We start from the raw sequence: 57,671 nt of genomic DNA on the forward strand, positions 1-57,671 counted from the left end.
GATGCATGGAATAAAACCGGCATCATTCCTTATCTGGAAAGTTTATTGGTTGACGATAGAGAGGGAAAACGAGCAGGATTTGATTTGCCTGTTTATCGAGATATTTTGATGTTATTGGGAATTGCGCATGAGCTAGAGCGAATTACCGCAATTGAGGGACCGATCAAAGATACAAGGCTCGATGTTGATGTAAAACTTCCTTTGGAAGAGAACTTGCCTGACCCAATTGCAGAATCTGACTTTGGAACCATAGAGTTTGAAGTAATTGATTTTCCGAAGAAGGAAGTTGCAAAAAAATAATACTCATTTCCCAGAGTTTGCGAATGAAAAAGCGGTCTTGATGACCGCTTTTTTTACTTGATAAATTGATTAATTTAATTGAGATTTATCGATCACGCTGGAGAGAATGCGCGCATCAAGGTATAATCTTGCTTTCCGTTCCAACCCGCAACATGTCTGAGCTTTCTCTCGATATTGCTAGCGCGAGTCTCAAAAGCCAGTCATTTTGCCTCAACTACATTCACGCCATGTTGATATTGCCAGGCTCTAACGCCCTGTCTGCCTTCCGTACTAAAAATTTATTATCTCGTCTGCAAGCTGTTGATGCCAATATTGTTGGTGTGACGGCGCGTTACGCGCACTTTGTCGATGCATCCTCAGCATTGAGCGAAGTCGAGGTGAATCGTTTGAAAGCGCTATTGGTTTATGGCGATGCTTTTAACGGTAGCGAAGATGGTGACAGTTTTGTCGTGATCCCACGTTTCGGTACGATTTCACCGTGGGCTTCCAAAGCGACTGACATTACGCACAACTGTGGCATGCAACAAATTAAACGCCTTGAGCGCGGCGTACAGTATTTTGTACAAGTTAAGTCGGGTTTGTTAGGTGGCGCGAAAAAATTAGCGACAGAATCTAAGCAAGCCGTGATCGCCTTGTTACACGATCGCATGACTGAGATGGTACTGGAAGACTTAAATGCTGCGAGCGGTCTCTTCACCGAATTAGAAGCCAAGCCTCTCGAATATGTCGACGTTTTGGCAGGCGGAAAAGCCGCATTGGTCGAAGCGAATAGCGCGCTCGGTTTAGCGCTGTCGGATGATGAAGTGGATTATTTAGTCGACGCTTTTACCACGGCAAAACGTAATCCGACCGATGTCGAATTGATGATGTTTGCACAAGCGAATAGTGAACATTGTCGCCATAAGATTTTCAATGCGGATTGGACGATCGATGGCGAGAAAAAAGATATGTCCTTGTTTGGCATGATCAAGAATACGCATCTGCTACAGCCTAAGGGAACCATCGTTGCATACAGCGACAATTCCTCGATTATGGAAGGCGCGACGGTCACGCGTTTTTATCCAAATGGCGCGGCGAAAGGTAATGAATATCAAGCCTCGACCGAGTTGACCCACACGCTGATGAAGGTCGAGACGCACAATCACCCGACAGCTATTTCTCCGTTTCCTGGCGCATCAACTGGTGCTGGTGGTGAAATTCGTGATGAAGGTGCGACTGGGCGTGGCGCCAAGCCTAAGGCTGGTTTGACAGGCTTTACAGTGTCGAATTTGAACCTGCCAGGAAATGTACAGGCGTGGGAAAACGCTAGCGATGTTTTGAGTAATAACACGACGACGCAGCAATACGGCAAACCTGATCGCATTGCCTCTCCTTTGCAAATTATGATCGAAGGCCCAATTGGTGGTGCAGCGTTCAGTAATGAATTCGGGCGTCCGGTATTGGGCGGCTATTTCCGTACTTACGAACAAAATGTGGGTGGCACAGTGCATGGCTACCACAAGCCGATTATGATTGCTGGCGGTATCGGTAACATCAATGACAAACACACCAAGAAATTTGATTTGCCTGTTGGCAGTTTATTGATTCAACTTGGTGGTCCGGGCATGCGGATTGGTATGGGCGGTAGTGCAGCGTCTTCGATGGCGACCGGTACTAATACGGCTGATTTGGATTTTGATTCAGTACAACGTGGTAACCCAGAGATGGAGCGTCGCGCGCAAGAAGTGATTAACTCTTGCTGGCAATTGGGTGACGATAATCCTATTTTGTCGATTCACGACGTCGGTGCAGGTGGTTTATCTAATGCTTTCCCAGAAATCACGAATGATGCCAAGCGAGGCGCGATTTTTGATCTGCGTAAAGTGCCACTCGAAGAAAGCGGTATGGCACCAAAAGAGATTTGGAGTAATGAATCGCAAGAACGTTATGTTTTGGCGATTGCGCCAGAAAGTCTGCCTTTGTTCCAGTATTTCTGTGAACGTGAACGCTGCTTATTCGCGGTAGTCGGTACGGCAACGGAAGAACGTCAGCTCAAAGTTATCGATCCATTGAACGATAACTCGCCAGTTGATATGCCAATGAATGTATTGCTCGGAAAACCTCCGAAAATGCATCGTGATGTTACCCACGTAAAGCGCGATTTTCCTGCGATTGATTTGACGGGAATGGATTTGAAAGTGGCTGGCGAACGCGTTCTGAGTTTGCCTACCGTTGGTGATAAATCTTTCTTGGTGACGATTGGTGATCGCTCTGTTGGTGCGATGTCTGTGCGAGATCAAATGGTCGGTCCATGGCAAGTCCCTGTCGCTGATTGCGCAGTGACGGCGATGAGTTTAGAAGGACATTTGGGTGAAGCAATGTCAATGGGCGAACGTACGCCGTTGGCAGTGATTGATGCTGCGGCTTCTGGTCGTATGGCGGTCGGTGAAGCTATTACGAATATCGCAGCGGCACCGATTTCTAGTATAGAAAATATCAAACTCTCCGCGAACTGGATGGCAGCTTGTGGCCAACCAGGTCAAGATGCGGCATTGTTTGATACGGTAAAAGCAATCGGTATGGAACTGTGTCCTGCTTTGGGAATTAGTATTCCAGTCGGCAAAGATTCTTTGTCTATGCGTACCACATGGAAGGATGAGGACAGCGATAAATCCGTGACTTCTCCAGTGTCTCTGATTATTTCAGCTTTTGCACCCGTGTACGATATTCGCAAATGTTTGACACCACAAATTAAATTAGATGCTGGCGATACCAGTTTGATTTTGATCGACTTAGGGCGTGGTAAGAATCGCTTGGGCGCCTCCGCATTCGCACAAGTCATGCAAAAACTCGGTGATCAAACGCCAGATGTTGATAGTGCGGACGATTTAAAAGCCTTCTTCGCAGCGATTCAGCAATTGAATCAAGGCGGAAAAATTTTGGCTTATCACGATCGTTCTGATGGCGGTTTGTATGGCACTTTGTGCGAAATGGCATTTGCTGGACGTAGTGGTTTGGCGATCAACCTCGATATGTTGACGATGGAAAGTGAGCATGCTGCGGATCATGGTGATGCCAAAAATTGGGCAGGTCAGGTTGCTGAACGTCGCAATGAACTGACTTTGCGTGCCTTGTTCAATGAAGAATTGGGTGCGGTGATTCAAGTCCGTACTGAACAGCGCAGTGCGGTGATGGATGTGCTACGTGCACATAATCTTGGTGCCTGCAGTCATGAAATCGGTAAGCCAAATAGTAGCGGTGTGATTTCCTTCATGCGTGACGCGAAAGAAATTTACAAAGAATCTCGTAGTGCCTTGCATCAAATTTGGAGTAAAACGAGTTGGCAAATCGCTCGCATGCGTGACAACCCAGCTTGTGCCGACGCTGAGTACGCACGTCTTGCGGATGAATCTGATCCAGGCATGCAGCCAATTATCACTTTTGATGCACAAGCTGATGTAGTTGCACCATTCATCGCAACGGGTGTTCGGCCTAAAGTCGCGATCTTGCGCGAGCAAGGTGTGAACTCGCATATTGAGACTGCGTATGTGATGCATAAGGCAGGCTTTACTGCAGTTGATGTACACATGAGTGATTTGATTGCTGGTCGCGCGAAATTAGCTGATTTCAAAGGGTTGATTGCGGTAGGCGGTTTCTCTTATGGTGACGTATTAGGTGCAGGCGAGGGCTGGGCTAAGACGATTTTGTTTAATGCCATGATGTCTGAGCAATTCTCAGAATTTTTCCACCGTGAAGATACGTTTGGTATGGGTATCTGTAACGGCTGTCAAATGATGAGTAATTTGAAATCCATCATCCCAGGTGCGACTGCTTGGCCAAAATTCACCAAGAATAAGTCCGAGCAATTCGAAGGTCGATTCTCTATGGTAGAAATTTTGGAATCGAAATCGATTTTCTTCCAAGGTATGGCCGGCACGCAAACGCCAATCGCCGTGGCACATGGCGAAGGTTTCGCTGATTTTTCTACTACCGGTGATATTAATGCGGTACAGGCAGCGATGCGCTTTGTTGATCATCATGGCCAAGCGACAGAAGCCTATCCATATAATCCAAATGGTTCGCCTCTTGGATTGACTTCAGTTACCAATGAAGATGGTCGTTTTACTGTGATGATGCCGCATGCAGAACGCGTATTCCGCAGTGTATTACATTCTTGGGCACCCGAATCTTGGGGCGAAGATTCACCTTGGATGCGTATGTTTAGAAATGCGCGAGTGTGGGTGGGGTAATCGTTAGGAAAGTCTACTGACAACAAAAACGCAGAGTTGGCTGAAAAGCACTCTGCGTTTTTTTATGTCTTCTGTTTTATTGCAATGCGTTGAGTTGCATTCTTAGCTTAGGTGTAACTGCATTGAGGTTTAACTTCAGCTTGATTGCAGATTAATTGCAGCTTAGTTACAGCTTAATTACAACGTAAATGCTGAGCAATCCTTATTTTCTACCAAGTGGATCTGTCGGTGTCGTTGCTCTCGGCATGTTAATCAAATCATCAGAAGACACTGTTTTCACATCAGATGGTGATCGCGCATTTTTCTTTTGTGGGATAGTGCTGCCAACACGATATTCACGCTCTACTGCGACTTTCGGTGTATTCGGATCGTCAACTTCGATACTTGCACATCCAACTAAGCTTGATAAGGCGAGCAAGCTAAATAAAATTTTTGTCATATTTTTCCTAGTCTTAAATGAGAGATGAGGCTACCAAATTGTGCGCTGACTTCGATGTGCGAGATCGGCGTAAAGCGATGAAACTGAAATAGCTTATTAGCTTTGCTAAGACTATTGATTTACTTGTATGCTGTCAATAAGTTTAGGTAATTTGGAAAAAAGAGACAATTGTTGGTTACACAGAGGTAGTGACTTCTTTTCTGCGGTCGATAAACAAGCTATTTCCAAGCAAGCGTTTTGCTTGTTTTTTTGCTTCAGTCGCTGCGATCGCGATTTGATGATGCGAGCCATACTGCTCAACACGCGCACTGATGACGCCAAGAGATAAACTAATGAGCGGATAAAAGACTTTTTTGCCTTGACGATCTTCGCTGATATAGCCGCCTCTCTCTCTATCTTCGTTGCTGTAGAAGTCGGTAATTTCCGACTCGAAGGTATTCAAAATATCTCTGCACCTTTGTTCCCAGTTGTCGCTTTGAAAAATAATGATGAAGTCATCACCACCAATGTGCCCAATAAAATCTTTGTCGCTCGCACAGTGCTGAACGATGATTTTACTCGTCATTTGTATGACTTCATCTCCGCGTTGGTAACCATATACATCATTAAAAGGTTTGAAGTGATCTAGATCGCAGTAGCATGCTTGAAAAGGAATTTTTTGTTGAAGCAATTGATCGATGTGTTGATTGATTGGTACGTTTCCCGGAAGTTGCGTTAGGGGATTGGCATAGCGAGCAGCGTCTATTTGCATCTTAGTGATTTCTCGCATCAAATCCGGCCCAGTCGCCAATCCGATGTAGTTACCATTGTCGACGACGATGATGCCGTTAATGAGGTGCTCAGGATCTGCTTCCACAATCATGTGACTGACTTGCTGTAAATTGGTGTTTTGTTCGACCGTCAGTGGATTACTATCCATGAAGACTTTGCACGATTTTTTTCCATAAAGTTCGCGCTGAAATGGTCTTGAAAAACGATCAATCATATTGTTCCGATTAATGATGCCGACAGGAATATGGTTGTCAACAACAGGAATGATCTTTAGTTTTGGATCAGCTAAGAACAGATTCTCAACCTCATTGTTTAAGGTTGATGAGCTGATAGTTGGCGGTGTTTTTAGCAGATGTTTGATGGTGACTGCATTTTGGTGTTGATCAAGGTAAGCTGCTGGCATCTTGCTTCTTTTAAGAGAAATCGTTTTGGCTACTTCAGCAGAAATCGATTTTGCTGGACTAGGGTGTGGTTTTGCGATGTGATAACCCTGACCACAGGCAACGCCCAACTCAAGTAAAGTAAGTAATTCTGCTTGTGTCTCAATCCCTTCTGCCACTACTTTAGAACCCGACTTTTCTGCGATGCTTTGTATCGACTTTACAAATTGACGTTTTACCGAGTCTTTGTCTATTCCTTGAATAAAGTGCATGTCGATTTTGACGAACTCTGGATGCAACTCGGACCATAAGCGTAGGCTTGAGAATCCTTCGCCGAGATCATCAATCGCAATCTCAAATCCCATTTTTCTATAGTGCAAAACTGCTTCGTATAGAAGTGCGTAGTCATGGGTTGGCTGATATTCGGTGAGTTCGATGATGACTCGCTGTGGGTTAATCCCGATTTCGTGGATGTAATCTAGGGTTTCCCCATGACGGGCATCTCGTTGTAATAGGCACTCAGGGCTGACATTTAAAAAAAGTTTGCCAGGTAAATTTAGTGCTTTGAATTGTTCGAGCACAATTCTGCGACATAAATGTTCTACCGTCACACTTAAATTGTGCTCGGCAGCGGCTTGAAATAAGTTGATCGGTGAATGCAATGTGCTGTCTGAGGGACCTCGAATAAGTCCTTCATATCCGAGAATTTGTCCGTCATCCATTTGTATGATCGGTTGAAAACGAGCGCTCAGCTGGCGTTCTCGAATGATGCGAAGCAACTGTTGCAAAACTGAATTTTGCATGTGAACTGTTTCTGGAATAGGTAGGGCTATTACCTCGTGGTAACGATTGCTGTCAGAAAGTATGCTTAATTCCTGTTCCATAAATAGCTAGGGCGCCGATTGAAGATTGCCGAGTCAAATTTAACTATCGGTTCACTTAGCTTAGTTTAAGAATATGACCGGGATATTTCAGGTTAGTGAATAGATCGTATTTTTTAAGAAAAAATGGTTATTTCTGCCAAATCCGATTATGCGATTAATGAATCTAAGGAAGCTGGACTTAGCGTGGATATTATTGCTGTTTTGAAATAAAACTCTATTTCTCATAGGGATGATGTTTTGGCTTGAAATTATTCTTTATAGCCTTATATATCCTAAGCATCTAATGAAATCCCTAATAAATTCAGGGCTTGTCAGAGGGAAATTGCTAAAAAAACAGGCTACCAAACAGTTTTGAACTTTGCTACAATCGCAAGCTTGACTGTATTTTGCAGTATGGAAAGATGGCAGAGTGGTCGAATGCACCGGACTCGAAATCCGGCATACGTTTATGACGTATCCAGGGTTCAAATCCCTGTCTTTCCGCCAAAATACTATTAGATAACTATTTGGCAAAGATCAAAAGTAGTCTGAGATGGTCGAGCTAGAATGAGTTTGTGCTAGGTGATTAGTTTGTTCATTGACGTCGCATGCCCTTTGAGCATTTTTTAACTATTTGTCGGCATAAGTTTGTTCTGTTGTAAGGTGCATACCTTTAAACAAGAGGTATGTAAAATTATAAATAATAACCAAACCGATTTGGTCTTGGTACATACAGAGATTGTTTGATCTGTATTTTGTGAAGAGTGAGAAAAAAATGGCAAACCTTTTAGATCTGAAGTCAGATGATTTTGACTATAACCCAAATAATCTGTTGGACACCTTGATTAAGCAGTTGCATTTGAAAAATGATGCAGCTTTGTCTAGAGCCTTAGAAGTTGCTCCACCAGTAATCAGTAAAATTCGTCACCATCACTTACCAGTTGGTGCTTCCTTGTTGATTCGTATGCACGAAATCAGTGATTTGAGTATTAAAGATTTGCGCGCCCTGATGGGTGATCGTCGGGAAAAGTTCCGTATTGGCGATCAGGTAATACGCGTCGACTAATTCGATTGCGCTGTCGCCAACACAGGGTTAAATTAAGTCTGATTTAACCCTGTTTTCATTTCTGCGTCTATTTAAAGCTATATTGATTATCGTAAGCTTCTCTTTCTCTTTCTCTCTCAATGTATGTTAATTCATACATTCAAGGTCTTTAAAATCTCCATAACGATCTTTGCTGATTTGCATTGTTTTTCTCGTGCTGTGTATGTGTTAGCATGAGGAAACATTTTGAAGTTAATAGTGTAAATTCTCGAGCGAGGTGATTATGTCTGTTCAAGTTACGGGTGCTTCACGATTGAGTCAAGAACATCGCATGCGTTTATATCCGACCAAGATTATTAATGTTATTGGCGGACCTGGCTGTGATAAATCCCTATTTTCGTCTGCGATTATTTTAAATTTAAATCTTCGAAATAAGTCAGTGGAGCAGATTCCTGATTACGCCAAAGCCTTAGTTTGGCAGAAAAATTTTGATGCGCTTAAAAATCAATATCAACTCGCTCAGCGACAATTCGAGATGCTCGATCTACTCGATGGGCAAGTCCAGTACTTGGTCACCGAGTGCGCATTGATGCAAGTGCTTTATTACAATCAGTCTTATACCGAGAATATTTGCGACGTTACTAAAACACACCATCAAATCCTGAATTGGTATAACCGCCACGACAATATTAATATTTTGGTCGAGCGTGGTGACAAAAAGTATGTGCAAACAGGTCGCTTTCAAAATGAAGAGCAAGCGCGCAAAATCGATGAAGAACTGCGACAGATGCTCGAAGTGGAGCAGATTCCATTCATATCGATGCCGCCCGATATCGCTGTGATTAATAATTTCGCTAGAGGACTTGCTTAAGGCTCACTTGCAGCGCCATCGTCGCAAGTAGAATTTTTATCAAATTCGTTGTTAGAGCTACTCAAGTTTCAAGCTTCGTCTTTGCTTGATTTACTTTATTTTATCGCTGAAATTGCAGGGCTAATCCTGTCTTTCTTAAGTTTCGTCGCTTCTCGCCAAAGCTCAACTTGATGAAATTACTATTTGTCTAAATCATTGAAGTGACATGCTTTGATGAGTTAGATGGAGTAGTTTTTATGAGGTGACTATGGTGCAAAACTCAGCGATGCAGGAACTAGCAATAGAAATGATCGGCGTGCGTAAGCGATTCGCGACGCATGAAGTGCTTAAATGTTTGAATCTTTCTGTGCCAAACAAAAGTATCTTTGCCTTTCTTGGGAATAATGGTGAAGGTAAATCCACAGCGATTCGGTTAATGGTTGGATTGTTGCGACCAGATAGCGGTGATATCCGTATTTTGGGACGCAATATTCAAACCGATAGGCAAGCGATCTTACGTGAAGTCGGATGTTTGGTTGATGCGCCGAGTTCTTATCCCAATTTGACTGCAATCGAGTTTTTGAAGATTGCTTGTTTGATCAAGTCCTTAGCTTTGCAAGAAATTGACCGTGTACTCGAGTTGGTTAACTTGCATACGGATCCTAAACGCTTAATTCGTCATTTTTCTCTTGGTATGAAGCAGCGTTTGGCCTTAGCGCATGCTTTATTGGGGCGTCCAAGTCTTCTTATTCTTGATGAGCCAACCAATGGCCTTGATCCAGCAGGTATTCAAGAAATTCGTCAGTTAATTCAACGCTTACCTGAACAAGCCGATTGCACCATTTTTGTGTCCAGTCATCAACTTGATGAGGTAGAAAAAATGGCGACACACCTTGCTTTGCTCAAGGATGGTACTGTCCAATTTCAATGTCACTTAGATGAAGTTCATGCTGCACAAGTTGGCGTGTTGGAGTTGCATATTGATGATGCAGTGCAAGTCGCGCAAGTGCTTGCCGCGCACGGATTTCGAGCGCAAGTATTGAGTGCAACTCAGCTTGTGGTTAGTGAGGTGCCACAAGAACAAGCGCACAGAGTGAACGCATGCGTTGTTCAAGCCAATTTACGTTTGCACGCTGCGAATTTTCAAAAGCCTTCTTTAGAAAAATGGTTTCATCAACAAACGCAAGCGAGGACTATATGATTATTCGATTGATTCGCGTTGAATTGTTGAAGGTGAAGCGTTCTTTAGCGCTACTAATGATGCTGGCTTGTCCGTTGATGGTTGCATTGCTTTGTTTTGGTTTGCAATTAAAAACCTATAAAACGGGTTTAATTCGATGGGATATGTATTGGGCTGGTAGTACCGCAATTTGGGGATATTTTATGTTTCCTCTTTATTTGGCCTTAATTACCGGTTTATTGAACGGCAATGAACATCGAAATTCGACTTGGCGATTGATGTTGACTTTGCCGATTCAATCACGCCAATTGTTTTTGGCGAAATTCGTTCTGGCGGCAGTCTTTATGCTTGGTGCAAATCTAGCTTTGTTGTTTATGACCTCATGCGCAATTTATGTATTTGGACTATTGGGGTTTTCAATTTCGCAGGCATTTAAATTTGATTTTGTGCGCTTTATGTTGTTTGCTAACTTGAGTGCTTTACCAATTTTGGTATTCCAGCATTGGATCAGTTGGCGCGTACAAAATATCGTCGCTCCATTGGCGGTCGGTGTGATTGGGACGATGGGGATTGTGCAGATTGGTCAATCGGAAAATTGGATTTACTATCCGTGGAGTTATGTGATGACGGCGTTAAATGCGTCATCTGCTGATGTTCGTCATCAGGCAATTATTCTCGCGAGTACATTGGCAGCATGCGCACTTGGCATATTGACGTTTTGGATAGGGCGACGTGGTGTCGAGTTTGAGTAAAATTTTCTGAAGTTGTTTGGATAAGATCATGATGCTTTCATTGATCTTATCCATGTTACTGGTAACCTCTTAGTATTTAAGCCAAGAAAAGAAATACAGTTGGTTTTTTGTGAAAGTCTGGTAGCTGATTTGCTTGCAACTGTTTTTTCCAAGTGCCAGCTGTTTTCGTTTGTATCGATTCTGTCGGTAAGCTTAAATCAGTCGCTACGCAGATAAGTGATTGATGGTTGCAATGATTAGCGAGCGCCTCAAGCATTTGCGTATTTCGATAGGGTGTTTCGATCAGTAATTGGGTTTGTTTTTCTTTTCTTGATCGATCTTCCAGCTCCTTAATACGTTTTGCTCTGGCGGTGGCATCTGTCGGTAAATAGCCATTAAACGCAAAACTTTGGCCGTTCAATCCACTTCCCATGATCGCGAGCAAAAGTGATGATGGGCCAACGAGAGGGCAAACCTTGATATTCCGTTGATGAGCTAGTTGAACTAAATTGGCGCCAGGGTCAGCTACCGCTGGTACGCCAGCTTCAGAAATTAATCCAACGTCGTGTCCGTCGAGTAGTGGTGTTAACAGCTTTTGTATTTCTGTGTTGGGTGTGTTGACATTGAGTTCGCTGATTTGCAACTCTTGAATTGGTCTAGAGAGTGGATGGTATTGATTGAGGATTTTCAGATAGGCGCGTGTGCTTTTCGCATTTTCGGCGATAAAGTACTGCAAATGTGCACTCATCTTTTGTACGGTTTCTGGGATGATGTGTGCTAAAACATTTTCTTGATCGTTATCGATTTGTCCCAGTTTGTTTGGAATTAAATAGAGTGTGCCAGTCATAGGTATCCTTGTTGTCCTGATCGTTCTTAATGCGCAGAATTAAAAAAAGTCACGTTGAGATTTCTTAGCATGCTAGTCAGTGCAATTAAAGGTAATCCAGTTAAGGCAGTAGGATCATCACTTTGTACTGATTGAAGTAATGCTATTCCTAGTCCTTCATTTTTTGCGCTGCCAGCGCAGTCGTATGGTTTTTCGATGTGTAAATAGGCGTCCAGTTCGGTATCACTGAGATCTCTAACTTGCACGAGTGTCTGGCAATTGGCAATTTGGATTTGATGACTTGTTCGATTGTCTAGCACGCACAGCGCAGTATGAAAAATAACGGTTTTGCCACGCATGGTTTTTAATTGCGCCAGCGCTGTATCGTGATTTCCTGGTTTGCCAATTTGGGCGCCGTTTAGCGTTGCGACCTGATCGGAGCCAATAATGATCGCGTTAGGGTTTGTTAATCCAACAGCCTCTGCTTTTTCCTGCGCCAGCCTAATAGCTGTTTCCTCTGGTTGTTCATTTGGATTTGGGGTTTCATCAATCTCAGGGCTAATTGAAATGAATGGCAGTTGCAGGCGGCTTAAAAGTTCTTTTCGGTAGGCAGAACTTGATGCGAGAATAATTTGTGGCGTGTTTGAGTTTGACATTTGATTTGATGTATTTTTTATTAATTTTATGGCGGAAATTTTCGGTTTCTCAAAAAAACGCATAAAATTTCACAGTTCTAATCGCCTCAAACGAGCTAAGGCTTTGACTATTAAGGTGTAATCCTGTTATTATCGCAGGTTTTCTGGGTCTAGAAATCCTATGCAAGCATTTGTTATTGACTCTTTTACGTTTTGTCAGCATCGAGAACAGCGTGAAGGTAGTACAAAAATTGCCGATTTCCCACGATTGTCTGTGGAATGTGCAAACAAAGATGGCGTATTAAATTGGTCATTGCAAGGTGGTTTGAATCATCTAGGTTTTCCGCAACTAAGCTTAGTTGTTGATGGGCATTTTCAATTAATGTGTCAGCGTTGCTTAACACCGTTTGAATTTGCAGTAGACTCACAATCAGAATTAATTCTCGCCAAAAACGATGATCATGCGGACGAAATTGAAAGCATGCTTGAAGATGACGAGGTTGATGTAGTAGTAGGCAGCAAGACATTCAATGTCATGGAATTGATAGAGGATGAGGCGTTGCTGGCAATACCCCAATCGCCCAAACATGCAGTATGCCCTGATGTAATTGGTTCATTCAATCAATCAGAGGCAGCGAACAATGTAGATGCGGTAGATGCAGCGAGCACAAGTGGTAAAGTGTCTCCATTCGCTGTACTGAAAAAGTTGCAATGAAAAGTAAGTGGGCGTACCTAGTGGCATTATTCTGAAAAAACACTCAGGTCGAAGTATTGTTAGGGATTCTTGAAAGGCAAACGAAGTTTGCTTGTCGATTCAAGTGTGTTAAATTTTAGAAACATTTTTTGAAGTATTAGGAGTTATCATGGCCGTTCAGCAAAATAAAAAATCACCATCTAAGCGTGGTATGCACCGTTCACACGATTTCTTGACTGCACCACAGTTAGGTATCGAGCCAACAACAGGTGAAACACACCTGCGTCACCACATCAGCCCAAATGGCTTTTACCGTGGTCGTAAAGTATTGAAAACTAAGAACGACGAGTAATTTGTTCTTAGCGATAAAGCGGCGTTGCGAGTCTTGTACTTGACGCCGCTTTTTTTTATTCTGTAATTTGCGCAGAATGGCAGCTACAAAGTGAACTTAATAAAGCGAACTTAATAAAGCGAACTTAATAAAGCGAACTTAATAAAGCGAACTTAATAAAGCGAACTTAATAAGTGAGCTCAATGACGCTAGCGCCTGTTTTGCATAAGTTCTAACTCTAAAAAATGTTCAAAAGCGAATATTGTTTTTGTTCATTGCCTCTTTCATTTTTCGCTGCTCGATCTAAAACGGATGATTCTTTGCGTCATTCTTGATAAGATAGATCTCTTGGAGTGAAAAAATAGTAACAAATACATGACAATAAAAATTTCAATTGATTGTATGGGCGGTGATTTTGGTCCATCAGTCACTGTAGCGGCAGCAGTTTCATTTGCGAATCGCGAGCCTGATGTTGAATTTGTTTTGGTGGGGCAGGAAACTGTCTTGCAAGCAGAATTAAAAAAACTAGGCGCGATAAACCATCCGCGATTATCTATCGTGCACGCGAGCGAAATGGTTGAGATGGACGATCCCATCGAAATTGCCTTGCGCAGAAAAAAAGATTCCTCAATGCGAGTAGCGTTGAATCAGGTCAAGGAGGGCGCTGCACAAGCTTGCGTTTCCGCTGGTAACACTGGTGCGTTGATGGCGGTTTCTCGCTACGTCTTGAAGACTATGCCGGGCGTCGATCGCCCCGCAATTTGCAGCATCCTGCCAAATCAGAAAAAACAACCAACTTACATGCTGGACCTGGGCGCCAATGTGGATTGCGAAGCGGTGCATTTGCATCAATTTGCGATCATGGGTTCTGCGCTTGTTGCGGCGCTGGAAAATAAGCCGCGTCCAACAGTGGGTCTGTTGAACGTTGGTGAAGAAGATATCAAAGGTAATGACGTCGTAAAGCGCACCGCACAGTTGTTGCGGGCAGATCATGAGCGCGGCTTGCTGAACTTTTATGGCAATGTCGAAGGCAATGATATCTTCAAAGGAACCACCGACATAGTTGTTTGTGATGGTTTTGTTGGGAATGTCACTTTGAAGGCGGTTGAAGGTTTAGGCAGGTTCGTCAAAACAACAATGACGGATGCGTTCAAAAGTGGTTTGTTAAATATGCTGGGCGCATTGATTGCGCGTGGTGCGTTGAAACAGATTTCTACAACAATGAATCCGTCGAATTATAACGGCGGCAGTTTATTGGGCTTGCGTGGCGTTGTTATCAAAAGTCATGGCAGCGCAGATAAATATAGTTATGAATGGGCGATACAGCGCGCATTCGATGCAGTAAAAAATGATGTGCTTGCGCGCATCACCACCTCCTTGGCGGAATTGATGCCAGTGCCCGAAGAGGCAAGTACAGCGAGTTCCGGTACGACTGAACAATAAATAGATAAAGACGCATGACTTTCTACAGCAAAATTATAGGCACAGGAAGCTACCTGCCACCAAGAAAAGTAACAAATCATGAGCTGGCAGAGCAATTGGCAGCCAAAGGTATCGAAACCTCAGATGAATGGATAGTCTCGCGCAGTGGCATTTCTGCACGTCATTATGCTGAGTCTAATGTCACGTCAAGTGATATGGCGGTTGAGGCGGCGAAATGTGCATTAGACGCGGCAAATTTGCAGGCGAACGATATTGACTTGATTATCTTGGCGACTTCAACGCCAGATTTTTTCGGTGGTTTTCCGAGTACAGCTTGTATTGTGCAAAATAAATTAGGCATCACAAATGGTGCTGCTGCAGTCGATGTACAGGCAGTTTGTAGCGGATTTATTTATGCTATGTCGATGGCCGACAGCATGATTAAATCGGGCTCTCACAAAAACGCCTTGATCATTGGCGCGGAAGTATTCTCCCGGATTTTAAATTTTGAAGATCGCACAACCTGCGTGTTGTTTGGTGATGGTGCCGGTGCGATTGTCATGTCGCGATCTGAAGAGCCTGGTGTTCTCGCGACTAAATTGCACGCGGATGGTAGTCATTCTCACATTTTGTGTGTTCCTGGAAATGTGAATGCAGGTGCGATTGCAGGTAGTGCGTTCCTGTATATGGATGGTCAGGCAGTTTTCAAATTGGCGGTGAATGTGCTTGAAAAAGTAGCCAACGAGGCACTGGAATTGGCGGGTATGCAAGCGGATCAAATTGATTGGCTGATTCCGCATCAAGCTAATATCCGAATCATGCAAAGCACCGCCAAGAAGTTGAATTTACCGATGGATAAAGTTGTTGTCACGGTAGATCAACATGGCAATACTTCTGCCGCTTCGATTCCACTTGCATTGGACGCTGCGGTGCGCGATGGACGTGTTAAGAAGGATCAAGTCGTGATGTTGGAAGGCGTTGGTGGCGGATTTACTTGGGGCGCGGCTCTAGTAAAAATGTAATTGTGAAGTGGGTGTGGAATTGGTTGGCCTTATTAAATATAAATGGTAAAGCCAGCTTGGAACTATCTTAAAACTAACAAAAAGACAAAATTATTATGGCGCAATTTGCATTTGTATTTCCTGGTCAGGGTTCGCAAGCGATCGGTATGTTGAATGGTTTCGCGAATAATCCTGTAGTTCAAGCAACTATTGCAGAGGCATCTGATGTTCTGCAAATGGATTTGGGAAAATTGATTTCTGAAGGTCCAAAGGAAGATTTGGATTTGACGACCAACACGCAACCCGTGATGCTTACGGCAGCGGTTGCGACTTACCGTGCGTGGATTGCAGCTGGTGGGAAAGTACCTTCTATCGTTGCTGGACATAGTTTAGGTGAGTACTCAGCATTGGTTGCAGCGGGTGTCATTGCTTTTAAAGACGCAGTACCGCTAGTGCGATTTCGTGCGCAAGCAATGCAAAGTGCTGTACCAGTGGGGCAGGGCGGTATGGCAGCAATTTTGGGTTTAAGTGATACAGACGTTGCGGCAGCCTGTTCGGAAGCGGCAGCTGCCACCTCTGAAGTGGTTGAAGCGGTGAACTTTAATGCACCAGCGCAGGTTGTGATTGCAGGATCAAAGGCAGCAGTTGAGCGTGCTTGTGAATTGGCGAAAGCGAAAGGCGCTAAGCGTGCTTTGCCTTTGCCAGTGTCAGCGCCATTTCATTCTTCGTTATTGAAGCCAGCATCAGATCAGTTGCGTGATTACTTGGCGAATATTCCATTCTCAGCGCCATCGATTGCTTTAATTAATAATGTGGACGTTGCGATTGTTACTGATCCAGCATTAATCAAAGATGCTTTGGTAAGACAGGCGGCAAGTCCAGTGCGTTGGGTCGAAACAGTCAATGCAATCGCTGCCAGTGGCATTACGCAATTAGTTGAATGTGGTCCTGGTAAGGTATTGGCAGGTTTAACTAAGCGTATTCACCCTGATTTGGTTGGTGAAGCTATCTACGATCAAGAAACTTTGGATAAGCTGATGCAAGCAATGGCATAAGCATCATTCTTGAGATGGTCTTGGATAGTAAAAAGTAAGTAAGCATAAATTAAAAGAATAGCGAGGAAATATGACGCAACAATTAGCAAATCAAGTTGCATTGGTAACTGGTGCTTCACGTGGTATTGGTAAAGCGATTGCAATCGCATTGGCAAAAGCTGGTGCAAAGGTGATTGGAACAGCAACCTCTGAATCTGGCGCACAAGCCATCACTACTTATTTGCAGGAGATTGGTGCGGAAGGTAGTCGTGGAGTTGCGTTTAACGTCAATGACGTCGATCGCTGTGCATCTTTGGTCGATGAGATTCAGAAGGAATTCGGCTCGTTGTCAATCCTAGTGAACAATGCCGGCATCACGCAAGATCAATTGGCAATGCGCATGAAAGAAGATGATTGGGATAATGTGATCTCAACGAATTTAAATTCTGTCGCCCGTTTATCGCGCGCTGTTTTGCGCGGAATGATGAAGGCGAAGCACGGCCGCATTATCAATATTACTTCTGTGGTTGGATCGTCAGGTAATCCTGGTCAAATGAATTATGCAGCGGCGAAAGCTGGTGTTGCTGGCATGAGTCGTGCGCTTGCACTTGAAATTGGTAGTCGAAATATTACGGTAAATTGCATTGCACCAGGATTTATCGATACTGATATGACTAAGGCATTGACCGACGATCAAAAGAATGCAATTTTGACGCAAATCCCGATGGGTAAGTTGGGGCAGCCAGAAGATATCGCAGCTGCAACTGTCTTTTTAGCATCGCCAGACGCTGGATATATCACTGGAACCACTTTGCACGTCAACGGTGGCATGTATTTGTGTTAATTTTCTTGTTGTAAAATGAGCGAATTTCGCGGAAATTGAGCGGAGTTAATGTTGGAGCATCTAAAAATGCTCTTTTTGCGCGCAAACCTGCTAAAATGCGCGCACTTTCTGTAACCACTAATGGAGACCACATGTCTGATATCGAACAACGCGTTAAAAAAATCGTCGCTGAACAATTAGGCGTCGCTGAAGCTGACATCAAAATCGAATCTTCTTTTGTAGATGATTTGGGCGCAGACTCACTTGACACAGTTGAGTTGGTGATGGCTTTGGAAGACGAGTTCGAAATGGAAATCCCTGACGAACAAGCAGAAAAAATCACGACAGTAAAACAAGCTATTGACTACGCAACTGCGCACGTCAAAGCCTAATTCTTTCGGATTGCTTTTTTAATTCCAGGAGAGACGCTTGAGCCTCACAAGTAAACGTCGAGTTGTAATTACTGGCCTTGGTTGTGTGTCTCCTGTTGGCAATAATATTGCCGACACATGGGCAGCCATCCTAGCTGGTAAATCTGGTATCGCAGCTATTACCAAGTTTGATGCTACACCTTTCACTACCCACTTTGCTGGAGAAGTGAAGGGATTTAATATCGAAGACTATATTCCAGCCAAAGAAGCACGCAACATGGATACTTTTATCCATTTCGGTATTGCGGCTGGTGTGCAAGCTTTTCAGGATAGTGGTATCACTGTAACTGAAGAAAATGCTGATCGTATAGGTGTGATCGTTGGTTCTGGTATCGGTGGTTTGCCATTGATCGAGGAAACCAAGGAAGTGTTAATGGCACGTGGACCGCGTCGCATTACACCATTTTTTGTTCCAGCTTCCATCATTAATATGATTTCCGGTAATTTGTCGATCAAATATGGATTGAAAGGTCCAAATTTAGCGATTGTTACTGCGTGTACGACAGGTTTGCATTGCATTGGTAATGCTGCTCGAATGATTGAATATGGTGATGCAGATGTCATGATTGCAGGCGGAGCGGAATCGACGATTTCTCCATTGGGCTTGGGTGGATTCGCTTCTGCTCGTGCGCTGTCTTCTCGCAATGATGATCCTGCGACAGCCTCACGTCCTTGGGATAAAGACCGTGACGGTTTTGTCTTGGGTGAAGGTGCTGGTGTGATGGTTCTGGAAGAGTATGAACATGCTAAAGCACGTGGCGCTAAAATCTATGCTGAGGTAATGGGGTTTGGTATGAGTGGCGATGCTTATCATATTACGACTCCGACTGTTGATGGTCCGCGTCGTAGTATGTTGAATGCATTGAAAAATGCAGGCTTGAATACGGAGCAAATTAGCTATCTTAATGCGCACGGTACTTCTACACCTTTGGGTGATAAGAATGAGACTGATGCGATTAAAGCTGCATTTGGTGACCATGCTTATAAGATGACGATTAATTCGACTAAGTCGATGACTGGTCACTTATTAGGTGGTGCTGGTGGTTTAGAGTCAGTATTGTCGGTTTTGGCTGTGCATCATCAAGTTTCGCCACCAACTATCAATATTATTAATCAAGATCCAGAATGCGATCTCGATTATTGTGCTAACACCGCGCGTCAAATGAATATTCAATATGCGATGAAGAATTCATTTGGATTTGGTGGTACAAATGGTACTTTGATTTTTGGTAAGGTTTAATTGGCAGAAATCTTAGTGCGAAGCTAGATAGTATTAAAAAAACACCACATAATGTATGTGGTGTTTTTTTTTATTTAAATTGGTGATGCGTCTTGCAATTTCTGTGTTGGTAAAACCCTCGCTTGTGCTAAGGTGCGCAGTTTATCTGCTGTCGTTTATTAGTTTTGCTTGTGTGTCTTATTCTGTGTACGTTCATAAAGCGTATCTAGGAAATTTTCAAGCTATTATCGTGGTTGTCATCGCCTTGGTAATGCTGTTATTTTTTAAGTGTTGGTCTGACAAGATTCACTCATATCGTATTGAGATGGATGCTGAGGGTGCAATCTTATTGCGCGTAGTTGATCAAGATTTAATCGTGATAAAAACAACCCAAGCGTATATCAACCGATTCGTGATTTTGTCGGCTTATTTGATTGTGCTGAATGTACGATGTGAGTCTGGAAAAGATCGAAACTTGCTCATATTGTTTGATTCTGTTGCAAAAGATGATTTTCGACGTCTCAAGGTTGCTGTCAATTATTGGGCAACTCGTTGCGCAGATGAGCTAGATCAAGTAAAAGATTTGTCTGAAGGGAACTTTTAATGCATCGATGTATCTAAATTCTTAGTAAGACCTTCTACTAACCATCTAACTAAAAATAAATAAGAATTCTGCAAAATGGGAATGTTTGTGTGACAAGCGAACGCGATATAGATCAATTATTGGTTGAACGTGTTCAGCGAGGAGATAAAAAGGCATTCGAGCTCTTGGTTTCTAAATATCAAAGGAAACTTTATCGGCTCGTGTCTCGTCTCGTCCATGATCATGCAGAGGCGGAAGATGTGGTGCAAGAGGCGTTTATTAAGGCTTATCGCGCATTAGCGAATTTTCGTGGCGATTCAGCGTTTTATACTTGGTTATATCGAATAGGCATTAATACCGCTAAAAATTATTTGGTAACACAAGGAAGACGAGCTCCGACTTCAACTGATGCAGATGTTTCAGAAGCGGAAGTGTTTCATGATGCAGATGGTCTGAGGGATATCAATACGCCAGAATCTTTGATGGCGAGTAAGCAAATCGCCGCAACTGTGAATGCCGTTATGATGTCATTGCCTGAAGAATTGAGAAATGCAATTACACTGCGAGAAATTGAGGGCTTAAGTTATGACGAAATTGCGGAAGTTATGTTGTGCCCGATAGGAACAGTGCGTAGTCGAATTTTTCGCGCACGCGAAGCGATTGCCGAGAAGCTTAGACCCTTAATTGGCACATCGATAGATCAACGGTGGTAGTACGTAAATGTGCGCAAAAAATAAATTTGGTATTTGAAGTTATAAAAAAATGAAGTTGAACCGGGAAGAAATGATGAACAAGAGCAATCATGACGAACTTATTTCTAGCGTGCTAGATGGAGAAACGTCCGATACTCAATTGGATCTGCTATTGGCTCGAATGAAGGGCAATGAAGGTCTTGAAGTGAGGGAGCATTGGGAGCGTTATCATGAGATTGGTGATGTATTACGCTCAGATGATTTGGCGATTTCTTTTAGCACCGATTTTTCTAAGAAGATGTCGGCATTGTTGGAGGCAGAGCCTACCATTGTCGCGCCACAAATTAATTCCACTGAGACCCAGAAACTTCAAGTTCAAAAAACAAAATATTGGGCACTCACCAGTGTAGCTGCGACGGTGATGCTAGGTTTTTTGATGGCGCCGCAAATTATTCCTTTATTGCGTTCATCTTCTACTGCTGATATGACTATTGCGAAGCAAGAAGCAACTGATCCATTTGCTGGTGCGGGCGTGAAAATGGCAGCAAATTCGAATCTTGGCCAAACGTCGAAAGATATGGAATTTGCGCCTAAGCTAGAAAATCAAGTTGAGATGTTGCGGGATCCGCGATTGGATAGTTATTTGCTAGCACATCAAAAAGTATCTCCGAGCTTAGATAATGGCGCTCGCTATATTCAACGTGCGAATGTTGTTTCGTCTTCTGATTCTGAAAAATAATCGTATGTGGTTTCGGCATATTCTCTTATTTGCTTGCTGTAGTTTGCTGACTTTAGTTAGCTCGGTTTCTTTTGCTAGTGCTAGCGAAGAACGCGATCTAATGAAAATGCTGCAATCGGTGCAGCTCGCCGCCAAAAAGACCAGCTATTCAGGGACCTTTGTCTATCAACAGGGAAATCAAATACGGACCTCTAAAATTACTCATGGGTTTGATGGTGATACGGAAGTTGAAAAACTCGAAATTTTAGATGCAAAACCCAGAGAATATATTCGGCGCGATGGAGAAGTTGCTTGTTATCTGCCAGAGAGCAAAGTGATTCAAATTGAAAAGAATTTGAGTCAAGAAGAGTTTCCCGCTCTGCTAAACCAAAATGTTCAGTCTTTGCCCGATTCTTATTCGATCAAAAAAGCGCAAATGAGTCGTGTTGCTGGTTTGGAGTGTCAAGTCGTTAATTTCCAACCAAAAGATAGTTTGCGCTATGGTTTCCGTTTGTGCGTCGAAAAGAACACCGGTCTCTTGTTAGGATTGCAGACTCTCAATACGCGCAGTGAGGTGATTGAGCAAATCGCTTTTACTCAAATAGCACTGGGTGAAGTTGATAAAGCGAAGCTTAAACCAAGCTTTGCCAATGTATCGCAATGGAAGATAGAGAATATGACGGTGCAGGCGAACGTCAATTCTGGTTGGATTGTTAAAAATTTGCCTAGCGGCTTTAAAAAGACTCTTGAAACCAAGCGATTCATTCCTATTTCAGGCAATGTGTCTGGCACAGATGCAAATCAAACAAAATCTCACCAAGTTGTTCAGATGATGTTTTCGGATGGCTTGTCGACAATATCGGTTTTCGTTGAACCCAATACAGGTAGTCGTACAGAAGGTAGTTTGCAACAGGGAGCAATGACGATTATGGGGAAGCGTCTTGGTGATAATTGGTTGACTGTGGTTGGGGAAGTGCCAAATGCGGCAATTAAACAAGTGATTAATTCAATTCAATTTAAAAAATAGACCAACACAATCCAGATTTATGGTGACAATATGAAAAAAGTGAAATCTTTTCCTGTTGAAAAACACATTTCTATTTTAATTTCCTCAATCCTCATTAGTGCATCAGTTTTTACTGTTGCCACCTTTTTAAATTCCAACAATCAAGTCAACGCACATGCTGCGGCTGCGCCACAATCGCCAGCAGCGGCACAAAATCAGCCAACCGCAGCGCCGCCTCTGTTGGTAACGGGTTTACCTGATTTTACCCAATTGGTAGAGCGTACTAGTCCAGCCGTTGTGAATATTCGCACCACGCAAAAAATTACTCAAATTCAGGGTTCTCCTTATGGCGATGAAGACCAAGCGCAGGAATTGCTTCGCCGCTTCTTCGGGTTTCCGGTACCTCAGCAAGCACCTAGAAATAGACGACAAGCCCCTGTACAACAAGAACAAGAAGTTCCGCGTGGCGTCGGCTCAGGATTTATTGTCAGTCAAGATGGCTATATTTTGACAAATACTCACGTGGTTGAAGACGCGTCAGAAGTCTATGTAAAGTTGACCGATAAGCGTGAATTTAAGGCTAAGGTAATCGGAAGTGATCGTCGCACCGACGTAGCCGTGTTGAAGATCGAGGGCAGTAAATTGCCAAAGTTAGCAATAGGTGATTCTGACAAAATTAAAGCTGGTGAATGGGTAATTGCGATCGGTTCTCCGTTTAATTTGGATAACACCGTGACTTCGGGAATTATTTCATCGAAAGCACGTGATACGGGTGACTATTTGCCCTTAATTCAAACCGATGTCGCAGTTAATCCAGGTAATTCCGGTGGCCCATTGATCAATATGCGTGGTGAGGTGGTTGGCATTAATTCTCAAATCTATAGCCGTTCTGGCGGTTATATGGGGATCTCGTTTGCGATCCCTATCGATGAAGCAATGCGAGTAGTTGAACAGTTAAAAACTTCTGGTGTTGTTTCTCGTGGGCGTATGGGCGTTGAAGTTGGTGATTTGAGCAAAGAGGTTGCCGAAAGCTTGGGATTAGGCAAGGCGCAAGGAGCTTTGATTGTCAAGGTTGAGCCAAATGGCCCGGCAGATCGCGCTGGCATTCAAGAGGGTGACGTCATTCTTAAATTTAATGGCACAGCGCTTGAGAAACGGAGCGACTTACCACGTATCGTGGGGGCGACTAAACCCGGCTCTAAGGTAATGGTATCGGTGTGGCGTAAAGGGGCTGCGAAGGATATTAGCTTAGTAGTTGGAGAAGCCGAAGCGGACAAGCCTGTTCAGAAGGCTGAGAAAAAGTCCAAAAAAGAAAAGCTGGATAATCACTTAGGAATTGGTGTCACCGATCTGAGTGATGCGCAGAAGCGCAATATGCCAAATGGTAACGGTGTAGTTATTGACAGCGTTGAAGGTTTAGCTGGTGGTAGTGGTTTGCGTCCAGGAGATGTGATTTTAATGATGAATAATATTGACATTAAGGATGCGAAACAATTTGATGCTTTGGCGAGTAAGTTAGATCCGAAGAAAGCAGTAGTCTTGTTGGTGCGTCGTGGCGAGATTTCTCAGTTCTTAGTCATTCGACCTTTAGCGCAGTAATCTATTTTAGTAAACGAAAAAAGCCGCATAGAAAATTCTATGCGGCTTTTTGTTTAAGAATTTAAATTATTGTTTTGCTTTGCGCATTAAGGCAGATAAGTAGGCCTCACCATCGGGCGGTGTGCCGTTGCGTTGCGAATTCCAAATCATTTCACCCAAGCAGTCCATCATTTCATGGTGGGCTTCGTGAATGGAATTTTTTTTGTGCGCTAGCGCTTCATAGGCGACTCTGACGCCATTTGGTTGATTAATTGTGACTTGCTCCGCGATCGTCAAGTGCATGGATAAATGAAGAAAAGGATTGGTCTTTCCCGAATCCACGCTGTAATTTCTTTGAAGCGCAACTTCGACATCACGAAAATCTTCAGCGTACTCTGGATGTTGTGAAATCCAGTCGGCCGCAATCGTTTCCAGTGGCGTTAATATCTCTTTTGCATGGTATTTGCGGTAGGTTTCGCAGAAAAAACGGCGAACATCGTCTTGACTTGGATTGAACATGTTTTGTGCAAGTAAGGAATCGTTGAATCTTGCTATTTTACTGGTAATTGCCCCAGCCTGTACTTCAGCGTGCGGCGCATCTCGCTGAAGTGAAATCGATTTTCGGTTATGATCGCGGCTTCGAATTTAGAAAGAGGCGGCATCATGTTAAATCAAGAATCTTTAGATCTATTGTTTGCAAGCGCGCGTACACATAATGTGTGGCTGGATAAGGCGGTCAGTGATGAGCAAATTCAGGCGATTTATCAGGCGATGAAATGGGCTCCAACCTCAGCAAATTCTTGCCCAGCACGCTTTGTATTTGTTAAGTCTGCTGAGCAAAAAGAGAAATTGGTTGCATGTATGTCCGCAGGGAATGCGGAAAAAACGCGTCAAGCGCCTGTAACCGTCATTATCGGTATGGATTTGGCGTTTTACGAAAAACTGATCAAATTATTTCCGCATGCGCCTGATGCGCGTTCTTGGTTTGAGGGGAATCAGGCAAATATTGAAGCGACAGCGTTTAGAAATTCAAGTTTGCAGGGTGCTTATATGATCATGGCGGCACGTGCTTTAGGTCTTGATTGCGGACCGATGTCAGGTTTTGATGCAGATAAAATTAACGCGACTTTCTTCGCGGATTCTCCGGTCAAAGTGAATTTTGTGTGCAGTCTTGGGTATGGTAATGCAGAAAAATTATTTCCACGTTCACCGCGCCTCGATTTCGACGAGGCATGCAAAATTATTTAAGTTTTCCACTGGCTAGGTAAGTTAGTTGTACTTGCTTAGCAATGACATCCATCAATAAGCGCTCTTACACTTTATCGGGTAAGGGCGTTTTTTGCTTGAATTCACATAAATCGGCGATCATGCAATTCCAACATTTTGGCGTCCTTGCGATACAGGTATAGCGACCATGCAGAATGAGCCAATGGTGTGCATCGAGTTTAAATTCATTCGGCACAAATTTGAGTAGTTTTTCCTCAACAATGTCGACATTCTTACCCGGCGCAATGCCTGTCCGATTAGAGACGCGGAAAATATGCGTGTCGACCGCAATGGTAGGCTCGCCAAATGCGGTGTTGAGTACGACGTTCGCAGTTTTTCTGCCAACGCCGGGTAAAGCCTCGAGTGCTTCGCGCGTACGGGGTACCTCGCCACCGTGTTGTTCCAATAAGATTCGGCAGGTTTCTATCGTATTTTTTGCTTTAGTTCGATATAAACCAATTGTCTGTATGAATGGAATTAATCCTTCGACGCCAAGATCGAATATTTTTTGAGGAGTATTCGCAACGGGATATAGTCGTTTGGTCGCCTTGTTGACGGATACGTCGGTCGCCTGCGCGGATAGTAAGACGGCGATCAGTAGCTCGAAAGGTGTGGTGTACTCAAGCTCGGTCGTGGGATGTGGATTCTCTGCGCGCAAGCGTTTGAAAATCTCTAATCGTTTATTGGCATTCATAGTGGCTTGGAAATGGGAAATTCGTTTATTTGTTGTGCTAACCTTGTGCGAAATTAGCTTGCTTGTTTCTTGTTTTGCGCACGCAATATAGCATTCGCAATCACTTGCTTTTTGCGTTCTAGCTCACTTATCTCGCTTGGAGTTGTCACGACTTCTTTGCTAACTAATTTGAGTTTTTCATGGGCTTTTGCTAACAAGCGCTCTTCATTCTCGCGCTTTTCGCGAATCAGGCGCTGTTGTCTTTGCTGATAGCGTTGTTTGGCGTGATCTGCTTGCTGTTGAGTCCATGTTTGCCAACCAGTTTGAGTATTCCCGATCGGTTCCATGCTGATACAGTCAACTGGGCACGGAGCAACACATAAATCGCAACCCGTACACAAATCGGGGATGACAGTGTGCATCTGTTTGTTGGCACCCATAATTGCATCGACCGGACATGCTTGTATGCAGAGCGTACAGCCTATACAAACGGCTTCCTCAATGTAAGCGACTGTTCTTGGTTTTTCCGTGCCGTTATTCGGATTTAAGGGCAAAACTTGTTTGTTGAGTAAGAGTGCAATCTTTTTGATGCCATCTTGTCCACCTGGTGGGCATTGATTATGCAATGCTTGTTCGCTAGCAATGGCCGCGGCATAGTCTTGGCATGCTGGGTAGCCACATTTGGTGCATTGTGTTTGCGGTAATAAATGATTGATTTGATCAGCGAGTGAAAGTGTCACGACGAGATAATGGGTGAGCGATAAAGCTCGCTATTATCCGCTTAATGGCTTAGTCGGACAATTCTTGTTTGATTTGCCGACTCAGAGAAAGAAAAGTCAATTTGAGTTTGGTTCTTTTAATTACCTGAATAAGCGTCAATCTTGCAATAAAGCCAGTAAGATGCTGGTAAGCAATGATTCTGCGATTGCTTGAGGAGGCTTATTGCGCTATAATTCGAGGGTTTAGCTTATTCAAATCTCGTCGTAGCGCATATCCAAAAAATCACTCTCTACTTTGATTGTTTCTCATTCTCCGGATAGCGCTTTGACATTCAAGGCGAAGTTCAGAGAACAGCAAGTAACGATCGATGTTTGGGCGCGCAACGGCGACAACACTACAGGAGTTGCCCTTGCTGCCCATTCCGCAGTCCCTAAGTTCCAATCCCGATTCCATTGCCATTCTTGCCCTCGCTGATGGCACGATATTTACTGGTGTATCGATTGGAGCATCCGGTCACACGATCGGTGAAGTTGTTTTCAATACTTCTATGACTGGTTATCAAGAAATTTTGACTGACCCAAGTTATAGCTCTCAAATTGTCACTTTGACTTATCCGCATATTGGTAACACAGGTGTGAATTCGGAAGACGTTGAGTCAGACAAAATTCATGCTGCAGGTTTGATCATTAAAGACCTGCCTATGTTGGTTTCTAATTTCCGCTCGGAACAATCTTTATCTGATTACTTAAAATCGCAAAACATCGTTGCTATTGCTGGTATCGACACGCGTAAGTTGACACGCATTTTGCGCGAAAAAGGTGCGCAAGGCGGCGCAATTCTGGTGGGCTCGGATGCGGCAAAAGCACTTGAGTTAGCAAAATCTTTCCCAGGATTGGCTGGCATGGATTTGGCGAAAGTGGTTTCTGTTTCTAAGTCCTATGAATGGACTGAAGCAGAGTGGAAACTCGGTCAAGGCTATGGCGCATTAAGCAATTCAGAGTTCCATGTGGTTGCTTTTGACTTCGGTGTTAAGCGCAATATTTTGCGCATGCTGGCTGAGCGCGGTTGCAAGGTAACCGTTCTGCCTGCGCAATCAAGCGCGGCGGAAGTGTTGGCCTTGAATCCTGATGGCGTATTTTTATCGAATGGTCCTGGCGATCCAGAACCATGTGATTACGCGATTGCAGCAGCAAAAGAATTGATTGAAAAAGGCATTCCTACTTTTGGTATTTGCTTAGGTCATCAAATTATGGCCTTGGCATCCGGCGCAAAAACTTTGAAGATGAAGTTTGGTCATCATGGTGCTAACCATCCTGTACAAGATCTCGATACTAAGCAAGTGTTGATCACTTCACAAAATCACGGTTTTGCGGTCGATGCAGCATCTTTGCCAGAAAATTGCCGCGTCACGCATGTGTCTTTGTTCGATGGCTCTTTGCAAGGTTTTGCGCGCACTGACAAGCCAGCATTTTGCTTCCAAGGTCATCCTGAAGCATCACCAGGTCCGCATGATATTGCCTACTTGTTTGACCGTTTTACGAATTTGATGAAGACCGCGAAGTTGGAGAAGAACAAAAATGCCTAAGCGTATAGACATAAAAAGTATTTTAATTATCGGCGCGGGTCCTATCATCATTGGTCAGGCTTGTGAGTTCGACTATTCTGGCGCACAAGCTTGTAAAGCCTTGCGTGAAGAAGGTTACAAAGTCATTTTGGTCAATAGCAATCCAGCGACCATCATGACCGATCCTGATATGGCGGATGTTACTTACATCGAGCCTATCACTTGGCAAGTTTTAGAGCGCATTATTGATAAAGAGCGCCCAGACGCGATCTTGCCAACGATGGGTGGTCAAACAGCCTTGAATTGTGCACTTGATCTGCACCGCCATGGCGTCTTAGAAAAGTACAAATGTGAATTGATTGGCGCAACGCCTGAGGCGATTGATAAGGCTGAAGATCGCTCCAAGTTTAAAGACGCGATGACCAAGATTGGTTTAGGTTCAGCGCGCTCTGGTGTAGCACATACGATGGATGAATCTTGGGAAGTGCAAAAACGCATTGGTTTCCCTGTGATTATTCGTCCTTCGTTCACGATGGGTGGCACAGGCGGCGGTATTGCTTACAATGAAGAAGAATTCGAAACCATTTGCAAACGTGGCTTGGAAGCATCTCCAACCAGTGAATTGTTGATTGAAGAATCTTTGATCGGTTGGAAAGAATACGAAATGGAAGTTGTGCGTGACAAAGCGGATAACTGCATCATCGTTTGTTCCATTGAAAATCTGGACCCTATGGGTGTGCACACAGGTGACTCCATCACGGTGGCTCCAGCACAAACTTTGACTGACAAAGAATACCAAATCATGCGTAACGCTTCATTGGCTGTATTGCGTGAAATCGGTGTCGATACTGGTGGTTCAAACGTGCAGTTCTCAGTTAATCCAAAAGATGGTCGCATGATCGTGATTGAAATGAATCCACGTGTTTCGCGCTCATCTGCATTGGCATCGAAAGCGACGGGTTTCCCAATTGCGAAAATTGCGGCGAAGCTTGCCGTTGGCTTTACCTTGGATGAGTTGCGCAATGAAATTACAGGTGGTCAAACGCCCGCATCTTTCGAGCCATCGATTGACTACGTTGTTACCAAGATTCCTCGTTTCGCATTCGAAAAATTCCCACAAGCCGACAATCGTTTAACGACTCAAATGAAGTCAGTTGGTGAAGTGATGGCGATTGGTCGTACCTTCCAAGAGTCTTTCCAAAAAGCTTTGCGCGGTTTGGAAGTGGGCGTGGATGGTATGAATGAAAAAACCACCGATCGCGAAGTTTTAGAGAAAGAATTAGGCGCACCTGGTCCGGATCGGATTTGGTACGTGGGCGATGCGTTTGCACAAGGTTTTTCTCTGGAAGAAGTGCATCAGTTGACCCATATTGATCCTTGGTTCTTGGTACAAATTAAAGATATCGTTGATATCGAATTGTGGTTGGAAACGCAAAGCTTGGATGGCATTGATAAAGATCTATTATTGAAGCTGAAGAAAAAAGGTTTCTCAGATCGTCGTTTAGCGAAGTTGTTGAAAACAACAGGCACAGCAGTACGTGAAAAGCGTAAAGCCTTGAACGTGCGTCCAGTGTACAAACGGGTCGATACGTGTGCTGGTGAATTTGCGACGAAGACCGCGTATATGTATTCCACCTATGAAGATGAGTGTGAATCTGCGCCGAGCGATAAGAAAAAGATTATCGTTTTAGGTGGTGGTCCAAATCGTATCGGCCAAGGTATTGAGTTCGATTATTGCTGTGTACACGCCGCGTTTGCGATGCGTGACGACGGCTACGAAACGATTATGGTGAACTGTAATCCAGAAACCGTTTCAACTGACTACGACACGTCTGATCGTTTGTACTTCGAGCCGCTGACTTTAGAAGACGTATTAGAAATCGTTGATCTGGAAAAACCAGTCGGCGTGATCGTGCAATATGGTGGTCAAACACCATTGAAATTGGCTTTGGAATTAGAGGCGAATGGCGTGCCTATCGTCGGTACTTCACCTGACATGATTGACGCTGCAGAAGATCGTGAACGCTTCCAAAAAATGTTGCATGAGTTGGGCTTGCGTCAACCGCCAAATCGCACTGCACGTACCGAAGATGAGGCCATCACTTTGGCGCAAGAAATTGGCTATCCACTCGTGGTTCGTCCATCCTATGTGTTAGGCGGTCGTGCGATGGAAATCGTGCACGAGCAACGTGACCTTGAGCGTTATATGCGTGAGGCCGTCAAGGTTTCACACGATTCACCCGTATTGCTAGATCGTTTCTTGAATGATGCGATTGAAGTTGACGTTGATTGCTTGTCGGATGGCACGCGTACTTTCATCGGTGGTGTGATGGAGCATATCGAGCAAGCGGGTGTGCACTCTGGTGACTCTGCCTGTTCATTACCACCATACTCTTTAAAGCAAGCGACGATCGACGAATTGAAACGTCAAACGAGTTTGATGGCGAAGGGCTTGAATGTTGTTGGTTTAATGAACGTTCAGTTCGCAATTCAACAAAAAGACGGCGAAGATGTGGTGTACGTGTTAGAAGTGAATCCACGTGCTTCACGTACCGTGCCTTATGTGTCAAAGGTGACTGGTTTGCAATTGGCAAAAATCGCTGCGCGTTGCATGGTTGGTCAATCTTTGGATTCGCAAGGCATTTACAAAGAAGTGGTTCCAAGTTACTTCAGCGTCAAAGAAGCGGTCTTCCCGTTTGTGAAGTTCCCAGGCGTGGATACTATTCTCGGACCTGAGATGAAATCGACCGGTGAAGTGATGGGTGTTGGCAAGACTTTCGGTGAGGCTTTTGTGAAATCACAATTAGGCGCCGGAACGAAATTGCCGAAGTCTGGCAAGGTATTCTTGACTGTTAAGAATGCAGATAAACCACGTGCGATCAATATTGCGAAGAACTTGGTTGCAATGGGATTTGAACTGGTCGCGACCAAAGGTACGGCTGCGGCGATTTCTGCGGCTGGCATCGCTTGTGCGCCTGTGAATAAAGTGGCAGAAGGGCGTCCACACGTGGTTGATTTATTGAAGAACCGCGAAGTGGTGATGGTCATCAATACGGTGGAAGAGAAGCGCAATGCGATTGCCGATTCTCGTTCGATTCGTGTTTCTGCTTTGGCATCGGGTGCGACGACCATTACGACGATTGCGGGGGCGGAAGCCGCAGTGGAAGGGATGCGTCATCTCAATGAATTGCATGTCTATGATTTACAAGGTCTGCATAAGTCTTTACACTAAGCGAAATCCTGCGAATATCCAATAAAAGGAGATTCGCATTCTGAGAGGTCACAATTAACAATGAGCTATCATTGTTCTTGTGACCTCTCTACTTTTAGGCTTGATGGCAAACCATCTTGAATTGTTAACGTGGGAAATTCCACCATTTTTGAATAATGTAGATAGCTATGAGTACAATCCCTCTCACTAAATTTGGCGCAGAATTGCTCAAGCAAGAATTGCACAAGCTCAAAACCAAAGATCGCCCAGAGGTGATTAATGCGATTGCTGAAGCACGCGCGCAAGGTGACTTGTCAGAAAATGCCGAATACGACGCAGCGAAAGAGCGTCAGGCATTTATCGAAGGCCGTATTGCTGAATTAGATAGCAAATTAAGCGCTGCGCAAATTATTGATCCAACTGAATTGGATGCAGAAGGGCGCGTTGTATTTGCTTCAACAGTACAACTCGAAGATTTGGAAACCGGTCAGAAAGTACAATACCAGATCGTTGGTGAAGACGAAGCTGATTTGAAATTGAACAAAGTATCGATTACGTCGCCGATTGCACGCGCTTTGATAGGCAAGTACGCTGGTGATGTGGTTGGCGTGCAAGCGCCAGCCGGTGTACGTGAATACGAAATTTTGGAAGTGCTTTACATCTAATTATCTGTTTTGAAGCAAGTTTTTGAAGTAGGCAATTCTAGGTAAAGCAAGAGTGGGGCGCGCAATTAGCGCCCCTCTTTTTTAGCGACCAAAGAGGCTGAACAAGTCGAGTAAGAATTACGCCTTGATCGATTTTTTGACGCTAGACTGACGTGGTTTTGCACGTTTAATGGAACCACCTTGAGTGACACGTTCATTTCCCTTGACTAAGACTTTAGAAACAGATGGTTTTTTTGTGCCACTTGCGCTAGGCTTCACAATCGTCACTTCGCGCAGACCTTTTCCACGTTTGACAAATTTGGTTTCTTTGACACCGTCCAGTTTAGGGCGATAGATCACCAATAATTTGCCAATATGTTGAACAGGTTCAGCACCAAGTTCTGCGCAAATTGTTTCGTACATCGATACGCGTGCTTCACGATCATCACCAAAGACACGTACTTTAATTAACCCATGAGAATTCAGGCTTGCATCGATTTCCTTCATGACAGCGGGCGTTAAGCCAGCTTCGCCGATAATGACGATAGGTTTCAAACCATGCGCTTCTGCGCGTAATTCACTGCGTTCCGCGGGAGTGAGTTTTGATTTTGGCTTGATTTTTTTAGTTGTTGCGTCGTTTGACATATAAATTCCTTTAAAAGCAGTATTTTACGCCAATGGCCAAGAATAAATTCAATCAAAATTGGGTTCACGATCATATTAATGATCCTTATGTGAAATTAGCACAAAAAGAAGGCTACCGATCACGTGCCGTTTATAAGCTCAAAGAAATTGATGAGACTGAAAAACTGATCAAAAGTGGTCAGGTGATTGTCGACTTAGGCGCAACTCCAGGTGGGTGGTCGCAATATACGCGTCATAAATTGGCGGGGAAAGAGGGCGGTGGCATCAATGGTGAGATCTATGCGCTTGATTTATTGCCAATGGAACCGATTGCCGATGTTGACTTTATCCAAGGTGACTTTCGTGAAGAAGAGGTATTGTCTCAGTTGGAATCAAAATTACAAGGAAAAAAAGTTGATGTCGTTTTGTCGGATATGGCACCCAACCTCTCTGGTAACTCGACGGTTGACGCCGCGCGCGTCGAGTATATTATCGAATTAGCAGTTGAGTTTGCCAAAGCCCATTTGAAACCGAATGGCGCTTTGCTGGTCAAATGTTTTCATGGCCCTAGCTACAATACGCTAGTTACCTTGTTTAAAAACGAGTTCAAAACTGTTACCAATAAAAAGCCCAAAGCGAGTAAAGATAAATCTGCCGAGATATTTTTGCTGGGAAAAGGCTTAAAAAATCCGAATTGAGTAAAATAGCGCGAAAATTAAGAACAATTTGATTGTTTTGCCCTTGATAATTGTCAATCACGCCAGCATATCTTGTTCAGCAAGCTGTATTTAATGCGAGTAGAATGTTTGCTTGAGTGGGTAGTAAAGATCGCCAAATATTTTTCTTGCGACTTTTTGTGCGCATGAAGCACCTGAGGAGTTTTTGTGAATAATTCAATGTTAACCAAAATTGCAATGTGGGGCGCGGTGCTCTTAGTGCTCTTTATGGTGTTCAATAAATTTGATAGTAAGAATCTCGCTGCCAATGCAGTGACGATTCCTTATTCTCAATTTCTCGATGAAGTGCGCGCAAAACGCATTAAAGAGGCAGTAATTGATGATAGCAATCGCACGGTTGTTGCTACCACGATTGATGACAAGAAAATCAAAGCACAGTTGACGATCTTTGATAAGGGCTTGGCTAAAGACTTAGTTGATAACGGAATTAAATTCGATAGCAAACCACCAGAAGAGCCATCATTATTAGGGCAAATCCTGATTTCTTATGGGCCAATGTTATTGCTAATTGGCGTATGGATTTTCTTTATGCGTCAAATGCAAGGTGGTGGCAAAGGTGGTGCGTTTTCATTTGGCAAATCAAAAGCGCGCATGCTAGACGAAACGAATAACCATGTCACTTTTGCTGACGTCGCAGGCTGCGATGAAGCCAAAGAAGAAGTTAGTGAAGTCGTTGATTTCTTAAAAGATCCAAGCAAATTCCAGAAGCTCGGTGGACGTATTCCACGCGGTGTTTTGATGGTTGGTCCTCCGGGTACTGGTAAAACACTGTTAGCACGTGCTATCGCGGGTGAAGCGAAGGTACCATTCTTTACTATCTCAGGTTCAGATTTCGTTGAGATGTTTGTTGGTGTCGGTGCATCTCGTGTACGCGATATGTTTGATAACGCCAAAAAGCACTCTCCATGCATCATCTTTATTGACGAGATTGATGCTGTAGGTCGCCATCGTGGCGCTGGTATGGGCGGTGGTAATGACGAGCGCGAGCAAACCTTGAACCAGATGCTGGTTGAGATGGATGGCTTTGAGCCAAATTCCGGCGTGATCGTGATCGCTGCGACGAACCGCTCTGATGTACTCGATAAAGCATTGTTGCGTCCAGGTCGTTTCGATCGCCAAGTTACTGTGGGCTTGCCAGATATTCGTGGTCGCGAACAAATCTTGAACGTACACATGCGTAAAGTACCAATCGCACCCGATGTACGTGCTGATATTTTGGCACGTGGAACGCCAGGCTTCTCAGGTGCTGACTTAGCTAATTTGGTAAACGAGTCTGCTTTATTTGCTGCACGTCGTAACAAACGTTTGGTTGAAATGTTGGATTTTGAGGATGCGAAAGACAAGATCTACATGGGACCTGAACGTAAGTCTATGGTGATGCGTGAAGATGAACGACGCAATACGGCTTACCATGAATCTGGTCACGCTGTCGTCGCCAAACTATTGCCGAAAGCAGATCCAGTTCACAAAGTGACGATTATGCCGCGCGGTAATGCATTGGGTTTGACATGGCAATTACCAGAGCATGATCAAATTAGTGGCTACAAAGATAAAATGTTAGAAGAGATCGCGATTTTATTTGGTGGTCGAATCGCAGAAGAGATCTTCGTTGGTCAGATGTCGACCGGTGCTTCTAACGATTTTTCACGCGCAACCAAATTGGCACGTGCGATGGTAACGCGTTTTGGTATGTCCGATAGCTTGGGCGTGATGGTTTATGAAGACAATCAAGATGGCGGCTATTTTGGTGGTTCATCTAAAACGATTTCTGAAGCCACACAACAGAAAGTGGATGCGGAAATTCGCGCTATTCTCGATGCGCAGTATGCGATTTCTCGTCAATTATTAGAGCAAAACCGTGATAAAGTCGAAGCGATGACAAAGGCATTGCTGGAGTGGGAAACGATTGATGCGGAACAAATTAATGACATCATGAAAGGTGTTGAGCCGCAGCCACCAAAATCCTTCACAGCTGCGCCGAAATCACCTTCGGATACTCCGCCAGGTGGTGTGACACCAAATGCGACGGCACCTGCCTAATTCAAACTGAGTCAGATTTAGTCATATTTAGTCATATTTAGTAGACTAACTTAATTCGATTACAGAGCAATAGAGGGGTGAGGAGAAATCCTCACCCTTCATTTTTAGAGCCACAGATTTATGTTGAATACTTATTTTGAGTGCGGTCGTTATCGCTTTCCAATGAAAGTGCAGAATACAGGATCAAGCAAAACAGTTTTTAAACCTTTGGTGATGGGTATCTTAAATGTCACTCCAGACTCGTTTTCGGACGGTGGCAAATTCCAATCCTTGGATCACGCGATCACTCACGCGGAGCAGATGATCGAAGATGGTGTGGATATCATTGATATTGGTGGTGAATCGAGCCGACCAGGAGCGAATCCACTTCCGGTAGAAGAAGAATTGAAGCGCGTCATCCCTCTAGTTTATGCTTTGCGCGATTGCGGCAAACCGATATCAATTGATACTTACAAACCAGAAGTGATGCGGGAAGCAATCATTGCCGGTGCTGACATGATCAATGATATTCGGGGTTTCGCCTCGCCAGAGTCACGTAAGGCAGTTGCCGATAGTGATGTTGGCTTATGTGTCATGCACATGCAGAAGTCTCCCGATATCATGCAATTGCAGCCAAGCTATCAAGACGTAACGCAGGAAGTTATCGCGTTTTTACGTGAGCGTTGTGATCAACTAATAGACGCAGGTGTAGAAAAAAATCGATTGACGATCGACCCTGGCTTTGGATTTGGCAAGACACTAGAACATAATATGCAGCTGTTGCAAAATATCGGTTCAATGCAAGATGAATTGGGGATTCCGTTGTTAGCAGGTATGTCGCGTAAAACGATGATTGGCGCAATTACCGAGAAGCCGATTGAACGTCGTATGGCGGGCAGTTTAGCTGCAGCACTTGCAGCAATGGCACAGGGTGCACGAATCGTTCGAGTGCACGATGTTGCTGAAACAGTTGATGCAATTCGTGTGTGGCATGCAGCTCATACTTTTCATCAAACAAGTGCAATGACACAAATCTAAGTACAGTCACCTTTAGTTTTAATACACGACAAAAACAATAAGAGAGGGAAAACATGTCTCGTAAATATTTCGGTACAGACGGCATACGTGGCAAGGTTGGTGTTAGCCCAATTACACCTGATTTCGTGATGCGTCTTGGTTATGCGGCAGGCAAAGTGTTGGCGCAAACGGATGCATCTTCAGGTTCGCGTCCTACCGTTCTCATTGGCAAAGATACGCGCGTATCGGGCTATATGTTGGAAGCTGCATTAGAAGCAGGATTTGCCGCGGCTGGTGTCGATATTATGCTGTCAGGCCCTATGCCAACACCTGCGATTGCATATTTGACGCGTGCTTTGCGTTTGTCAGCTGGCGTGGTTATTTCCGCATCGCATAATCCTTACGATGATAACGGTATTAAATTCTTTTCCGCGCAAGGCACTAAACTGCCAGACGATATAGAGCTTGCGATCGAAGCCGAGCTCGATCGTGATATGCAATGTGTCAGTTCAGACAAACTAGGTAAAGCGAAACGTCTAGATGATGCAAATGGTCGCTATATCGAGTTTTGCAAAAGTACCTATCCTAACGAACTTGATTTACGTGGTCTGAGAATTGTTGTCGATTGCGCGCATGGTGCTGCGTACGACATCGCTCCTCATGTATTCCATGAACTGGGTGCTGAGGTAATCGCGATTGGCAATCAGCCGAATGGTTTTAATATTAACGAGCAGGTCGGTGCAACTGCACCAGATGCTTTGGCGTTGGCTGTGCGTGCTAATCACGCAGATTTAGGTATCGCTCTGGATGGCGACGCTGATCGCTTGGTCATGGTGGATAAATTTGGAAAAATCTACGACGGTGATCAACTCCTCTACCTCATGGTTTTAGATCGCATGGCTATCGGCCCTGTTGCTGGTGCTGTTGGTACATTGATGACCAACATGGCAGTCGAACTCGCGTTTAAAGAACTTGGCGTTGGGTTTATTCGAGCTAAAGTGGGAGACCGTTATGTGTTAGAGCAAATGCTTCAGCAAGGTTGGTTATTGGGCGGTGAAGGTTCTGGACATTTGCTTTGTTTGGATAAGCATACCACTGGCGACGGCATCGTTTCGGCGCTACAAGTACTGTCCGCATTAAAGCGCAATGGCAAGTCCTTAGATCAATGTTTTGAAAATCTTCATTTATTCCCTCAGGTATTGATCAATGTGAGAGTCAAGCCAGGTTTTGATTGGCAAAGTAATGCCGCATTGGTTGCAGAAAAATCTGCAGTCGAACAAGAATTAGCGGGGCAGGGACGCGTCCTCATTCGTGCATCTGGAACCGAGCCATTAATTCGTGTGATGGTGGAGACCTCAAAATCCGAACTGGCAAATAAAATGGCTCGTCGACTTGCCGATTGCATCGGCTAAATTCGCGCTTTTCAGCTAATCATTCTTGATGTTAGTAGCGATACACTGTAATATTCAGCCTTCTGATTTTTGGCGGTTTCTTGCACTAGTAAGCAGCTAAAAATGCGTGTGCGTCGGTAGCTCAGTTGGATAGAGCAATGCCCTTCTAAGGCATGGGTCGGGGGTTCGAACCCCTCCCGACGCGCCAAGTAAAGCGTTTATAATCAATCGACTAAATTAATTTGGCCAACCTATTAGGGTTGGCTTTTTTATTTGTTGGTTTAACCTGCCAGCAGTCAATCTGCTTTTCAGGATTTTCGCACTATCATCCATTTACTTAATGCTGCGAAAATGAGAAAGTGGACTTAATATTGATTTTCTTTTAATCTCGAACCCAGAGATTGGAAAGCATTAATGCGAATTACGTGCTTCAAGAATATTTCTGCGTTTTAGTAGGCGATAATAGTTTTATTTTCGAACGATCAACGTGAGATCGTTATGTGACAATAGTATCTATCGGCGAAGTGACAGCTCGGGCATTACTAATTAAGGTGCTCATCCTTAAAATTTCATGAAAAATAAATTCTCATACTTTGTATTCATGCTCATCGCGCTAATGGTCGCACATGTCGCGCGTGCAGGTATTTCCGACTTGAAGAATAATGTCGCCAAAGAAGTCGCAACTATCCATGAGACCCATCCAATTGACTCCTTAGCATTTAGCCCTGACGGAAGTTTATTGGTGGCTGCAAAATATAGTTGCGCACATTCTGCACAGGTTTGGGACTGGCTCCAGGCACGGCGAGTAGGGCCGGAATTTAAACATGGCAATCTGAATCCATTGAATACCGATGTGCTCCAGTTTTCTAAAGATGGTGCAGAAGCGGTTTGGTGCGGATAAGTCGCTGCGATTTGGCGATTTAGCGACGGTATTGAATCTTACCGTCAGGAGGAAAAGCCCGGAGAGAATCAATGTGCTGCTGTAACGTACACACCCAATGGTGACAGTCTATTGATGTCACAACTGTCATTTCGGCTCCGCGTACACACATTAGCCGCTTATGACACAAAAACATGGAAATTGACTTGGAAATTGGAGAGCCCGAATTTTTTTCCATCTGCATTTTCCCTAAGTTTCGATGGAAGATATGCCGCCATCGGTGGTGATTTTTACTCGGGTGAAAAGAATAGCCGAGGAGGTTTAATTTCTACACAACGAATCCGAATATTCGATTTGCTGGAGAGGCTTCAAATACGAGACATTCCAATGTTTCAGAGTGGCATGGACTCGCCTCCCGGTGAAATCGTAGCGTTGGCGTGGGGAGGAGACGGAAAATTTCTCGCTGTTGGATTTAAAGGCGTCCCAAATGACGGCGCAGACGCCATTCGAATTTTGGATAGTGCCACAGGTGAAATATTAAGCCGAGAACCTGGACCTAGAGGTACACACGTCAGAGGTATTCGCTTTACCTCAGATAGCAAGTATCTGATAGTTGCGGGCATATCGAAAAGTGTCAAGATTTGGGATGGGCAGCACACAAAGCTCTTGCAAGAAATTCCGGCGGAAGCTGCCTCAATAGCAGTATCAAAGGACGGGCATTACTTAGCTTTAGGTGGCGAGGCGTTTGGCCTTGGAAATATTAGTGGCTTGTTGGGTCTCTTGTCACCATCGAAAGGAAAAGCGATTATTTACAAGCTCGAAAAGTGACTCAGTTTGTTATAATCGTGCGATCAAATTGCGAAGACGATTTTTTAGTTATCTTTGCACACAAAGTCTGCACGCTCTTGTGTTCGCTTGAGTTTTTGTTGTGCTTTCATTTCACCTTTGGGCTGTGTATTTTTTAGATCTTCTTTCGCCCATTTTGTTTGTAATTGTTGTGCTTCGCAACGTTTTCTTGCTGCGGCTGCTTTGTTAGCAGCTCTACGGTTAATTGCTTCATGTTTGGCATCATCGCGCTCGCGAGTTTTCTCTAGCTTTCCAATTGCTGATATTCGCTGTTTGTGGGCTTTTTGTGCGGCTAATTGTTCGTCTGCTGAGGGTGCTATGGTTTTAATATCGATAGCAGTGGAGGTTCCCGATTTGCATGGGTGTTGGCTAAAAATTGTTTTTCCATTTTCTTGGCATTTAAATGCTGTAGTATCGGCAAACACGAGCATTGATTGAAATAGAAGTGTCAGAGTCGTCGCCAAGAATTTCATATTTTCTCCTATAAAATTTTTCCAGGGTTCATGATGTTATCTGGATCAAATGCCGACTTGATGGCACGCATAAGCTGTAGTTCAACTGGTGATTTATAGCGTGTTAGTTCCTGTTTTTTGAGTGCGCCAATACCGTGCTCTGCTGAAATAGAACCACCATATTGATGCGTTTTGTCGTGTACGATTCGATTGATTTCTGCTTGATGAGCTAGGAAATTTTCGTGCTCACTCTGGGTAGGAGGCGAGACATTGAAATGTAAATTGCCATCGCCTAAATGGCCGAACGTCACCATGCGGCTTCCTGGAAATGCGTTTTCGATGCGGATGTTGGTATCTTTGACGAAATCAGCAATCGCTGAAATGGGCAATGAAATATCGTGCTTGATGTTCTTGCCTTCTTTGGCTTGGGCTGATGAGATTGATTCTCGCAATGCCCAGCAATTATTGGCTTGCGAAATTGAATTGGCGATGGCGGCATCAACAATCAAATCAGCTTCCATCGCGGTGGAAATTAAGTCTTCAATTTGTTGAGTATTTTGTTCTTCAGTGCCAAAGCCAGATAACTCCAACAGTACGTAAAACGGGCTTGCTTTTGCGAATACTCGTTGATATTGGGGGAAGTGTTTATGAACTAGTTCCAAGCTTAAATGATTGATTAATTCAAAACTGGTGAGGTTGGCATGGCATAGCTGCTTGGCTAAGGACAGTAAATCGACTGCATGAAGAATCGAGTCGATGCTGATCAAAGCGGTTGCAAAGTTGCGTGGCTTGGGAAATAGTTTAAGTACAGCGCCAGTAATAATACCGAGCGTGCCTTCCGCACCTATAAATAAATCGCGTAGATCGTAGCCAGTATTATCTTTGCGAAGACCGCGCAAGCCATTCCAAATTTCTCCATTTGCTGTCACAACCTCTAGACCCAAACAGAGTTCACGCGCATTGCCATAGCGGAGAACAGCTGTTCCACCAGCGTTCGTTGATAAGTTACCCCCAATCGTACAGCTACCCTCAGATGCTAATGAAAGCGGGAAAAGCATATCGACTTCGTCCACTGCGACTTGTATTTGTTGGAGTAGACATCCTGCATCAACGGTCAGAGTACTATTTGCAATATCAATTTGGCGTATTTTATTTAGTCGTTGCAGCGAGAGAATTACTGCTGTTCCCGATTGGTCTGGAATGCTTCCTAGCACGAGTCCCGTATTACCACCTTGTGCGACGATAGGAATTTTAAAGGTAGTGCAAAGCTTGACGAGCTGCGCTACTTGTTCGGTTTCTGCTGGTCTTAAAACCGCTAATGCATTGCCTCTTGCGCGTTGTCGCCAGTCTTGTAAATAAGGTGCTTGTTGATCTTCATCGAGCAAAACATATTCTTCACCAATTGCCGATTTGCAGAGATTTAGAAAATTTTGCATGTGATGAAATCAGGTTGTAAGGTGAGTTTGTGAATTGAGTTTTTGATGTGAGTTTACGTAATCGACTTTGTTTGATTAGCTTGTTCCTCGGCCTTTTTCTTTGCTGCTTTTGCGATTTTTTTAAACGGCCTAACGTAATAAATCGTACTTAAGAAAAATACTACGCTCAGAAAAATTTCGATACCAGCCAATAATCGAGATAGTGAGTCTGCATCACTCATTGCCCGTACAACGCCTTCAATGAAATAAAACATGATAAACATTGATGACCATTGCATTGTGTAAATATTTTTTTGCAAAATTCCGCGTAGAGGGAATAATAATGGCAAAACCTTAATAACCCAAATAGATCCGCCATGCTTGTAGGGCGCAAGCCACATTTCCCAAGAAATGCAAAGCAAAATGAGGGCGATTAGGCTGCCTGACGCGAGCCTATATAGTGTGGTCTGATGATTGTTCATGTCTTTTGAAGTTGCAAAGCCGTTTGTGCTAGACGTTTCCCAAGTGCGATCGCAAGGGCTCGCGTATCGTCGGTAATTGGGAGTTTTCCATCTAAGCCAGACCAATGCGTTGCGCCGTAGGGACTCCCACCAGATTTTGTACGCATTAATTCTGGGTTGGTGTAAGGCAGACCAAGAATCAGCATGCCGTGATGCATTAATGGCAGCATCATCGACAACAAAGTAGATTCTTGACCACCGTGTAAACTACCTGTTGATGTGAAGACACAGGCTGGTTTGCCACATAGTGTTCCTGACACCCAATCCGCTGCAGTACCATCCCAAAAATATTTCATCGCTGAAGCCATATTGCCAAATCGCGTCGGTGATCCAAGCGCTAAGCCCGCGCACTCTTTAAAGTCGCTCAACTCAACATAGGGGGCACCATCGTTCGGTATCGCAGGTTCGGATGCTTCGATCACGGTAGAAACGGCAGGTACTGTTCGAATTCTCGCCTCGCAGCCATTCACACTCTCAATCCCTTGTGCGATCAATTGGGCTAGTTGGCGAGTGCTGCCGTGACGTGAATAAAATAAAACTAAGATAGGAAGTTGTTTGGTATTCATTGGCGTGATTATAAAGAAGTTTGTGCTGTTAGATTGATTGTATTGCTGCGCATGAGCCTCGTTTCCAGAGTTTTAGATAAATTACTTTTATAGCTAGGTTTAACTCTCTGTAAAATGAAACAATTTTTTGCCTCATTGGGACTCGCACGTTTTTAAGGAAATGTGCTTGTCTTCAGTGAGCTTTAGTAAAAGTAATGTAAGGATAAGAACGGAAGATGTTATGCGTGGATTAACTTGGCCTCAAATAAAAAACTTGTTTCAATTTGCGAATCGACGCCTTCAAGAGGTTCGTTTGCCACAGGTTGCTGGGAGCTTGACATTTACTACCGTGTTGGCTCTCGTACCGATACTGACAATTGGTCTTGCAATTTTGACGGCATTTCCATTGTTCACCGATTTCAAGGCTTCTTTGGAAGCGTATTTTACGCAGAGCTTGATGCCCAAACAGATCTCAACAACGGTGATGGGGTATTTGACTCAATTTGCGACTAAGGCAACTCGATTGTCGGCAGTTGGTGGTGTGGTGTTGATGGTCACCGCGGTCGCTACGATGGCGATGATTGATCGTACTTTTAATCAAATATGGCAAGTTAAACGCTCACGTCCTTTGGTGCAGCGGATTGTGGTTTATTGGGCGATTGTTACATTGGGGCCATTGCTGATTGGTATTTCGATGAGTGCCACATCGACTTTGTTTACTGCGACTAATGGATTGATGAAGTCCGTCCCCGTTGTTGGAACGATTTTTTATACTTCAGTATCGATCGCATTCACCACCATTGCTTACACCTTGTTGTATTCGTCGGTACCGAATCGTCCTGTCGATTGGCGTGATGCTGCTTGGGGTGGTGTGGTTGCCGCGGTTGCCTTTGAAGTTGCAAAACGTTTGTTTGCGATTTTCATTAAGCAGTTTCCGACTTACACTGTGATTTATGGTGCATTGGCAGCGGTTCCCATCTTTTTGATTTGGATTTATTTGTCATGGCTAATTACTTTATTTGGTGCGGTCATTGCGGCATCCTTGCCGGTTGTGAAGTTTGAGCGTTGGTGGCATGTTCCGGTAGCCGGTAGCGCATTTGAAGATGCGATTTCTGTATTGCGAGTGTTAGCGTCTGCACGTCAGTCTGATGCAGAAGCTGTGGTTGATGTTGTGCAGATTCGTCGCCAGACACGATTTGGTGTGGATGAAATTGAAGGATTGCTAGAGCGCATGCTAGAAGTCGGCTGGGTCGCAAGAGTATCTTCGGATGTTCCTACTAAAAAACAGGCATGGTGGAAAAAGCATGATGCGGGAGCGGAACGCTGGATTTTGATCATGAATCCTGCCGCATTTACTTTAGCCGATGTATATCGCCTGTTTGTATTTGATACGAAGGCTGATTCGCCATTAGCAAATCGTGTTCATCAGGTGATTGGTGATGGCATGTCAGAAAGCCTGTATGAGTATTTTTCATTGAGTTAACTTTATTTGGTAATGCTGCACAAAACATACTTTAAATTTGAATATTCTGCATTGTGAAATCTGCTTTTTACATCGTGAAATTGCATCATGTGCTGCACCATAAAAATATTTCATTCTAAGATAAGTTGTTTCATATCATGGAATTGCAATTGTAAGTGTTTGATTTTAAATAAATAAATATTTTTCCTATGTCTTATATAAGACATTGTTGCGCTGCAATGTTTGTCCTACTATAGATCTCAAGGACGAACTCTTTTTAAGCAATTATTTAAAACCGCAGCAATCACTTCAGGAGAAATACCATGACCCAAAAACTCACTCGTGAACAGCAAATCGCTGAAATCCAAAAAGATTGGGATACCAATCCGCGCTGGAAAGGTATTAAACGCAATTACACTGCAGAAGACGTAGTACGTTTGCGCGGTTCACTGCAAGTCGAACACACTATTGCAAAAACAGGTGCGTTGAAATTGTGGGATTTGGTCAATAACGAACCCTTCGTCAACGCACTTGGTGCATTGACCGGTAATCAAGCGATGCAGCAAGTCAAAGCTGGTTTGAAAGCGATTTACCTCTCTGGTTGGCAGGTCGCTGGCGACGCTAACGTCGCAGGTGAGATGTATCCAGATCAATCCTTGTACCCAGCGAACTCTGTTCCTTTAGTCGTTAAGCGCATCAACAATACCTTGACGCGTGCTGATCAAATTCAATGGTCAGAAGGCTCTGGCGATGTTGATTATTTCGCGCCTATCGTGGCTGACGCAGAAGCAGGTTTTGGTGGTGTATTGAATGCTTTCGAATTGATGAAAGCGATGATCGAAGCTGGCGCTTCTGGTGTTCACTTTGAAGACCAATTAGCTTCTGTGAAAAAATGCGGTCACATGGGCGGCAAGGTATTGGTGCCAACGCGTGAAGCGGTGGAAAAACTGAATGCGGCGCGTTTAGCGGCAGACGTCATGGGAACTCACACAGTCTTGTTGGCGCGCACCGATGCAGAAGCCGCTGATTTATTGACTTCCGATATCGATGATAACGACAAGCCATTCTTGACAGGCGAGCGTACCGTGGAAGGCTTTTATAAAACTAAACCAGGTTTGCAGCAATCCATCTCTCGCGGCTTGGCTTATGCTGAGTATGCCGACATGATTTGGTGTGAAACAGGTAAACCCGATTTGGCATTTGCAAAAGCGTTTGCTGATGCAATTCACGCTAAGTTCCCAGGTAAATTATTGGCGTACAACTGCTCGCCAAGCTTTAACTGGAAAAAGAACTTGGACGATGCAACGATTGCGAAATTCCAAAAAGAATTGGGCGCTATGGGTTACAAATTCCAATTCATTACATTGGCAGGTTTCCATGCATTGAACTACGGCATGTTCAACTTGGCACACGGCTACGCACGCCGTCAGATGTCCGCTTTCGTTGAGTTGCAGGAAGCTGAATTCGCAGCAGCAGAGAAAGGATTTACCGCGGTCAAACATCAACGTGAAGTCGGTACTGGTTATTTTGATGCGGTGACACAAGTGATCCAACAAGGCCAATCATCAACTACGGCTTTGCATGGCTCTACTGAGGATGAGCAATTCTTTGATGCTAAGAAGGTTGCTTAAGCTTGATTGTGATTTATTTTGAAGTTGTGAAAGTTTGAAATAAGGCGGCTACATTGAAAAATGTAGCCGTTTTTTCTTTTATTGGCGGGAAGTGGACTCGAAAAGAGGTGTGATAGGTTAGTATTCAATTACCAAATAATTGACTGACCCACTTGTAAAGATGGTGTTTTATGCTGTTGCTTAGAAATACTCGAATAAAAATTTGTGGAATTACACGGCTAGACGATTTGCATGCAGCCATAGATGCTGGCGCCGATGCACTCGGTTTTGTATTTTATCCACCCAGTCCACGCTATTTATCACCCGAAGCCGCAGCGCCTTTAATTGCGGCAATGCCACCATTCGTAACCTCGGTCGGCTTGTTCGTTAATGCTAGTCTCGAAGAGATCCAAGTGGTTATCGCGCAAGCGCCTATTCAATTATTGCAATTTCACGGTGACGAATCTGCGGAGGAATGTCATCGTCTTGCTAGTGCAGTGAACCGGCCATTTATCCGTGCTTTTCGGGTAAAACCTGACACAAGCGCGGCAGATTTGTTAGAATGGGAAGCGCAATACAAAGCAATTAGTCCCTTATTTCAAGGATTGTTGCTCGATACTTTCGTAGATAGTTTCGGTGGTAGTGGAAAGGTTTTTGATTGGTTTCTCATCCCAAAAGAGCTCGCGCCTCGGGTCGTTTTAAGTGGTGGCTTGAGCGTACAAAACGCGACTGACGCAGTCGTGCGGGTACGGCCGTTTGCAGTTGACATCAGCAGTGGTGTTGAATTGTCAAAAGGCATTAAGGATGTGGCAAAAATACGGTCATTTGTGCAAGCAGTGCGCTTGGCCGATAGCATGCCAGACAATGAAAAATAGTTTTCCAAGGAATTCTCATGAAAGAATTATCTTCTCTCGACGCTCACAATAATGGATTGTTTGGGCGTCAATCAGTGGGCGCACAAGCGCCAACCGCAATTTACCATTCAGCTACTTATAATTATCCCGATGCCCGTGGTCATTTTGGTATGTATGGTGGCACTTTTGTTTCTGAAACCTTAACGCATGCCTTGAATGAATTAAAAGAGGCGTATGCCAAGTTTCAACACGACCCTGCATTTTTAGAAGAATTTCGTTACGAGCTCAAACACTTCGTTGGACGTCCATCACCGATTTATCATGCCAAGCGTTGGTCTGAAACGATGGGCGGCGCTCAGATTTATTTTAAACGCGAAGATTTGAATCATACCGGTGCGCATAAAATCAATAACGTTATCGGCCAAGCATTGTTGGCGAAACGCATGGGTAAGCCGCGTGTGATTGCCGAGACTGGCGCTGGCCAACATGGCGTGGCGACTGCGACAATTTGTGCGCGGTTTGGTCTGGAGTGCGTGGTGTACATGGGCTCAGAAGACGTCAAACGTCAGGCGCAAAATGTGTATCGCATGAAGCTATTAGGTGCGACTGTTGTGCCAGTTGAATCTGGATCTAAAACATTGAAAGATGCGTTAAACGAAGCGATGCGTGATTGGGTCGCGAATGTTGATAACACCTTCTACATTATCGGTACCGTCGCGGGACCGCATCCTTATCCAATGATGGTGCGTGATTTTCAATCGGTGATTGGCGAAGAATGTTTATGGCAGATGCCCGAAGTTGCAGGTCGTCAGCCGGATGTCGTCACTGCATGTGTGGGTGGTGGTTCGAACGCAATGGGAATTTTTTATCCTTACATCGATTTGAAAGAAGTGCAGTTGATTGGTGTCGAGGCGGCGGGTGAGGGCTTGGAAACAGGAAAACATTCTGCATCTTTAACGGCTGGCTCACCCGGTGTTTTGCACGGCAATCGTACTTATTTAATGCAAGATGCGAATGGGCAAGTGATTGAGACTCATTCGGTTTCTGCTGGTCTCGATTATCCAGGGGTTGGTCCAGAGCATGCGTGGCTCAAAGACTCTGGTCGTGCGCAATATGCCACGATTACCGATGAGGAAGCGCTCAAGGCGTTTCATGATTGTTGTCGGATCGAAGGCATTATTCCCGCATTGGAATCTAGTCATGCATTAGCCTATGCTGCGAAGTTGGCGGCAACTTTGCCAAAAGATAAAATTGTCTTGGCAAACTTGTCAGGTCGCGGTGACAAAGATATGCATACCGTTGCAGAACGTGCTGGCTTGAAGTTTTACTGATCAAGTGCGCAAGCTAATAAATACAGCGTGAATTTCTGCATTCAAAAAAGCCAAGTACCGCATATGACGAATGAAATTCGTTGATGCCGGTACTGTGCTTCCCAATTAACTTCTACTTATTGAAGATGGATAGCAAACACTATGTCCCGAATTCAAACATGTTTGACCGCATTGGCGGCAAAAAATAAAAAAGGCCTGATTCCATTTATTACCGCAGGCGATCCAGATCCAGAATTAACTTTGCCGTTGATGCATGCTCTAGTCGAAGGTGGCGCCGATATTATTGAGTTGGGTGTGCCGTTCTCAGATCCTATGGCGGATGGTCCGGTGATTCAACGAGCATCCGAACGCGCTCTGCTGAAAGGTGTAGGATTGCGTGATGTGTTAGCAATCGTGAAGCAATTTCGCGAAACCAACCAAGTGACTCCGGTGGTCTTGATGGGCTATGCCAATCCGATAGAGCGCATGGGGCAAGAGCAATTCATTCAAGTCGCTGCAGATGTTGGGGTCGATGGCGTGTTGGTGGTTGATTATCCGCCAGAAGAGTGCGAATACTTTGCCGAGAATATGCATAAAAATGGCATGGATACAATTTTCCTATTGGCCCCTACCTCGACCGATGAGCGCATCGCACAAGTTGGAAAAATTGCGACTGGCTATGTGTATTATGTTTCGTTAAAAGGCGTAACAGGCTCCGGAGCTTTGGATTTGGATGCTGTCGCGGCAATGATTCCCCGCATTAAAAAGCATGTCAATGTACCGGTTGGTGTCGGTTTCGGAATTCGTGATGGCGTCACGGCAAAGGCGATTTCGTCAGTGTCGGATGCGGTCGTGATTGGTTCGAGAATTATTCAAGAACTGGAAAATACCCCGAGAGAGCAAGCTGTATCAGCGGTGCGGCAATTTATGTCTGAGATTCGTCAGGCTCTTGATGATTGAATATGATCGATGTTATTGAATTTGCATTATTTGTAAATTTTCAGTAAAGACTATGCAAGTCTATGCAAATTCAAGCACCTGAGATCGAGTCAGATTTCGTTGTTGAATAGTTATCTGAGTCGCAATTGGCGCCGAAATAGAATAGAATACGCGCCAATTGCAGCATTCCACGAAGAATGCGCCCCCGTTTGATGTCATAAATCATCAAGCAGATATGAGGAGAGAACTATGAGTTGGTTAGAGAAATTACTTCCCCCACGTATTCAACGCTCTGAGACGGCAAACCGCCGTTCTATGCCAGAAGGTTTATGGGTTAAATGTCCATCTTGTGAAGCCGTTTTATATCGTTCTGATTTAGAAGCAAATGTGCATGTTTGTTCAAAATGTGATCACCATTTACGTATCAGTGCACGTGAGCGTCTTGATGCTTTGCTGGACACAGGTGGTCGCTACGAAATCGGTCAAGAAGTTGTTCCTGTCGATACTCTAAAGTTTAAAGACAGTAAAAAATATCCAGAGCGCTTGAAAGATGCGATGGATAGCACGAATGAAACTGATGCACTCGTTGTCATGGGTGGTTCAATTATGTCGGTTCCTGCTGTCGTTGCCTGCTTTGAATTTGGATTCATGGGCGGTTCTATGGGATCGGTTGTTGGTGAGCGATTTGTGCGTGGTGTACAAACTGCTTTAGAGCAAAAAGTACCATTTATTTGTTTCACCGCGACTGGTGGCGCGCGTATGCAAGAAGGCTTGTTGTCTTTGATGCAGATGGCTAAAACGACGGCGATGTTGACTAAACTCTCCGAGAAAAAATTACCATTCATTTCTGTTTTGACTGATCCAACGATGGGTGGTGTTTCCGCTTCCTTCGCCTTCATGGGGGATGTTGTGATTGCTGAGCCAAAAGCATTGATCGGATTTGCTGGTCCACGCGTAATTGAGAACACCGTGCGTGAAAAGCTCCCAGAAGGTTTCCAACGTGCAGAATTTTTACTGCAAAAAGGTGCTGTTGATATGGTGGTTGATCGCCGTAAGTTGCGGGAGGAGTTGGCACGTTTAATGGCGCTTTTACAAAATCAGCCTGTCGAAGCGGTCTCTTAAGTCCAAACCCTTGTTAGAGCCTGAAGAAATTTGCTTATTCGGCAAAATCTTCAGGCTTTTTTATTTTTCAGTGTCTTAGAAATATAAAGCAAAATTAATATGACCAGTTCCAGTATTGCAGCCTTACCTACCACTTTGCCTGCTTGGTTGTCAGTGTTAGAAACACGTCACTCGAAAGAGATTGATATGGGGTTAGACCGTGTATCACAAGTCAAACAGCAATTAGATATTTGTTTTGGTTGCCCAGTGATTATGGTTGCCGGAACTAATGGTAAAGGTTCGACCTGTGCAATGCTGGAGGCTATATTAATGCAGGCTGGCTATCGTGTCGGTTTGTACAGTAAGCCGCATTTTTTGGACTTTAATGAACGTGCTCGAATTAATGGCATTCCTGTCGCTGATGAGCTATTTGTGAGCGTTTTTGAGCAAGTAGAGAATGCGCGTGGTAATACGTCTCTTACTTATTTCGAGTTCACAACCTTGGCGATTTGTAAGCTATTGGCGGAGGCTCCACTTGATGTTGTTATCTTAGAAGTCGGTTTGGGTGGACGTTTGGATGCAGTCAACGTGATCGACGCGGATGTCTCGATTGTGACGAGTGTCGATATTGATCATGTTGACTACCTTGGTGATACGCGAGAAAAAATTGGATTTGAAAAAGCGGGAATTTTTCGAACTGGTAAAGTCGCGATTTGTAGTGATCCTCAACCGCCGCAAAGCTTGATTGAACATGCCAATAAAATCGGCGCGGATCTACGTTTATTTGGTCGTGATTTCAATTACAACGGTGACAAACAACAATGGAATTTTGGTGGTCGCGAGCAACGGCGTAATTCTCTCGCTTACCCAAGTCTGCGCGGAGCAAATCAATTGCTGAATGCGTCGGCTGTCCTCGCTGCATTAGAAGCCTTACGTCACCAGCTTCCTGTCGGTGCGCAGGAAGTAAGAACGGGTTTAGTGATGGTGGATTTGCCGGGTCGATTCCAAGTGCTGCCCGGACGTCCAACGGTCGTGCTAGATGTTGCGCACAATCCGCACGCGGCAGCAACACTGGCGCAAAATCTCGATAATATGGGCTTCCACGCCTACACCTACGCAGTGTTTGGTTCGATGTTGGATAAAGATATTGCTGGTGTGATTTCTCACATGCAAAGCAAAGTGGATCATTGGTGTGTTTGTGATCTGCCATTACCACGGGCTGCGTCCTCAGATCATTTGGTCGGTGCATTGAAAGATGCAGGCGTGCAAGAAGATCAAGAACATAGTGTGCAAAAATTCAATAGTCCAGAAGATGCATATATGTTTGCAATCAGCAAAGCGGGGGAAAATGATAGAATAGTGGTCTTCGGTTCGTTTTTGACAGTAGCAGGTGTCATGCGAGCTAGAAGAAACGCTCAATCCTAAGCGACCTACCAAAGAAAATTATTTGCTATGAGCCTAGACTCGCTATTTAAGCAAAATAACAAGAAAAATAATGACGCTGAATTCACCGACGATGTGAGTGGTGAATATCGATCACGCGCCGAAGAAGATAGTTTAAACGCCTCTGAATCCTCTGGACGCACGCAAAGTAAATCGGCGAGATCCAATAAACGTGCAGCGAATACGTTAAATACACGTAAAAATCATTCCGATGATCATGCTTTACCAGAAAAAAAACGCGCGCGTCGTCGCCTTATTGGTGCTGTAGCACTGGTTTTGGCTGCTGTGATTGGTTTGCCTATGGTGTTCGATTCAGAGCCAAAACAAACCGCGCCGCAGATTGCGATAGAAATTCCTTCCAAAGATGAGCTCTTACCTAAATCTCCAGTAGTAAATTCTCCGACTACAGAGCCATCTAAAATTCTGAATCAAAGTATTGATCAGTCAGAAGAGGTTATTCAGGCAGTTACAGCTCCTGTGCAAAGTGCTAAGCCAGACGCGACCTCAAGCGATACCCGTCAAGTTGTTGGTGTCGATTCGCAAGCTAAGACTGTTGTCGCTGCAAATGGAAAGCAGGTTGATAAGAAAGTCGACGTGACGACTGCAACCAATGCAAACACAGCGACTGCAGCGAATAAAGTGGTCGCAACTCAGCCACCCACCAAGCCTGCCTTAGAAAATAACAAAAAGCCTGAAGTAAAAGCAGAGCCCAAAAAAGAAAATCAAGACGATGCAGCGAAAGCACTTGCTTTATTAGAAGGACGCGCCGTTCCTGAGGAGTTGGCTAAAGCGGACGCAAAAAACGACAGCAAAGGAAACAAGCTTGATAACCCAGCTGGTTCTTTCGTCATTCAAGTGGCAGCTTTAAATTCCGCCGCAAAAATAAAAGAGTTACAAGCAAAGTTGAAAGCGGCGAATATTAATTCGTATACGCAAAAAGTAATTACGAAAAATGGTGAAGTTAGTCGCATCCGGGTCGGTCCTTTTGCTAATAAAGCCGAAGCCGAAAAAATGCGCGCGAAATTAGTGAAGATAGGTTTGAGTGGTTCTTTGATACCTAATTAATGAAGAGTCTTCTGAAACCTCGTAATACGCTTTTAATTGAAACTTGATGTTCGACTTTTTGATCGACTTTTTTTGCAGATAGATTCGTGACTTTATTTGATTACATCGTTTTATTTATCATTATTTGCTCCGTGGTGATAAGCACTTTACGCGGTTTGATTAAGGAAATTTTGTCTTTGATCAGTTGGATTGTCGCATTGGTGGTAGCGAATGCGTTTGGTGCGACGGTAGCAAATTGGTTGCCAGATGTGATCCCTGGACAACTGAGTCGAATGATTGTGGCTTTTCTTGCCTTGTTTATTGGTGTGCGTTTGTTGATGGCTTTATTGATGCGCGCAGTGGATGCCATGATTAAGGCAAGTGGATTAAGTTTAGCTGATCGTGGATTGGGTGGTTTGTTTGGCTTGGCACGTGGCTGCGTGATTGTGATGGCGATGGTCTTGGTTTGTGGCATGACCGCGATTCCACAACAAGCATTTTGGAAAGACGCATTGTTAAGCCCCGTTGCGGTTAGCGCTGTGCGAACTGTGATGCCATTCTTACCCGGCTCCGTGACTCAGCACGTGAGACTGTAAAACTATAGTTTTGTTTGTTTTATTTTTATTTCGTTTTTTTTAGGAGTCCACCATGTGTGGCATCGTTGGCGTAGTCTCAAAAAATCCTGTAAATCAATTGATCTATGATGCACTGTTATTGTTGCAGCATCGTGGTCAAGATGCCGCTGGTATCGCTACTAGTCATGGCAGCAAATTTGCTATGCACAAGGCAAACGGCTTAGTGCGTGACGTTTTCCGTACACGCAATATGCGATCCTTGCCGGGTAATATCGGTATTGGTCAAGTGCGTTATCCAACTGCTGGTTCAACTAGCGAAGAAGAAGCGCAACCATTTTATGTCAATGCACCGTTCGGTATTGTGTTGGCGCATAACGGTAACTTGACGAATGCGAGCGAATTAAAGGTCGAGTTATTTAAAAATGATTACCGTCATTTGAATACCGACTCTGATTCAGAAGTATTACTGAACATTCTCGCGCATCAGATTCAAGAAGTGGTGAGTGGCTATTCTCTTGATCCGGTATCGCTGTTCCGTGCAGTATCGATGTTGCATCGTCGTGTGCGTGGTTCTTATGCGGTAGTCGCGCAGATTGCTGGTCACGGCATGTTGGCGTTCCGTGATCCATTTGGTATTCGTCCTTTATGCTTAGGCTCCGCACAAACCGATAATGGCATTGAATATATGCTTGCAAGTGAATCGGTTGCTTTGGAAGGAACAGGATTTAAATTTGAACGCGATGTTGCGCCCGGTGAAGCAATCTTTATTGACTTGGACGGTAAGCTGTATAGCGAACAATGTGCTGAGAATCCAAGCTTAAATCCTTGTGCTTTCGAATTCGTTTATTTGGCACGTCCAGATTCGACTATTGATGGAACTTCAGTTTATCAAACCCGTTTAAATATGGGTAACTATTTGGCTGAGAAGATTCGTTCGCAATTTTCTGCTGGTGACATCGACGTTGTTATGCCAATTCCAGATTCCTCTCGTCCGTCTGCGATGGAGTTAGCTAAATCGCTCAATTTGGATTATCGCGAAGGCTTTATTAAGAATCGCTATATCGGCCGTACCTTCATGATGCCAGGTCAGGCAATTCGTAAGAAGTCGGTACGTCAAAAGTTGAATGCGATCGCATCGGAATTTAAAGGTAAGAATGTGTTATTGGTCGATGACTCGATTGTGCGTGGTACGACCAGTCGTGAAATCGTTCAAATGGCGCGTGAGTCTGGCGCTCGTAAAGTCATTTTTGCATCAGCTGCACCGCCAGTGCAATTTCCTAATGTCTACGGTATCGATATGCCGACAAGAAGTGAATTGATTGCCTATGGTCGTTCACAAGAAGAAATTTGTCGCGAAATTACTGCTGATGCTTTGGTTTATCAAGACGTGGCAGATATGAAGCGCGCGATTGCGGATGCAAATCCTGCGCTGAAGAGCATAGAGGCTTCTTGCTTTGATGGTTTCTATATTACAGGCGATGTGACACCGGATTATTTAGACCGACTTGAGGCAGCACGTAACGGCTCGAGATCCGATAAAGAAGATATGGTTCGTTCGCAATTGAATTTGAATTTGTCGCATAGCACGGATTAAATTTTAAAAAATTTTGCGTTCGCAATCAATCGCCGTTAGTGAAAGCTAACGGCGATTTTTTTGTGCTGCTGGCTGACATTTGTCATATAAAAGTCGTGGCAAATGCTTCTATTTATGCAATTTCATTTGTCGCACAATGATCAGGAATTTAGATTGAACTGATAACGAATTTTTTGATTGGACCGACGATGGCAAACACCGTTCTTGAAGTAAAACAATTATGTAAAACATTTGCGCAGCGTACGGTAGTTGATCACGTTTCTTTTCAAGTTCATGTTGGGCAAACTATAGGTTTACTTGGGCCTAATGGTGCTGGAAAATCGACCACCGTGAATATGATTTGCGGACTCCTAAAGGCGGATCAGGGTGAAGTCTTGCTTGCAGGTGAATCGATGTTTGCCACAAACAATAAAGCCAAATCGCTATTGGGGCTTGTGCCACAAGATTTAGCTTTGATTGATGATATTTCTGCGCGCGAGAATCTAAAGTTATTTGGCGCTCTATATGGATTAAGTGGCGGTATTTTACGACAGCGGTGTGACATCGTTCTCGATATGGTCGGTTTGACAGAGCGTGCAAAAGACAAGCCTGCTTCTTTTTCTGGTGGGATGAAACGACGTTTAAATATTGCAGCGGCACTAATACATGATCCACAACTATTGATACTCGATGAACCTACGGTTGGCATCGATCCACAAAGCCGCAACGCCATTTTTGAAACTTTGGAAATCCTGAAATCACAAGGGCGCGCTTTAATTTATACCAGTCATTATATGGAAGAAGTTGAACGCCTCGCTGACCATATCGTGATCATGGATCATGGCAAAGTAATCGCCAACGAGACTCCAGCGGAATTGCTACGACGATTGCCAGCACAAGCTGCGCTCCATGTGTGTTTGCAGGGGCCGATCTCGCCGTTCATTCTTGAACAATTGAAACAACAAATGGGCGTGACTGAGCTTGCTTTAGCGGATGCTAACAAGACACTCGAGATTGCTTTACAGACCCAAGAGTCCGCCTTGCCCGTATTGAATTTTCTGCGACAAGTGGCCGGTGAGATTACGCATTTTTCGACGGCAAAAAGCAAGTTGGAAGACGTCTTTCTCAGTTTGACTGGACGTAGTCTACGAGACTAGTTGGTTTGATTCTTTGTTTTTACGAATCGTATTACATATTCATTTGATGAAAGCTGGTGATCTATGATGATTCCCTTATTTGCGCTAATTCGCAAAGATATTATTTTGTTTTTACATGACAAACGCGCATTGGTATTAACACTGTTGATGCCAATTTTGTTGGCTGCTTTCTTTGGTTACTTGACTGGTGGCAGCGGGAAAAAAGAAGCAGCAAAAATTGACATCGCTTTAGTGCAGCGCGATACGCATGTGATTAGTCAAAAAATTGTTGACGGGCTAAAAGCAGACACTAGCTTGCAAATACAAGAGCTCAAATTAGATGAGGCACAAAATTTGGTTAGAAAAGGCAAGTTGGCCGTGGTGATTGTATTGCCTCATGGATTCGGTGAGGCTGCTGGAAGAGCATTTTTTAATGCAAAAGAAAAACCAGATTTGCCGCTGTACTATGATCCGTCGCAGACGACTGTTCTAACGATGATTAAAGGGATTCTAACGCAGCATGTGATGCAAAGCGTCAGTGCGGAAATGTTTTCAGGCAAGACCGGTACAGCGATGGTTCAACAAAGTATTGCTGAACTAGATGCTGCGTCAAATCAAAATAAAGATCAAGCGAGTCAAGGAGATCAAATCGAATTGAGGAGTTTCTTGCAGGAGCTAAAAAAATTCCAGCAGCATCAACAAAAGACGAACGATGCAAGTGCGCAGAATTTAAGCGCCAATGAGTCAAGTGCTAGTTCCTCAAGTGAGTTAGTACAAGAGTCATCAGGTCTAAGCATGCCTTTTAAAACAACCGAGCGCGCGTTGACAGCGAAAACAGGTGAAGCAAGTAACTACAATGGGTATGCTCATTCCTTTGCAGGTATGAGCGTGCAATTTATTTTGTTTCTTGCGATTGATGCGGGAATTGGGATTCTCCTGGCGCGTAAACAAGGCTTATGGAATCGCTTGTTGGCTGCACCAATCGGTATCAATACCGTGATTATCGCTCGCGCTTTTTCTTGTGCATTGACCGCATTTTTTATTAGTTGTGTATTGTGTCTGGTTGCTGTCTTGGTATTTCAAGTTGAGATTTTGGGAAGTGTGCTCGGCTTAGTTGGTATTGCTATCTGCTTTTCTCTGATGACCGCGAGCTTCGGTCTGTTGATCGCAGCCTTCGGTAAGACACCTGAAGCAGCGCGTGGAATTTCGACCTTTGCGACTTTGATCTTGGTGATGTTGGGCGGAGCTTGGATGCCATCTTTTTTGTTTCCTCAATGGCTGCAGAATTTGACGGTATTTATTCCTACTCGTTGGGCAGTCGATGGATTTGATGCAATGACGTGGCGAGGCTTGGGGATTGACGCCGCGTTGTTGCCGATGAGCGTCTTGCTTGGATTCGCATTGCTATTTGGGGGGCTCGCACTATGGCGATTTGGTCGCGAGCAATATGCAAGATAGATGCACGAAGTCGATCATTTGGCTTAACCCAAAGTTGAATTCGTATCGAAACGTAACAGAATAGGCGTACTTGTTTCAATCGCATACAAAACAGCTAGTTTGAAATAATTTATGCATAAGAATTAAAAATATAATGGCGAGACTTTTTCACCAATACTGTGTACACAATGAAACATCTGCCATCTTCAAGAACAACTATCGCTTTGGCGATTGCTAGCCTGTGTACTTTCGGCCAAATTTCGATTGCCTTTGCACAGCAGGAACAAACCGAATCGGAGAAGTTAGAAGCCGCGAAGAAAAAATCAGAAGAAGCGACCGCACCTAAGTCAGCAGTGGAGGGCCGTCGACGTGCTATGCAGAACAACACCGTCAACACGAAGCTAGAGAAAAATGATGGCAAGGACACGCAGAACGCAAATCAATTGCAAAAAGTAACGGTGAATGGAAACAAACAATCGGATCTTGATTTACGTCGTAATTCGATCGCGGGAAAAATTGTCGTCGGGCGCGAGGAGTTAGATCGTGACGGCGACTTTACTGTTGGTGAAATTCTTAAACGTTTGCCCGGCGTAACCACCGGAGGTCGACCCGGTCGCGGTGGTGATGTGCGCATGCGTGGTATGGGTGGCGGCTATACACAAATTCTGGTTAATGGTGAACGTCCTCCGCGCGGTTTTTCGATGGAATCTTTATCGCCTGATCAAGTCGAACGAATTGAAGTGATGCGTGGACCTGTTGCTGAGTTTAGTACACAAGCGATTGCGGGCACAATTAATATTATTTTGCGAGAAGAATTTCATCCTAAAGACATTGATGTGAAATTGGCGCTGGGATTGGAGCAAGGTAGAGTCGCTCCAAAT

General features: G+C 44.2%; 55 protein-coding genes and 2 tRNA genes (2 of these 57 cut by a window edge). 45 read left to right on the plus strand and 12 right to left on the minus strand.

Annotation, left to right across the window (positions count from 1 at the left end; genetic code table 11):
- Nucleotides 1-300: the final stretch of a type IV pilus assembly protein FimV gene (locus tag IE103_RS00255; protein WP_189344035.1), read on the plus strand. The gene continues 1,596 nt to the left of window position 1, outside the view; 300 of the gene's 1,896 nt are visible here — the last part of the coding sequence; the start codon falls outside the window, past its left edge; it ends in the stop codon at nt 298-300.
- Between the two features lie 227 nt (nt 301-527).
- A complete protein-coding gene (purL, locus tag IE103_RS00260) occupies nt 528-4,529 on the plus strand; it encodes a phosphoribosylformylglycinamidine synthase (RefSeq protein ID WP_189345022.1) in 4,002 nt (1,333 codons plus the stop codon).
- 202 nt (nt 4,530-4,731) lie between these two features.
- Here purL and IE103_RS00265 read toward each other — a convergent pair whose 3' ends face one another.
- Both IE103_RS00265 and IE103_RS00270 read right to left on the minus strand, forming a co-directional pair.
- The gene (locus IE103_RS00265; RefSeq protein WP_189344036.1) at nt 4,732-4,968 is read right to left on the minus strand and encodes a hypothetical protein; all 237 of its coding nucleotides are present in this window, start codon (nt 4,966-4,968) and stop codon (nt 4,732-4,734) included.
- Nucleotides 4,969-5,143: 175 nt separating this feature from the next.
- Nucleotides 5,144-6,922 (minus strand): GGDEF domain-containing protein, encoded by a 1,779-nt coding sequence (locus tag IE103_RS00270; protein WP_229826979.1) that lies wholly within the window; start codon nt 6,920-6,922, stop codon nt 5,144-5,146.
- Nucleotides 6,923-7,398: 476 nt separating this feature from the next.
- Here IE103_RS00270 and IE103_RS00275 point away from each other — a divergent pair.
- The 5 genes from IE103_RS00275 (at nt 7,399) to IE103_RS00295 (ending at nt 10,809) form a co-directional block, all read left to right on the plus strand.
- A tRNA-Ser gene (locus IE103_RS00275) sits at nt 7,399-7,489 on the plus strand.
- A gap of 268 nt (nt 7,490-7,757) precedes the next feature.
- On the plus strand, nt 7,758-8,048 hold the full coding sequence (locus tag IE103_RS00280; RefSeq protein WP_186889660.1) for a hypothetical protein: 291 nt from the start codon (nt 7,758-7,760) through the stop codon (nt 8,046-8,048).
- 262 nt (nt 8,049-8,310) lie between these two features.
- Nucleotides 8,311-8,898: a hypothetical protein gene (locus IE103_RS00285; protein ID WP_189344038.1), complete on the plus strand. Its 588-nt coding sequence runs from the start codon at nt 8,311-8,313 to the stop codon at nt 8,896-8,898.
- 247 nt (nt 8,899-9,145) lie between these two features.
- The gene (locus tag IE103_RS00290) at nt 9,146-10,078 is read left to right on the plus strand and encodes an ATP-binding cassette domain-containing protein (protein WP_229826981.1); all 933 of its coding nucleotides are present in this window, start codon (nt 9,146-9,148) and stop codon (nt 10,076-10,078) included.
- Nucleotides 10,075-10,809, plus strand: coding sequence for an ABC transporter permease (locus IE103_RS00295; protein ID WP_189344039.1), 735 nt, complete (start codon nt 10,075-10,077; stop codon nt 10,807-10,809). The genes IE103_RS00290 and IE103_RS00295 overlap by 4 nt, the downstream gene beginning before the upstream one ends.
- Before the next feature lie 76 nt (nt 10,810-10,885).
- Here the strand turns inward: IE103_RS00295 and IE103_RS00300 are convergent, their stop codons facing one another.
- Both IE103_RS00300 and IE103_RS00305 read right to left on the minus strand, forming a co-directional pair.
- Nucleotides 10,886-11,635 carry an SAM-dependent methyltransferase gene (locus IE103_RS00300; RefSeq protein ID WP_189344040.1) on the minus strand — a complete coding sequence of 250 codons (750 nt, stop codon included), beginning with the start codon at nt 11,633-11,635 and terminating at the stop codon, nt 10,886-10,888.
- A 26-nt stretch (nt 11,636-11,661) separates the two neighbouring features.
- Entirely contained in the window at nt 11,662-12,270 is a 609-nt protein-coding gene (locus IE103_RS00305) for a Maf-like protein (RefSeq protein WP_189345024.1), read from the minus strand.
- 160 nt (nt 12,271-12,430) lie between these two features.
- On the opposite strand from IE103_RS00305, the gene IE103_RS00310 reads away from it, so the two are divergent.
- The 13 genes from IE103_RS00310 (at nt 12,431) to IE103_RS00370 (ending at nt 23,802) form a co-directional block, all read left to right on the plus strand.
- The gene (locus IE103_RS00310) at nt 12,431-12,964 is read left to right on the plus strand and encodes a YceD family protein (RefSeq protein WP_189344041.1); all 534 of its coding nucleotides are present in this window, start codon (nt 12,431-12,433) and stop codon (nt 12,962-12,964) included.
- A gap of 148 nt (nt 12,965-13,112) precedes the next feature.
- Nucleotides 13,113-13,295 carry a 50S ribosomal protein L32 gene (rpmF, locus tag IE103_RS00315; protein WP_162018712.1) on the plus strand — a complete coding sequence of 61 codons (183 nt, stop codon included), beginning with the start codon at nt 13,113-13,115 and terminating at the stop codon, nt 13,293-13,295.
- Nucleotides 13,296-13,649: 354 nt separating this feature from the next.
- Nucleotides 13,650-14,717, plus strand: a complete 1,068-nt coding sequence (gene plsX / locus IE103_RS00320; RefSeq protein WP_189344042.1) for a phosphate acyltransferase PlsX — start codon at nt 13,650-13,652, stop codon at nt 14,715-14,717.
- A 14-nt stretch (nt 14,718-14,731) separates the two neighbouring features.
- A complete protein-coding gene (locus tag IE103_RS00325) occupies nt 14,732-15,718 on the plus strand; it encodes a beta-ketoacyl-ACP synthase III (RefSeq protein ID WP_189344043.1) in 987 nt (328 codons plus the stop codon).
- A 95-nt stretch (nt 15,719-15,813) separates the two neighbouring features.
- Complete coding sequence (fabD, locus tag IE103_RS00330; protein WP_189344044.1) at nt 15,814-16,752, plus strand: ACP S-malonyltransferase; 939 nt, start codon at nt 15,814-15,816, stop codon at nt 16,750-16,752.
- Between the two features lie 70 nt (nt 16,753-16,822).
- Nucleotides 16,823-17,575, plus strand: coding sequence for a 3-oxoacyl-ACP reductase FabG (fabG, locus tag IE103_RS00335; RefSeq protein WP_189344045.1), 753 nt, complete (start codon nt 16,823-16,825; stop codon nt 17,573-17,575).
- 131 nt (nt 17,576-17,706) lie between these two features.
- Nucleotides 17,707-17,946, plus strand: a complete 240-nt coding sequence (gene acpP, locus IE103_RS00340; RefSeq protein WP_020653257.1) for an acyl carrier protein — start codon at nt 17,707-17,709, stop codon at nt 17,944-17,946.
- 37 nt (nt 17,947-17,983) lie between these two features.
- Nucleotides 17,984-19,225 carry a beta-ketoacyl-ACP synthase II gene (gene fabF, locus IE103_RS00345; RefSeq protein ID WP_189344046.1) on the plus strand — a complete coding sequence of 414 codons (1,242 nt, stop codon included), beginning with the start codon at nt 17,984-17,986 and terminating at the stop codon, nt 19,223-19,225.
- An 85-nt stretch (nt 19,226-19,310) separates the two neighbouring features.
- Nucleotides 19,311-19,808 carry a protein YgfX gene (locus IE103_RS00350; protein WP_268248932.1) on the plus strand — a complete coding sequence of 166 codons (498 nt, stop codon included), beginning with the start codon at nt 19,311-19,313 and terminating at the stop codon, nt 19,806-19,808.
- An 89-nt stretch (nt 19,809-19,897) separates the two neighbouring features.
- Nucleotides 19,898-20,500, plus strand: a complete 603-nt coding sequence (gene rpoE, locus IE103_RS00355; RefSeq protein WP_189344048.1) for an RNA polymerase sigma factor RpoE — start codon at nt 19,898-19,900, stop codon at nt 20,498-20,500.
- Nucleotides 20,501-20,570: 70 nt separating this feature from the next.
- The gene (locus tag IE103_RS00360) at nt 20,571-21,218 is read left to right on the plus strand and encodes a sigma-E factor negative regulatory protein (protein ID WP_189344049.1); all 648 of its coding nucleotides are present in this window, start codon (nt 20,571-20,573) and stop codon (nt 21,216-21,218) included.
- Entirely contained in the window at nt 21,187-22,224 is a 1,038-nt protein-coding gene (locus IE103_RS00365) for a MucB/RseB C-terminal domain-containing protein (RefSeq protein WP_229826983.1), read from the plus strand. Before IE103_RS00360 ends, IE103_RS00365 begins: the two co-directional genes overlap by 32 nt.
- Before the next feature lie 30 nt (nt 22,225-22,254).
- Entirely contained in the window at nt 22,255-23,802 is a 1,548-nt protein-coding gene (locus IE103_RS00370) for a DegQ family serine endoprotease (RefSeq protein ID WP_189344050.1), read from the plus strand.
- Nucleotides 23,803-23,868: 66 nt separating this feature from the next.
- Here IE103_RS00370 and IE103_RS00375 read toward each other — a convergent pair whose 3' ends face one another.
- Nucleotides 23,869-24,300 carry a DUF1841 family protein gene (locus IE103_RS00375; protein WP_189344051.1) on the minus strand — a complete coding sequence of 144 codons (432 nt, stop codon included), beginning with the start codon at nt 24,298-24,300 and terminating at the stop codon, nt 23,869-23,871.
- Between the two features lie 144 nt (nt 24,301-24,444).
- Between IE103_RS00375 and IE103_RS00380 the strand changes: the two genes are divergently transcribed.
- Nucleotides 24,445-25,029, plus strand: a complete 585-nt coding sequence (locus IE103_RS00380) for a malonic semialdehyde reductase (protein ID WP_189344052.1) — start codon at nt 24,445-24,447, stop codon at nt 25,027-25,029.
- A gap of 64 nt (nt 25,030-25,093) precedes the next feature.
- Here the strand turns inward: IE103_RS00380 and nth are convergent, their stop codons facing one another.
- The gene (gene nth, locus IE103_RS00385; RefSeq protein ID WP_189344053.1) at nt 25,094-25,741 is read right to left on the minus strand and encodes an endonuclease III; all 648 of its coding nucleotides are present in this window, start codon (nt 25,739-25,741) and stop codon (nt 25,094-25,096) included.
- Between the two features lie 53 nt (nt 25,742-25,794).
- Nucleotides 25,795-26,460 carry an electron transport complex subunit RsxB gene (gene rsxB, locus IE103_RS00390; RefSeq protein WP_189344054.1) on the minus strand — a complete coding sequence of 222 codons (666 nt, stop codon included), beginning with the start codon at nt 26,458-26,460 and terminating at the stop codon, nt 25,795-25,797.
- A 13-nt stretch (nt 26,461-26,473) separates the two neighbouring features.
- Between rsxB and IE103_RS00395 the strand changes: the two genes are divergently transcribed.
- The 4 genes from IE103_RS00395 to greA all read left to right on the plus strand — a co-directional run bounded on the left by IE103_RS00395 (nt 26,474) and on the right by greA (nt 31,880).
- Nucleotides 26,474-26,653: a hypothetical protein gene (locus tag IE103_RS00395; protein ID WP_189344055.1), complete on the plus strand. Its 180-nt coding sequence runs from the start codon at nt 26,474-26,476 to the stop codon at nt 26,651-26,653.
- Between the two features lie 154 nt (nt 26,654-26,807).
- Complete coding sequence (gene carA / locus IE103_RS00400) at nt 26,808-28,025, plus strand: glutamine-hydrolyzing carbamoyl-phosphate synthase small subunit (protein ID WP_189344056.1); 1,218 nt, start codon at nt 26,808-26,810, stop codon at nt 28,023-28,025.
- A complete protein-coding gene (carB, locus tag IE103_RS00405; RefSeq protein ID WP_189344057.1) occupies nt 28,018-31,236 on the plus strand; it encodes a carbamoyl-phosphate synthase large subunit in 3,219 nt (1,072 codons plus the stop codon). Before carA ends, carB begins: the two co-directional genes overlap by 8 nt.
- Before the next feature lie 167 nt (nt 31,237-31,403).
- Entirely contained in the window at nt 31,404-31,880 is a 477-nt protein-coding gene (gene greA, locus IE103_RS00410) for a transcription elongation factor GreA (protein WP_189344058.1), read from the plus strand.
- Nucleotides 31,881-31,997: 117 nt separating this feature from the next.
- Here greA and IE103_RS00415 read toward each other — a convergent pair whose 3' ends face one another.
- Nucleotides 31,998-32,504, minus strand: a complete 507-nt coding sequence (locus tag IE103_RS00415; RefSeq protein WP_189344059.1) for a YhbY family RNA-binding protein — start codon at nt 32,502-32,504, stop codon at nt 31,998-32,000.
- Between the two features lie 32 nt (nt 32,505-32,536).
- On the opposite strand from IE103_RS00415, the gene IE103_RS00420 reads away from it, so the two are divergent.
- The 7 genes from IE103_RS00420 (at nt 32,537) to IE103_RS00450 (ending at nt 39,355) form a co-directional block, all read left to right on the plus strand.
- Complete coding sequence (locus tag IE103_RS00420; RefSeq protein ID WP_189344060.1) at nt 32,537-33,181, plus strand: RlmE family RNA methyltransferase; 645 nt, start codon at nt 32,537-32,539, stop codon at nt 33,179-33,181.
- Nucleotides 33,182-33,379: 198 nt separating this feature from the next.
- Nucleotides 33,380-35,260, plus strand: a complete 1,881-nt coding sequence (ftsH, locus tag IE103_RS00425) for an ATP-dependent zinc metalloprotease FtsH (protein ID WP_189345026.1) — start codon at nt 33,380-33,382, stop codon at nt 35,258-35,260.
- A gap of 120 nt (nt 35,261-35,380) precedes the next feature.
- Complete coding sequence (gene folP, locus IE103_RS00430) at nt 35,381-36,277, plus strand: dihydropteroate synthase (protein WP_189344061.1); 897 nt, start codon at nt 35,381-35,383, stop codon at nt 36,275-36,277.
- Between the two features lie 53 nt (nt 36,278-36,330).
- Nucleotides 36,331-37,668, plus strand: coding sequence for a phosphoglucosamine mutase (gene glmM / locus IE103_RS00435; protein WP_189344062.1), 1,338 nt, complete (start codon nt 36,331-36,333; stop codon nt 37,666-37,668).
- A 110-nt stretch (nt 37,669-37,778) separates the two neighbouring features.
- A tRNA-Arg gene (locus IE103_RS00440) sits at nt 37,779-37,855 on the plus strand.
- A gap of 363 nt (nt 37,856-38,218) precedes the next feature.
- Nucleotides 38,219-38,548: a hypothetical protein gene (locus IE103_RS00445; protein WP_189344063.1), complete on the plus strand. Its 330-nt coding sequence runs from the start codon at nt 38,219-38,221 to the stop codon at nt 38,546-38,548.
- 114 nt (nt 38,549-38,662) lie between these two features.
- Nucleotides 38,663-39,355: a WD40 repeat domain-containing protein gene (locus tag IE103_RS00450; RefSeq protein ID WP_189344064.1), complete on the plus strand. Its 693-nt coding sequence runs from the start codon at nt 38,663-38,665 to the stop codon at nt 39,353-39,355.
- A 44-nt stretch (nt 39,356-39,399) separates the two neighbouring features.
- Here IE103_RS00450 and IE103_RS00455 read toward each other — a convergent pair whose 3' ends face one another.
- Genes IE103_RS00455 through wrbA form a run of 4 tightly spaced genes read right to left on the minus strand, consistent with a single transcriptional unit; the run spans nt 39,400 to nt 42,327 of the window.
- Nucleotides 39,400-39,846, minus strand: a complete 447-nt coding sequence (locus IE103_RS00455) for a hypothetical protein (protein WP_189344065.1) — start codon at nt 39,844-39,846, stop codon at nt 39,400-39,402.
- Between the two features lie 8 nt (nt 39,847-39,854).
- On the minus strand, nt 39,855-41,261 hold the full coding sequence (locus IE103_RS00460) for an FAD-binding oxidoreductase (protein ID WP_189344066.1): 1,407 nt from the start codon (nt 41,259-41,261) through the stop codon (nt 39,855-39,857).
- A 53-nt stretch (nt 41,262-41,314) separates the two neighbouring features.
- Complete coding sequence (locus IE103_RS00465; RefSeq protein ID WP_189344067.1) at nt 41,315-41,722, minus strand: DUF2069 domain-containing protein; 408 nt, start codon at nt 41,720-41,722, stop codon at nt 41,315-41,317.
- On the minus strand, nt 41,719-42,327 hold the full coding sequence (gene wrbA / locus IE103_RS00470) for an NAD(P)H:quinone oxidoreductase (RefSeq protein WP_189344068.1): 609 nt from the start codon (nt 42,325-42,327) through the stop codon (nt 41,719-41,721). The genes IE103_RS00465 and wrbA overlap by 4 nt, the downstream gene beginning before the upstream one ends.
- A gap of 220 nt (nt 42,328-42,547) precedes the next feature.
- Here wrbA and IE103_RS00475 point away from each other — a divergent pair, with 220 nt between their 5' ends.
- The 13 genes from IE103_RS00475 to IE103_RS00535 form a co-directional block, all read left to right on the plus strand.
- Complete coding sequence (locus IE103_RS00475; protein ID WP_229826985.1) at nt 42,548-43,789, plus strand: YihY family inner membrane protein; 1,242 nt, start codon at nt 42,548-42,550, stop codon at nt 43,787-43,789.
- A 302-nt stretch (nt 43,790-44,091) separates the two neighbouring features.
- A complete protein-coding gene (gene aceA, locus IE103_RS00480) occupies nt 44,092-45,399 on the plus strand; it encodes an isocitrate lyase (RefSeq protein ID WP_189344069.1) in 1,308 nt (435 codons plus the stop codon).
- Between the two features lie 170 nt (nt 45,400-45,569).
- Nucleotides 45,570-46,253, plus strand: coding sequence for a phosphoribosylanthranilate isomerase (locus IE103_RS00485; protein WP_189344070.1), 684 nt, complete (start codon nt 45,570-45,572; stop codon nt 46,251-46,253).
- A gap of 17 nt (nt 46,254-46,270) precedes the next feature.
- Nucleotides 46,271-47,563: a tryptophan synthase subunit beta gene (gene trpB / locus IE103_RS00490; protein WP_189344071.1), complete on the plus strand. Its 1,293-nt coding sequence runs from the start codon at nt 46,271-46,273 to the stop codon at nt 47,561-47,563.
- A gap of 141 nt (nt 47,564-47,704) precedes the next feature.
- On the plus strand, nt 47,705-48,502 hold the full coding sequence (trpA, locus tag IE103_RS00495) for a tryptophan synthase subunit alpha (RefSeq protein ID WP_189344072.1): 798 nt from the start codon (nt 47,705-47,707) through the stop codon (nt 48,500-48,502).
- 228 nt (nt 48,503-48,730) lie between these two features.
- Nucleotides 48,731-49,603, plus strand: a complete 873-nt coding sequence (gene accD / locus IE103_RS00500) for an acetyl-CoA carboxylase, carboxyltransferase subunit beta (RefSeq protein ID WP_189344073.1) — start codon at nt 48,731-48,733, stop codon at nt 49,601-49,603.
- A 99-nt stretch (nt 49,604-49,702) separates the two neighbouring features.
- A complete protein-coding gene (gene folC, locus IE103_RS00505; RefSeq protein ID WP_189344074.1) occupies nt 49,703-51,007 on the plus strand; it encodes a bifunctional tetrahydrofolate synthase/dihydrofolate synthase in 1,305 nt (434 codons plus the stop codon).
- A gap of 27 nt (nt 51,008-51,034) precedes the next feature.
- Nucleotides 51,035-52,090, plus strand: a complete 1,056-nt coding sequence (locus IE103_RS00510) for an SPOR domain-containing protein (protein WP_189344075.1) — start codon at nt 51,035-51,037, stop codon at nt 52,088-52,090.
- Nucleotides 52,091-52,176: 86 nt separating this feature from the next.
- Nucleotides 52,177-52,665 carry a CvpA family protein gene (locus tag IE103_RS00515; protein WP_189344076.1) on the plus strand — a complete coding sequence of 163 codons (489 nt, stop codon included), beginning with the start codon at nt 52,177-52,179 and terminating at the stop codon, nt 52,663-52,665.
- Nucleotides 52,666-52,717: 52 nt separating this feature from the next.
- Nucleotides 52,718-54,238 carry an amidophosphoribosyltransferase gene (gene purF / locus IE103_RS00520; RefSeq protein WP_189344077.1) on the plus strand — a complete coding sequence of 507 codons (1,521 nt, stop codon included), beginning with the start codon at nt 52,718-52,720 and terminating at the stop codon, nt 54,236-54,238.
- Nucleotides 54,239-54,426: 188 nt separating this feature from the next.
- Nucleotides 54,427-55,374: an ABC transporter ATP-binding protein gene (locus IE103_RS00525; protein WP_189344078.1), complete on the plus strand. Its 948-nt coding sequence runs from the start codon at nt 54,427-54,429 to the stop codon at nt 55,372-55,374.
- A 63-nt stretch (nt 55,375-55,437) separates the two neighbouring features.
- Nucleotides 55,438-56,811 carry an ABC transporter permease gene (locus IE103_RS00530; RefSeq protein WP_229826987.1) on the plus strand — a complete coding sequence of 458 codons (1,374 nt, stop codon included), beginning with the start codon at nt 55,438-55,440 and terminating at the stop codon, nt 56,809-56,811.
- 167 nt (nt 56,812-56,978) lie between these two features.
- Nucleotides 56,979-57,671, plus strand: the 5' end (the start) of a protein-coding gene (locus IE103_RS00535) for a TonB-dependent receptor plug domain-containing protein (RefSeq protein ID WP_189344079.1). It continues 1,659 nt past the right edge of the window; only the first 693 of its 2,352 coding nucleotides appear in the window; it begins with the start codon at nt 56,979-56,981; the stop codon falls past the right edge of the window.

The sequence above is a fragment of the Affinundibacterium macrobrachii genome (assembly GCF_014652415.1).
Taxonomy (GTDB): Bacteria; Pseudomonadota; Gammaproteobacteria; order Burkholderiales; family Burkholderiaceae_D; genus Undibacterium; species Undibacterium macrobrachii.

What these genes read in the sequence shown, in the direction of transcription:
- purL (WP_189345022.1), top strand. Translation starts at nt 528, where the DNA reads ATGTTGATATTGCCAGGCTCTAACGCCCTGTCTGCCTTCCGTACTAAA.
- IE103_RS00265 (WP_189344036.1), bottom strand. Translation starts at nt 4,968, where the DNA reads ATGACAAAAATTTTATTTAGCTTGCTCGCCTTATCAAGCTTAGTTGGA.
- IE103_RS00270 (WP_229826979.1), bottom strand. Translation starts at nt 6,922, where the DNA reads ATGCAAAATTCAGTTTTGCAACAGTTGCTTCGCATCATTCGAGAACGC.
- IE103_RS00280 (WP_186889660.1), top strand. Translation starts at nt 7,758, where the DNA reads ATGGCAAACCTTTTAGATCTGAAGTCAGATGATTTTGACTATAACCCA.
- IE103_RS00285 (WP_189344038.1), top strand. Translation starts at nt 8,311, where the DNA reads ATGTCTGTTCAAGTTACGGGTGCTTCACGATTGAGTCAAGAACATCGC.
- IE103_RS00290 (WP_229826981.1), top strand. Translation starts at nt 9,146, where the DNA reads ATGGTGCAAAACTCAGCGATGCAGGAACTAGCAATAGAAATGATCGGC.
- IE103_RS00295 (WP_189344039.1), top strand. Translation starts at nt 10,075, where the DNA reads ATGATTATTCGATTGATTCGCGTTGAATTGTTGAAGGTGAAGCGTTCT.
- IE103_RS00300 (WP_189344040.1), bottom strand. Translation starts at nt 11,635, where the DNA reads ATGACTGGCACACTCTATTTAATTCCAAACAAACTGGGACAAATCGAT.
- IE103_RS00305 (WP_189345024.1), bottom strand. Translation starts at nt 12,270, where the DNA reads ATGTCAAACTCAAACACGCCACAAATTATTCTCGCATCAAGTTCTGCC.
- IE103_RS00310 (WP_189344041.1), top strand. Translation starts at nt 12,431, where the DNA reads ATGCAAGCATTTGTTATTGACTCTTTTACGTTTTGTCAGCATCGAGAA.
- rpmF (WP_162018712.1), top strand. Translation starts at nt 13,113, where the DNA reads ATGGCCGTTCAGCAAAATAAAAAATCACCATCTAAGCGTGGTATGCAC.
- plsX (WP_189344042.1), top strand. Translation starts at nt 13,650, where the DNA reads ATGACAATAAAAATTTCAATTGATTGTATGGGCGGTGATTTTGGTCCA.
- IE103_RS00325 (WP_189344043.1), top strand. Translation starts at nt 14,732, where the DNA reads ATGACTTTCTACAGCAAAATTATAGGCACAGGAAGCTACCTGCCACCA.
- fabD (WP_189344044.1), top strand. Translation starts at nt 15,814, where the DNA reads ATGGCGCAATTTGCATTTGTATTTCCTGGTCAGGGTTCGCAAGCGATC.
- fabG (WP_189344045.1), top strand. Translation starts at nt 16,823, where the DNA reads ATGACGCAACAATTAGCAAATCAAGTTGCATTGGTAACTGGTGCTTCA.
- acpP (WP_020653257.1), top strand. Translation starts at nt 17,707, where the DNA reads ATGTCTGATATCGAACAACGCGTTAAAAAAATCGTCGCTGAACAATTA.
- IE103_RS00350 (WP_268248932.1), top strand. Translation starts at nt 19,311, where the DNA reads ATGCGTCTTGCAATTTCTGTGTTGGTAAAACCCTCGCTTGTGCTAAGG.
- IE103_RS00360 (WP_189344049.1), top strand. Translation starts at nt 20,571, where the DNA reads ATGATGAACAAGAGCAATCATGACGAACTTATTTCTAGCGTGCTAGAT.
- IE103_RS00365 (WP_229826983.1), top strand. Translation starts at nt 21,187, where the DNA reads ATGTTGTTTCGTCTTCTGATTCTGAAAAATAATCGTATGTGGTTTCGG.
- IE103_RS00370 (WP_189344050.1), top strand. Translation starts at nt 22,255, where the DNA reads ATGAAAAAAGTGAAATCTTTTCCTGTTGAAAAACACATTTCTATTTTA.
- IE103_RS00375 (WP_189344051.1), bottom strand. Translation starts at nt 24,300, where the DNA reads ATGTTCAATCCAAGTCAAGACGATGTTCGCCGTTTTTTCTGCGAAACC.
- IE103_RS00380 (WP_189344052.1), top strand. Translation starts at nt 24,445, where the DNA reads ATGTTAAATCAAGAATCTTTAGATCTATTGTTTGCAAGCGCGCGTACA.
- nth (WP_189344053.1), bottom strand. Translation starts at nt 25,741, where the DNA reads ATGAATGCCAATAAACGATTAGAGATTTTCAAACGCTTGCGCGCAGAG.
- carA (WP_189344056.1), top strand. Translation starts at nt 26,808, where the DNA reads ATGTTTGGGCGCGCAACGGCGACAACACTACAGGAGTTGCCCTTGCTG.
- carB (WP_189344057.1), top strand. Translation starts at nt 28,018, where the DNA reads ATGCCTAAGCGTATAGACATAAAAAGTATTTTAATTATCGGCGCGGGT.
- greA (WP_189344058.1), top strand. Translation starts at nt 31,404, where the DNA reads ATGAGTACAATCCCTCTCACTAAATTTGGCGCAGAATTGCTCAAGCAA.
- IE103_RS00415 (WP_189344059.1), bottom strand. Translation starts at nt 32,504, where the DNA reads ATGTCAAACGACGCAACAACTAAAAAAATCAAGCCAAAATCAAAACTC.
- IE103_RS00420 (WP_189344060.1), top strand. Translation starts at nt 32,537, where the DNA reads ATGGCCAAGAATAAATTCAATCAAAATTGGGTTCACGATCATATTAAT.
- ftsH (WP_189345026.1), top strand. Translation starts at nt 33,380, where the DNA reads ATGTTAACCAAAATTGCAATGTGGGGCGCGGTGCTCTTAGTGCTCTTT.
- folP (WP_189344061.1), top strand. Translation starts at nt 35,381, where the DNA reads ATGTTGAATACTTATTTTGAGTGCGGTCGTTATCGCTTTCCAATGAAA.
- glmM (WP_189344062.1), top strand. Translation starts at nt 36,331, where the DNA reads ATGTCTCGTAAATATTTCGGTACAGACGGCATACGTGGCAAGGTTGGT.
- IE103_RS00445 (WP_189344063.1), top strand. Translation starts at nt 38,219, where the DNA reads ATGAAAAATAAATTCTCATACTTTGTATTCATGCTCATCGCGCTAATG.
- IE103_RS00450 (WP_189344064.1), top strand. Translation starts at nt 38,663, where the DNA reads ATGTCACAACTGTCATTTCGGCTCCGCGTACACACATTAGCCGCTTAT.
- IE103_RS00455 (WP_189344065.1), bottom strand. Translation starts at nt 39,846, where the DNA reads ATGAAATTCTTGGCGACGACTCTGACACTTCTATTTCAATCAATGCTC.
- IE103_RS00460 (WP_189344066.1), bottom strand. Translation starts at nt 41,261, where the DNA reads ATGCAAAATTTTCTAAATCTCTGCAAATCGGCAATTGGTGAAGAATAT.
- IE103_RS00465 (WP_189344067.1), bottom strand. Translation starts at nt 41,722, where the DNA reads ATGAACAATCATCAGACCACACTATATAGGCTCGCGTCAGGCAGCCTA.
- wrbA (WP_189344068.1), bottom strand. Translation starts at nt 42,327, where the DNA reads ATGAATACCAAACAACTTCCTATCTTAGTTTTATTTTATTCACGTCAC.
- IE103_RS00475 (WP_229826985.1), top strand. Translation starts at nt 42,548, where the DNA reads ATGCGTGGATTAACTTGGCCTCAAATAAAAAACTTGTTTCAATTTGCG.
- aceA (WP_189344069.1), top strand. Translation starts at nt 44,092, where the DNA reads ATGACCCAAAAACTCACTCGTGAACAGCAAATCGCTGAAATCCAAAAA.
- IE103_RS00485 (WP_189344070.1), top strand. Translation starts at nt 45,570, where the DNA reads ATGCTGTTGCTTAGAAATACTCGAATAAAAATTTGTGGAATTACACGG.
- trpB (WP_189344071.1), top strand. Translation starts at nt 46,271, where the DNA reads ATGAAAGAATTATCTTCTCTCGACGCTCACAATAATGGATTGTTTGGG.
- trpA (WP_189344072.1), top strand. Translation starts at nt 47,705, where the DNA reads ATGTCCCGAATTCAAACATGTTTGACCGCATTGGCGGCAAAAAATAAA.
- accD (WP_189344073.1), top strand. Translation starts at nt 48,731, where the DNA reads ATGAGTTGGTTAGAGAAATTACTTCCCCCACGTATTCAACGCTCTGAG.
- folC (WP_189344074.1), top strand. Translation starts at nt 49,703, where the DNA reads ATGACCAGTTCCAGTATTGCAGCCTTACCTACCACTTTGCCTGCTTGG.
- IE103_RS00510 (WP_189344075.1), top strand. Translation starts at nt 51,035, where the DNA reads ATGAGCCTAGACTCGCTATTTAAGCAAAATAACAAGAAAAATAATGAC.
- purF (WP_189344077.1), top strand. Translation starts at nt 52,718, where the DNA reads ATGTGTGGCATCGTTGGCGTAGTCTCAAAAAATCCTGTAAATCAATTG.
- IE103_RS00525 (WP_189344078.1), top strand. Translation starts at nt 54,427, where the DNA reads ATGGCAAACACCGTTCTTGAAGTAAAACAATTATGTAAAACATTTGCG.
- IE103_RS00530 (WP_229826987.1), top strand. Translation starts at nt 55,438, where the DNA reads ATGATGATTCCCTTATTTGCGCTAATTCGCAAAGATATTATTTTGTTT.